The organism is Mycobacterium simulans, assembly GCF_900232995.1.
Lineage (GTDB): Bacteria > Actinomycetota > Actinomycetes > Mycobacteriales > Mycobacteriaceae > Mycobacterium > Mycobacterium simulans.
Window position 1 is genome coordinate 196,599 of the sequence record NZ_OCVX01000007.1, and the last position, 52,293, is coordinate 248,891.

The 52,293-nt window shown below is 63.9% G+C and carries 49 protein-coding genes and 4 pseudogenes; 29 read left to right on the forward strand and 24 right to left on the reverse strand.

From position 1 onward, the window contains the following. Together MSIMFI_RS23080 and MSIMFI_RS23085 are read right to left on the reverse strand one after the other, a co-directional pair. The coding region (locus MSIMFI_RS23080; RefSeq protein ID WP_191499318.1) for a PPE family protein at window positions 1–1,596 on the reverse strand (1,596 nt) is incomplete at its 3' end. Window positions 1,597–2,079: 483 nt separating this feature from the next. Further along, window positions 2,080–3,075 (reverse strand): LLM class flavin-dependent oxidoreductase, encoded by a 996-nt coding sequence (locus MSIMFI_RS23085; protein ID WP_191499319.1) that lies wholly within the window; start codon window positions 3,073–3,075, stop codon window positions 2,080–2,082. A gap of 38 nt (window positions 3,076–3,113) precedes the next feature. Here MSIMFI_RS23085 and MSIMFI_RS23090 point away from each other — a divergent pair, with 38 nt between their 5' ends. Continuing rightward, window positions 3,114–3,665 (forward strand): hypothetical protein, encoded by a 552-nt coding sequence (locus MSIMFI_RS23090; RefSeq protein WP_224770389.1) that lies wholly within the window; start codon window positions 3,114–3,116, stop codon window positions 3,663–3,665. A gap of 117 nt (window positions 3,666–3,782) precedes the next feature. Continuing rightward, complete coding sequence (locus MSIMFI_RS23095) at window positions 3,783–4,946, forward strand: LLM class flavin-dependent oxidoreductase (protein WP_191499320.1); 1,164 nt, start codon at window positions 3,783–3,785, stop codon at window positions 4,944–4,946. 1 nt (window position 4,947) lies between these two features. Here MSIMFI_RS23095 and MSIMFI_RS23100 read toward each other — a convergent pair whose 3' ends face one another. After that, window positions 4,948–5,415 carry an SRPBCC family protein gene (locus MSIMFI_RS23100; RefSeq protein ID WP_191499806.1) on the reverse strand — a complete coding sequence of 156 codons (468 nt, stop codon included), beginning with the start codon at window positions 5,413–5,415 and terminating at the stop codon, window positions 4,948–4,950. 190 nt (window positions 5,416–5,605) lie between these two features. Between MSIMFI_RS23100 and MSIMFI_RS23105 the strand changes: the two genes are divergently transcribed. The 3 genes from MSIMFI_RS23105 to lipL are packed head-to-tail and all read left to right on the forward strand — an operon-like array spanning window position 5,606 to window position 8,853. Then, window positions 5,606–6,358: a lysophospholipid acyltransferase family protein gene (locus MSIMFI_RS23105; protein WP_396820582.1), complete on the forward strand. Its 753-nt coding sequence runs from the start codon at window positions 5,606–5,608 to the stop codon at window positions 6,356–6,358. A gap of 41 nt (window positions 6,359–6,399) precedes the next feature. Continuing rightward, window positions 6,400–7,530 (forward strand): serine hydrolase domain-containing protein, encoded by a 1,131-nt coding sequence (locus MSIMFI_RS23110; protein WP_191499322.1) that lies wholly within the window; start codon window positions 6,400–6,402, stop codon window positions 7,528–7,530. A gap of 54 nt (window positions 7,531–7,584) precedes the next feature. Beyond that, complete coding sequence (lipL, locus tag MSIMFI_RS23115; RefSeq protein ID WP_191499323.1) at window positions 7,585–8,853, forward strand: esterase/beta-lactamase LipL; 1,269 nt, start codon at window positions 7,585–7,587, stop codon at window positions 8,851–8,853. Between the two features lie 78 nt (window positions 8,854–8,931). Here the strand turns inward: lipL and MSIMFI_RS23120 are convergent, their stop codons facing one another. Next, window positions 8,932–9,309: a hypothetical protein gene (locus MSIMFI_RS23120; RefSeq protein WP_191499807.1), complete on the reverse strand. Its 378-nt coding sequence runs from the start codon at window positions 9,307–9,309 to the stop codon at window positions 8,932–8,934. Between the two features lie 71 nt (window positions 9,310–9,380). On the opposite strand from MSIMFI_RS23120, the gene MSIMFI_RS23125 reads away from it, so the two are divergent. Beyond that, window positions 9,381–11,222 carry a fatty acyl-AMP ligase gene (locus MSIMFI_RS23125; RefSeq protein ID WP_191499324.1) on the forward strand — a complete coding sequence of 614 codons (1,842 nt, stop codon included), beginning with the start codon at window positions 9,381–9,383 and terminating at the stop codon, window positions 11,220–11,222. Between the two features lie 6 nt (window positions 11,223–11,228). Here the strand turns inward: MSIMFI_RS23125 and MSIMFI_RS23130 are convergent, their stop codons facing one another. After that, a complete protein-coding gene (locus MSIMFI_RS23130) occupies window positions 11,229–11,708 on the reverse strand; it encodes an MPT63 family protein (RefSeq protein WP_191499325.1) in 480 nt (159 codons plus the stop codon). A gap of 209 nt (window positions 11,709–11,917) precedes the next feature. On the opposite strand from MSIMFI_RS23130, the gene MSIMFI_RS23135 reads away from it, so the two are divergent. Beyond that, window positions 11,918–12,691: a YqjF family protein gene (locus tag MSIMFI_RS23135; RefSeq protein ID WP_191499326.1), complete on the forward strand. Its 774-nt coding sequence runs from the start codon at window positions 11,918–11,920 to the stop codon at window positions 12,689–12,691. Here the strand turns inward: MSIMFI_RS23135 and MSIMFI_RS23140 are convergent. Beyond that, on the reverse strand, window positions 12,685–12,987 hold the full coding sequence (locus MSIMFI_RS23140) for a hypothetical protein (protein ID WP_191499327.1): 303 nt from the start codon (window positions 12,985–12,987) through the stop codon (window positions 12,685–12,687). The two genes, MSIMFI_RS23135 and MSIMFI_RS23140, sit on opposite strands and share 7 nt — an antisense overlap. 103 nt (window positions 12,988–13,090) lie before the next feature. Next, window positions 13,091–13,858, reverse strand: coding sequence for an SDR family oxidoreductase (locus MSIMFI_RS23145; protein WP_191499328.1), 768 nt, complete (start codon window positions 13,856–13,858; stop codon window positions 13,091–13,093). An 18-nt stretch (window positions 13,859–13,876) separates the two neighbouring features. Between MSIMFI_RS23145 and MSIMFI_RS23150 the strand changes: the two genes are divergently transcribed. Then, the gene (locus MSIMFI_RS23150) at window positions 13,877–14,362 is read left to right on the forward strand and encodes a nuclear transport factor 2 family protein (protein WP_186243366.1); all 486 of its coding nucleotides are present in this window, start codon (window positions 13,877–13,879) and stop codon (window positions 14,360–14,362) included. Here the strand turns inward: MSIMFI_RS23150 and MSIMFI_RS23155 are convergent. Further along, window positions 14,359–15,102 (reverse strand): DJ-1/PfpI family protein, encoded by a 744-nt coding sequence (locus MSIMFI_RS23155; protein ID WP_186243367.1) that lies wholly within the window; start codon window positions 15,100–15,102, stop codon window positions 14,359–14,361. The genes MSIMFI_RS23150 and MSIMFI_RS23155 overlap by 4 nt on opposite strands. Window positions 15,103–15,119: 17 nt before the next feature. Further along, window positions 15,120–16,070, reverse strand: coding sequence for a GlxA family transcriptional regulator (locus MSIMFI_RS23160; protein WP_191499329.1), 951 nt, complete (start codon window positions 16,068–16,070; stop codon window positions 15,120–15,122). 119 nt (window positions 16,071–16,189) lie between these two features. On the opposite strand from MSIMFI_RS23160, the gene tpx reads away from it, so the two are divergent. Then, window positions 16,190–16,687, forward strand: coding sequence for a thiol peroxidase (gene tpx / locus MSIMFI_RS23165; RefSeq protein ID WP_191499330.1), 498 nt, complete (start codon window positions 16,190–16,192; stop codon window positions 16,685–16,687). Between the two features lie 15 nt (window positions 16,688–16,702). Here tpx and MSIMFI_RS28515 read toward each other — a convergent pair whose 3' ends face one another. The 5 genes and pseudogenes from MSIMFI_RS28515 to MSIMFI_RS23180 all read right to left on the reverse strand — a co-directional run bounded on the left by MSIMFI_RS28515 (window position 16,703) and on the right by MSIMFI_RS23180 (window position 18,842). Next, complete coding sequence (locus tag MSIMFI_RS28515) at window positions 16,703–16,864, reverse strand: hypothetical protein (protein WP_224770391.1); 162 nt, start codon at window positions 16,862–16,864, stop codon at window positions 16,703–16,705. Window positions 16,865–17,160: 296 nt separating this feature from the next. Continuing rightward, a pseudogene (locus MSIMFI_RS28520) lies at window positions 17,161–17,337 on the reverse strand (acyl-CoA dehydrogenase family protein); the annotation flags it as partial. 117 nt (window positions 17,338–17,454) lie between these two features. Then, entirely contained in the window at window positions 17,455–17,850 is a 396-nt protein-coding gene (locus MSIMFI_RS23170) for a PIN domain-containing protein (protein WP_191499331.1), read from the reverse strand. 258 nt (window positions 17,851–18,108) lie between these two features. Further along, window positions 18,109–18,531 carry an NYN domain-containing protein gene (locus MSIMFI_RS23175; protein WP_191499332.1) on the reverse strand — a complete coding sequence of 141 codons (423 nt, stop codon included), beginning with the start codon at window positions 18,529–18,531 and terminating at the stop codon, window positions 18,109–18,111. 35 nt (window positions 18,532–18,566) lie between these two features. Further along, window positions 18,567–18,842 carry a hypothetical protein gene (locus MSIMFI_RS23180; protein WP_191499333.1) on the reverse strand — a complete coding sequence of 92 codons (276 nt, stop codon included), beginning with the start codon at window positions 18,840–18,842 and terminating at the stop codon, window positions 18,567–18,569. A 193-nt stretch (window positions 18,843–19,035) separates the two neighbouring features. Here MSIMFI_RS23180 and ribA point away from each other — a divergent pair. From ribA to MSIMFI_RS23200, 4 genes and pseudogenes are all read left to right on the forward strand, one after another. Continuing rightward, window positions 19,036–19,956 (forward strand): annotated as a pseudogene (ribA, locus tag MSIMFI_RS23185) (GTP cyclohydrolase II); the annotation flags it as partial. An 84-nt stretch (window positions 19,957–20,040) separates the two neighbouring features. Then, window positions 20,041–20,526 carry a 6,7-dimethyl-8-ribityllumazine synthase gene (gene ribH / locus MSIMFI_RS23190; RefSeq protein WP_191499334.1) on the forward strand — a complete coding sequence of 162 codons (486 nt, stop codon included), beginning with the start codon at window positions 20,041–20,043 and terminating at the stop codon, window positions 20,524–20,526. Then, entirely contained in the window at window positions 20,523–21,005 is a 483-nt protein-coding gene (locus MSIMFI_RS23195; protein WP_191499335.1) for a PH domain-containing protein, read from the forward strand. The genes ribH and MSIMFI_RS23195 overlap by 4 nt, the downstream gene beginning before the upstream one ends. After that, complete coding sequence (locus MSIMFI_RS23200) at window positions 20,986–21,639, forward strand: sensor domain-containing protein (RefSeq protein WP_191499336.1); 654 nt, start codon at window positions 20,986–20,988, stop codon at window positions 21,637–21,639. The genes MSIMFI_RS23195 and MSIMFI_RS23200 overlap by 20 nt, the downstream gene beginning before the upstream one ends. 69 nt (window positions 21,640–21,708) lie before the next feature. Here MSIMFI_RS23200 and MSIMFI_RS23205 read toward each other — a convergent pair whose 3' ends face one another. The 3 genes from MSIMFI_RS23205 to MSIMFI_RS23215 all read right to left on the reverse strand — a co-directional run bounded on the left by MSIMFI_RS23205 (window position 21,709) and on the right by MSIMFI_RS23215 (window position 23,561). Beyond that, window positions 21,709–22,065, reverse strand: a complete 357-nt coding sequence (locus MSIMFI_RS23205) for a hypothetical protein (protein WP_191499337.1) — start codon at window positions 22,063–22,065, stop codon at window positions 21,709–21,711. Then, on the reverse strand, window positions 22,062–23,105 hold the full coding sequence (locus MSIMFI_RS23210; RefSeq protein WP_224770392.1) for a hypothetical protein: 1,044 nt from the start codon (window positions 23,103–23,105) through the stop codon (window positions 22,062–22,064). The genes MSIMFI_RS23205 and MSIMFI_RS23210 overlap by 4 nt, the downstream gene beginning before the upstream one ends. Window positions 23,106–23,261: 156 nt before the next feature. Further along, window positions 23,262–23,561, reverse strand: coding sequence for a hypothetical protein (locus MSIMFI_RS23215; protein ID WP_191499338.1), 300 nt, complete (start codon window positions 23,559–23,561; stop codon window positions 23,262–23,264). A 128-nt stretch (window positions 23,562–23,689) separates the two neighbouring features. Here MSIMFI_RS23215 and MSIMFI_RS29395 point away from each other — a divergent pair. From MSIMFI_RS29395 to whiA, 7 genes and pseudogenes are all read left to right on the forward strand, one after another. Then, window positions 23,690–23,978, forward strand: a pseudogene (locus MSIMFI_RS29395) (hypothetical protein); the annotation flags it as partial. 158 nt (window positions 23,979–24,136) lie between these two features. Next, a complete protein-coding gene (locus MSIMFI_RS23220) occupies window positions 24,137–24,610 on the forward strand; it encodes an Rv1419 family lectin (RefSeq protein ID WP_191499339.1) in 474 nt (157 codons plus the stop codon). A 38-nt stretch (window positions 24,611–24,648) separates the two neighbouring features. Further along, a complete protein-coding gene (locus MSIMFI_RS23225; protein WP_191499809.1) occupies window positions 24,649–25,131 on the forward strand; it encodes an Rv1419 family lectin in 483 nt (160 codons plus the stop codon). Between the two features lie 1,048 nt (window positions 25,132–26,179). Continuing rightward, window positions 26,180–28,141, forward strand: coding sequence for an excinuclease ABC subunit UvrC (gene uvrC, locus MSIMFI_RS23230; RefSeq protein ID WP_191499340.1), 1,962 nt, complete (start codon window positions 26,180–26,182; stop codon window positions 28,139–28,141). Continuing rightward, on the forward strand, window positions 28,138–29,022 hold the full coding sequence (gene rapZ, locus MSIMFI_RS23235; RefSeq protein ID WP_191499341.1) for an RNase adapter RapZ: 885 nt from the start codon (window positions 28,138–28,140) through the stop codon (window positions 29,020–29,022). The genes uvrC and rapZ overlap by 4 nt, the downstream gene beginning before the upstream one ends. Then, on the forward strand, window positions 29,019–30,083 hold the full coding sequence (locus tag MSIMFI_RS23240) for a YvcK family protein (RefSeq protein WP_191499342.1): 1,065 nt from the start codon (window positions 29,019–29,021) through the stop codon (window positions 30,081–30,083). Before rapZ ends, MSIMFI_RS23240 begins: the two co-directional genes overlap by 4 nt. Then, window positions 30,080–31,057: a DNA-binding protein WhiA gene (gene whiA / locus MSIMFI_RS23245; protein WP_186242803.1), complete on the forward strand. Its 978-nt coding sequence runs from the start codon at window positions 30,080–30,082 to the stop codon at window positions 31,055–31,057. Before MSIMFI_RS23240 ends, whiA begins: the two co-directional genes overlap by 4 nt. 23 nt (window positions 31,058–31,080) lie before the next feature. Here whiA and MSIMFI_RS23250 read toward each other — a convergent pair whose 3' ends face one another. Beyond that, a complete protein-coding gene (locus MSIMFI_RS23250) occupies window positions 31,081–31,755 on the reverse strand; it encodes a hypothetical protein (protein WP_224770394.1) in 675 nt (224 codons plus the stop codon). 104 nt (window positions 31,756–31,859) lie between these two features. On the opposite strand from MSIMFI_RS23250, the gene MSIMFI_RS23255 reads away from it, so the two are divergent. Continuing rightward, on the forward strand, window positions 31,860–33,248 hold the full coding sequence (locus MSIMFI_RS23255; protein WP_191499343.1) for a WS/DGAT/MGAT family O-acyltransferase: 1,389 nt from the start codon (window positions 31,860–31,862) through the stop codon (window positions 33,246–33,248). Window positions 33,249–33,276: 28 nt separating this feature from the next. On the opposite strand, the gene MSIMFI_RS23260 is transcribed toward MSIMFI_RS23255, so the two are convergent. Genes MSIMFI_RS23260 through MSIMFI_RS23270 form a run of 3 tightly spaced genes read right to left on the reverse strand, consistent with a single transcriptional unit; the run spans window position 33,277 to window position 36,928 of the window. After that, complete coding sequence (locus MSIMFI_RS23260; protein WP_191499344.1) at window positions 33,277–34,542, reverse strand: alpha/beta hydrolase; 1,266 nt, start codon at window positions 34,540–34,542, stop codon at window positions 33,277–33,279. Next, window positions 34,542–36,170 (reverse strand): acyl-CoA ligase FadD12, encoded by a 1,629-nt coding sequence (fadD12, locus tag MSIMFI_RS23265; protein ID WP_224770395.1) that lies wholly within the window; start codon window positions 36,168–36,170, stop codon window positions 34,542–34,544. The genes MSIMFI_RS23260 and fadD12 overlap by 1 nt, the downstream gene beginning before the upstream one ends. A 2-nt stretch (window positions 36,171–36,172) precedes the next feature. Next, window positions 36,173–36,928 carry a lysophospholipid acyltransferase family protein gene (locus MSIMFI_RS23270; protein WP_191499812.1) on the reverse strand — a complete coding sequence of 252 codons (756 nt, stop codon included), beginning with the start codon at window positions 36,926–36,928 and terminating at the stop codon, window positions 36,173–36,175. 212 nt (window positions 36,929–37,140) lie between these two features. On the opposite strand from MSIMFI_RS23270, the gene MSIMFI_RS23275 reads away from it, so the two are divergent. The 3 genes from MSIMFI_RS23275 to MSIMFI_RS23285 all read left to right on the forward strand — a co-directional run bounded on the left by MSIMFI_RS23275 (window position 37,141) and on the right by MSIMFI_RS23285 (window position 42,026). Beyond that, a complete protein-coding gene (locus MSIMFI_RS23275; RefSeq protein ID WP_191499813.1) occupies window positions 37,141–38,364 on the forward strand; it encodes a PucR family transcriptional regulator in 1,224 nt (407 codons plus the stop codon). A gap of 468 nt (window positions 38,365–38,832) precedes the next feature. After that, window positions 38,833–40,602 (forward strand): DUF3556 domain-containing protein, encoded by a 1,770-nt coding sequence (locus tag MSIMFI_RS23280; protein ID WP_191499345.1) that lies wholly within the window; start codon window positions 38,833–38,835, stop codon window positions 40,600–40,602. Continuing rightward, on the forward strand, window positions 40,599–42,026 hold the full coding sequence (locus MSIMFI_RS23285; protein ID WP_191499346.1) for a phytoene desaturase family protein: 1,428 nt from the start codon (window positions 40,599–40,601) through the stop codon (window positions 42,024–42,026). Before MSIMFI_RS23280 ends, MSIMFI_RS23285 begins: the two co-directional genes overlap by 4 nt. 78 nt (window positions 42,027–42,104) lie before the next feature. Here MSIMFI_RS23285 and MSIMFI_RS23290 read toward each other — a convergent pair whose 3' ends face one another. Then, window positions 42,105–42,818 carry a hypothetical protein gene (locus tag MSIMFI_RS23290; protein ID WP_396820571.1) on the reverse strand — a complete coding sequence of 238 codons (714 nt, stop codon included), beginning with the start codon at window positions 42,816–42,818 and terminating at the stop codon, window positions 42,105–42,107. A 536-nt stretch (window positions 42,819–43,354) separates the two neighbouring features. Between MSIMFI_RS23290 and gap the strand changes: the two genes are divergently transcribed. Genes gap through tpiA form a run of 3 tightly spaced genes read left to right on the forward strand, consistent with a single transcriptional unit; the run spans window position 43,355 to window position 46,419 of the window. Beyond that, window positions 43,355–44,374 carry a type I glyceraldehyde-3-phosphate dehydrogenase gene (gene gap, locus MSIMFI_RS23295; RefSeq protein WP_186242809.1) on the forward strand — a complete coding sequence of 340 codons (1,020 nt, stop codon included), beginning with the start codon at window positions 43,355–43,357 and terminating at the stop codon, window positions 44,372–44,374. A 12-nt stretch (window positions 44,375–44,386) separates the two neighbouring features. After that, window positions 44,387–45,637, forward strand: coding sequence for a phosphoglycerate kinase (locus MSIMFI_RS23300; RefSeq protein WP_191499348.1), 1,251 nt, complete (start codon window positions 44,387–44,389; stop codon window positions 45,635–45,637). Next, window positions 45,634–46,419, forward strand: a complete 786-nt coding sequence (gene tpiA, locus MSIMFI_RS23305; RefSeq protein ID WP_191499349.1) for a triose-phosphate isomerase — start codon at window positions 45,634–45,636, stop codon at window positions 46,417–46,419. Before MSIMFI_RS23300 ends, tpiA begins: the two co-directional genes overlap by 4 nt. Before the next feature lie 52 nt (window positions 46,420–46,471). On the opposite strand, the gene MSIMFI_RS23310 is transcribed toward tpiA, so the two are convergent. Then, window positions 46,472–47,686, reverse strand: a complete 1,215-nt coding sequence (locus MSIMFI_RS23310) for a PPE family protein (RefSeq protein ID WP_191499350.1) — start codon at window positions 47,684–47,686, stop codon at window positions 46,472–46,474. An 874-nt stretch (window positions 47,687–48,560) separates the two neighbouring features. On the opposite strand from MSIMFI_RS23310, the gene secG reads away from it, so the two are divergent. Beyond that, on the forward strand, window positions 48,561–48,794 hold the full coding sequence (secG, locus tag MSIMFI_RS23315; RefSeq protein WP_163676457.1) for a preprotein translocase subunit SecG: 234 nt from the start codon (window positions 48,561–48,563) through the stop codon (window positions 48,792–48,794). A gap of 452 nt (window positions 48,795–49,246) precedes the next feature. After that, window positions 49,247–52,078 carry a phosphoenolpyruvate carboxylase gene (gene ppc, locus MSIMFI_RS23320; protein WP_191499351.1) on the forward strand — a complete coding sequence of 944 codons (2,832 nt, stop codon included), beginning with the start codon at window positions 49,247–49,249 and terminating at the stop codon, window positions 52,076–52,078. Between the two features lie 13 nt (window positions 52,079–52,091). Here ppc and MSIMFI_RS23325 read toward each other — a convergent pair. Then, a pseudogene (locus tag MSIMFI_RS23325) lies at window positions 52,092–52,293 on the reverse strand (PE family protein); the annotation flags it as partial.

Sequence of the window (52,293 nt, forward strand, 5' to 3'; positions counted from 1 at the left end):
CAACGACGGAATAGTTTGCGACGGAATACTCAACGCCGGCAAATCAAACCCACCCAACGCCGTCCCCGCCGGAATCGTCAACGACGGAATAGTTTGCGACGGAATACTCAACGCCGGCAAATCAAACGCACCCAACGCCGTCCCCGCCGGAATCGTCAACGACGGAATCGTCAACGACGGCACTGACAACGCGGGTAGATTGAAGGCCGGAACAGATATACCCTGTATATTAAGAGGCGGCAGCATCAAGTCGGGCGTCGTGATGGCGAAGTGCAGGCTGCCCTGACCCACGCCGCGGTAGTAAACACCGGTGTTCATATCGCCTGTGTTGAACAAGCCGTTGTTCATGTTGCCGAAATTCAATACACCGGTGTTGATATTGCCGCTGTTGAACCAGCCGGTGTTAGAGCTACCTGTGTTTAAACCACCGGTATTAGAGGCGCCGACGTTGAAGTTGCCCATGTTGTAGCTGCCGACGTTGAAACTACCCGTGTTCGCATTGCCGACGTCGAATATACCGGTGTTGAACGAGCCGGCATTGAAGAAGCCGGTGCTGCCTTGTCCGGAGTTGAACAGACCCGTGCTGAAATTACCGGAGTTTCCAATCCCGAAGTTGCCATTACCCGAGTTGAAGAAGCCGATGTTTCCAGTGCCCGAGTTGAACAAGCCAAAATTGCCGCCGCCGGAGTTCAGCCCGCCGATGCCGATCTGATTGTTGCCGGTAAGCCCGAAGCCGATGTTGTTGTTGCCGGTGTTCGCAAATCCGAAGTTTCCGCTCCCGGTATTGCCAAACCCAATATTGAGGTTGCCTACGTTTGCGAAACCGAAGTTGCCGCTGCCGGCGTTCCCGGTGCCCAGGTTGTTGCTCCCCAGGTTTGCCCAGCCGAAGTTAGAGGTGCCGAAGTTTCCAGAGCCGAAGTTGACATTGCCCAGGTTCGCGCTGCCAATGTTTCCGAAACCGTTGTTGGCATTGCCGACGTTGCCGCCACCGGCATTGCCCAGGCCGAAGTTCAGAGTCGTGTTCCGGCCCGGAACCGCGATCTCGCCGGCGGCCGCAGGCACCGCGCCGGCCAACCCCCGCAGGGGTTGGATGAACGGCGTCAACGCCGAGGCCACCGCCGAAGCCCCGGCGTGATACGCGGCCATTGCCGACACGTCCAGGGCCCACATCTCTTCGTAGAGCGACTCGACCGCTGCGATCGCTGGGGCGTTTTGCCCGAAGATGTTCGAAAACACCAGCGATAGCAAGTCAGAACGGTTCGCCGCCACCAGAGCCGGACTCACCATTGCCGACCGGACCGCATCAAACTCGGCCGCCATGGCTCCGGCTTGCGCTGCCGCCTGGCCCGCCCGGGCCGCCGCGGTAGCGAGCCACTCCACGTATGGGCCGGCGGCTGCCGCCATCGCCACTGACGACGCACCCTGCCACGATCCGTTCACCAGCCCCGATGTCACGGTTCCGAAAGAAGCCGCCGCCGAGCCTAATTCGTCGGCCAACCCGCCCCAGGCGGCTGCCGCTTCCAGCATCGGTTCCGACCCGGCGCCGGCAAGTATCAGGGCCGAGTTGACCTCGGGCGGCAAGACCGAAAAGTTCATCACTGCAACCCTTCTCAGGTGGGATCACGTCCAAATATGACAACTCGAGACGACCGGTCACCGGCCCGACCCTTCGCCGGTCGTCAAGCTGATGTCGTTGCGGACAAGCTACGCGGCGACCCGAGGGCATTCCCGCAATTTATCGAAACGATTACAAAACGTTATCTAAACGTAATAACATTTCGAGACAATTGCCAATTCTCTTTACACTGACTAAATGGAGCTGATGCTCCACTTTATTTGTCAAGGTCAGGATCGCTGCCGTGGGCTTAGATTTCGCCGGTGCCAGCGGATTTGGCCGAAGAGCTTCCCCTCGGAGTTAGTGTCGCTAACAAATGAGATGGGGACCTAGATTGGAGAAAGGGCAAATGCCGGGCGTGTCCAAAAGATTGACGTAGTGCGCAAATCATTCACAAATATATCCGTCGTTTCACAGAAGATGCGGTGATGTTGATGGCGGAAATGCCTGGTGCGCAACGTCGCTCATGTCGAAAGTCCGGCAGCTACAGCGAAGGCGCGTAACTCGCGCGAAATGTCCGATCCCGCAGGCTGATACACGAGTTCGGTGACCCCGAGCGACGCGAGCCCAGCGATTTTCTCCGAGACTTGTTCAGCGGTACCCGTCAACGCCATAGTGTTGGCGAACTTGAGGAAGTCAACGACATAGGGTTCGTCAATCGGGTTGGGCTTCATCGAATGTCCTTCATACATAGCAAGATGCCGCTCCGCGACGGGCCATGACTCGATCGCCTCGCGCCATCCCTTTCCACCCGGCAAGGCATCGACCGCCTCGGCGCCCGCGCGCTCGTACATTGCGTGATAGAGCACGACCGCCGATGGAGCCGCAGCGTCGATCGCCCGTGGCGAGTTCAGGTCCTCCCCGTCCTCGAGCACCGTGCCAAAGGTCAGTAGCGCGCGCCAGTCCGGCACACCCGGGACAATCGGTTGCGGCATGCCGGCCGAGAACACGCCATCACCGAGTTCAGCCGCGACGGCCAGCCCCTTCGGACCGTCGGCGCCGATGAGAATCGGCACCTCAATTGGGCGCGGTGCCCCGCAACCGGATAGCTGCAACAAGCGGATCGCCGACCCTTCCCACTCCGCCGTCTCGCCGGCGAGCAGGGTCCGCAAACAGCGAACATAGTCAGCCACGTGCTGCCACGCCATGGGTCGCTTGCCCATTGCGAGACGACCGGTGAACCCGGTCCCGATTCCCACGACCACCCGGCCCGGCGCCTGTGCCACCAGCTCCGCGATGGCAGCAGCGTTGACCATTGGATGCCGCAGGCTGGGGACGAGCACACCTGGCCCGATTCCGATGCGCGTCGTTCGCTCCGCACACCTGCTCAGCACCATCCACACATCGGTGACCAGCGCCGGTGAGTCGTACAGCCAGGCACGCTGGTAGCCAAGTGTTTCCGCCAACTCCACCTGGCTGGGACTATCGGAGGCGGTGGCAAGCGCGCACGAAATGTCCACTCCGTCGATACTTCCATCAGCGAACCATGATTGTTCGAATGGATAGCGCTGTCGGCGACCTGCACTTAGCGGTGTGCCGGAGGTTCGGTTCGGCGATCAACCGGATGCCCAGTCGCGGCTGCTGGCTCGTCTCGGGCGCGATCCGTCCTGGCGGTCCGTTTCCGCGGGCAAATAAGGGGTACGAGAGTCACATGGCCGCGAGACGAGAGTTGAGAACGCGAAATCTGATGCGCTGCGAAGCTAGGACGGCCTTCGCGATCTTGGGCGGCGGAGCATTGCTTGTGTTGACCGTCGCTTGCGGCGGTGGCACCAATAAGGCACCGACTAGCACCACGACTCCGAGCACCACTCCAACGACAACGACGCAGACCACTGCGCCCGGCGGGACGCCGACACCGGGGGAAACCGCGCCCGGCGGTCCCACCGGTGGCGGCGGACCCGGCGGCGGGGGCGGCAGCATCCCCGGCGGTCCCACCGGCGGTGGCGGACCCGGCGGCGGAGGCGGCACCATACCCGGCGTCGGCGGTGGTGGCGGCGGACCCGGCGGTGGCGGCGGCTGCGTCGGGAACGTCTGTGGCGGCTACCCGTGATCGCACCCTGATCGCCGAACCTACAACTTATTGAGGCCCAAGATTTCCTAGCCCCACCGGTTTTGGCGGGGCTATGTTCGTCCAAGGTTCGGTCAAGCCGATCGCAAGGGAGCCCCAATGGCCAAACTCAGGTTCGGATATTTCATCGCACCATTTCACCGTGCCGGCACCAATCCAACGCTGGCGTTACAACGCGACCTGGAATTCATCGAACATCTCGACGCCCTCGGCTTCGACGAAGTGTGGTTGGGAGAGCATCACTCGGCGGGCAGCGAGATCATCAGTTCACCGGAGGTCTTCATTGCGGCCGCGGCCGAGCGAGCCAAGCGGATCCGGTTCGGCACCGGGGTTATCTCGCTGTCGTATCACAACCCGCTCTGGGTCGCGGATCGGTTGATGTTGCTCGATCACCTCACCCACGGCCGCATCATCGGGGGAGTAGGACCGGGGTCACTGCCCACCGATTCGGCGATGATCGGGCTCAACCCCACCGATACTCGCGAGCTTCTGGAAACCAACCTCGATATCCTCGCGCGGCTACTGGCGGGGGAGACCGTCACCGCCAAGACCGCCACACACCAACTCATCGACGCCCAGTTGCAGCTTGCGCCGTACTCCGACGGCGGGATTCCGCTGGCGGTAGCCGCCGTCGCCTCGCCGACCGGAGCCCGGCTCGCCGGCAGACACGGCATCGGCCTGCTGTCCATCGGCGCGACGCTCACGATCGAAGGCTTTAGCGCGCTCGCCTACCACTGGGGCATCGTCGAAGAGCGCGCCGCGGCCTTCGGCACACAAGTCGACCGCAAGAACTGGAGCCTGGTCGGACCGTTCCATATCGCCGAAACCGACGAGCAGGCGCGCGCCGACGTGAAATTCGGCATCGAGCCGTGGGTCCGCTACTTCCAAAAGGTGGCCGCCTTCCCGCAAATGACCATGCCCGGGGAGCGGCTCGACGAGATGATCGACATCATCAACGACAACGGAGCCGGGGTCATCGGTACGCCGGAGCGAGCGCGGGCCCAGGTGCAAAGGCTGTGGGATCAGTCCGGCGGATTCGGCTGCATGCTGCAGATGGGCCACGAGTGGGCCAATCCCGCCGCGACCAAACGATCGGCCGAATTGTTCGCCGCCGAAGTGATGCCGCATTTTCAGGGGCAGGCGCAACCCACGATCGACGCCGCTGCGCGGGCTAGCGAAGCACGCGACGACCTCGCGCAGACGCACCTGCAAGCCATCGAGCACATGACTAAGAAGTATCAGGACGAGGTCGGTTCGAAATAGCTCAACACTCGCTAGCTGCCTCGCGCTCGGCGGCCTTGACCAGTCGACCGGCGAACAACTTGACGGCACCTCCCAGCGCCGCCCGCATCACCGGACCTGTTGCGGCGACTCCTTCGATGAACGAGCCACTCCAACGGATGTCGGTACCACCCGACGCATTGGGCGTCAGAACCACCTCGCCCGTGTAGTCCTTGGCCGGCGTCGAGGGCCCGACCAGCTTGTAGACGTGGCGGCGATCCTGCTCGTACTCGATGGTCTCTTCCTGCACGAATACCGGCCACATCCCCAGCCTGCGAATCGCACCAATGCCCCCCGGTTCCGGATCACCCTTCCGGACCCAACTCGATTGCATGACGATCGGCTTAGCCCATTCCGACCAGCGCGCACCATCGGTTGCGAGCCGAAACAGTGTCGCGGCAGGCGCGCTGCTGGTCTTGGTGACCTCGAACGAAAACTTGCGACCCGACATGCGCGACTCCCGGATGCGACCGACGACACTGCCGCGTACCCTACCGCGCAGGCCGCCGATGTCCGGCATGCCGGCGAAAGTAATGCCCCGGTGAGCGCGGCAAGGGCATACTCACGATGTGCCAAACGCCGATGCCGATTCAGTTCCGGCTGCGCCCACAAAGGATGACGTCGCCGCGGCGCTGCGTGTCATGAAGCCGCTGCGAAAGGTGATCAAACCCAAGGTCTATGGGATCGACAAGGTGCCGACCGAGCGCGCGTTGTTGGTTGGCAATCACAACACCCTTGGCATGGTCGACGCGCCGTTGCTCGCCGCCGAGCTTTGGGAGCGGGGCAGAATGGTCCGATCCCTCGGCGATCATGCTCACTTCAAGATTCCGGGATGGCGCGAAGCGCTCACGCGAATGGGCGTCGTTGAGGGCACCCGAGAGATCGCATCGGAATTGATGCGACGAGGCGAACTTGTCATGGTCTTTCCCGGCGGCGGCCGTGAGGTCAACAAGCGCAAGAACGAGCAATACAAGCTGGTGTGGAAAAACCGACTTGGGTTCGCGCGCTTGGCAATCCAGCATGGCTATCCGATTGTGCCGTTCGCTTCGGTGGGGGCGGAACACGGCATCGACATCGTCCTCGACAACGAATCAGTTCTGCTGGCACCGGTGCAGTTCCTGGCCGAGAAGGTGCTCGGCACACCTGACGGGCCGCCCCTGGTCCGCGGCGTCGGACTGACCCCGCTGCCGCGTCCCGAACGCCAGTACTACTGGTTCGGCGAGCCGATCGACACCACAGAGTTCCAAGGACAGGAAGCCGACGACAACGCCGCACGCAAAGTGCGCGAACGCACCGCCGTCGCGATCGAGCACGGGATCGAGCTGATGCTGGCCGAGCGCGAAGCCGACCCGAATCGTTCGGTGGTCCGACGGCTACTACGGACCGATGCCTAGCACCGAATGGTTGCGAAAGATTGTGTTGGACAGGCTGATTGATGGCTAGGGCGGACCACGAACAGCGCATCGGGCGACCGTTGCGGCTAATCGCGGTCGCGCTCTTGCTGGCTGCCTGCGGTGGCAAGCAGATGACGAACGCTGCTGTGACCACCACCACCGGGGCCACACAAACCCTCACCGTCAAGGCCCACAACAGCCAGGACGTATTGAACGGTGCAGTCCTGGATGGTGAGCCTGGCTGCTCGGCTGCGGTGGGTATCGAGGGGAAGGTCGCGTGGGCCGGGGCCCGTGGCCTAGCCAACCTGGCGACCGGCATCCAGATCACTGCGGACACCGTGTTCGATATCGCCTCGGTGTCCAAGCAATTCACCGCCACCGCGGTCCTGCTGCTGGTCGACGCAGGAAAGCTGACACTGGAAGACGCGCTATCGGAATACGTGCCCGACCTGCCGGCGTGGTCGGACAAGGTCACTATCGCGGAGCTGATGCACCACACCAGCGGCATCCCCGATTACATCGGACTGCTGCAGGAGCAGGGGTATCAATTCAACGAGCGCACCACCCAGTCCGAAGCCCTGCAGGCATTGGCGGCCGCGCCGGAGCTGGTGTTCAAGCCCGGCTCTCGATACGAATACTCCAATTCGAACTATCTGCTGCTCGGCGAAATTGTCCACCGACTCTCCGGGCAGTCGCTGCCGGAGTTCTTGAGCACACAAATCTTTCAACCACTCGGTTTGGCGATGGTGTTGGATCCGGCCGCGAGAATTCCCAACAAGGCCCTGTCGTATGCCAAGGGCGATGCTAGCCACGGCGGGTACCAGGTGGCCGATTCTCCATGGGAGCAGATCGGCGACGGTGGCATCCAGACCACGCCCACCCAGCTGGTCCGGTGGGCGGACAACTACCGAACCGGCAAGGTAGGCGGCCCGCAACTGCTCGACGAGCAACTCGCGGGGGCGGTGCAAACCGAACCCGGTGGCGGTGACCGTTATGGCGCGGGAATCTTCTCGCTCGCCAACGGCATGCTCGACCACGACGGCGCCTGGGCGGGATTCGTCACGGCCTTCCGCGTCAGCAGCGACCGGCGTACTTCGGTGGCGATCAGCTGCAACGTCGATAAACAGGACCCGGAGGCGATGGCCGACGCGTTAGGACGCATCTGGATGTAGCCCGTCCGGCCAACCGGTCCGGGATTCGCGTCAGCGCGTGCAATCATTCACGGTATGCCGAAACCGTCTGTGCTGACGACCGAGGGTGGCCTACCATCCGGCGCGCAAGGTGCCTGCGATTCACGTTTCGCCAACGTCGTCCGAGCGTTCGCTGCGCTATTTCCCGCGCGCATGTTCGGGGGTGGGGCGTTGTCTGTGTACATCGACGGTGTGCAGGTCGTCGACGTCTGGACGGGTTGGTCCGATCGGCGCGGCAAGGTGCCATGGACCGCGGACACCGGAGCAATGGTGTTTTCAGCGACCAAAGGGTTGGCCGCGACGGTGATCCACCGGCTCGTCGACCGCGGTCTGTTGTCCTACGACGTGCCAGTCGCCGAGTATTGGCCGGAGTTCGGAGCCAACGGCAAGTCCGAGATCACGGTCCGCGACGTGCTGCGGCATCGAGCCGGGCTGGCGCACCTCAAGGGTGTTGGCAAGAAGGAGGTATTGGACCACCTCCTGATGGAGGAACGGCTGGCCGCGGCGCCAGTGGACCACACGCACGGGAAGACGGCCTATCACGCGATCACCTATGGATGGTTGCTGTCCGGGCTGGCGCGGGCCGTGACCGGTACTGGCATGCGCGACCTGTTCCGCGAAGAGCTGGCACGCCCGCTCAACACCGATGGTTTGCATCTCGGCCGTCCGCCGGCCGATGCACCCACCGAGGCGGCGCAGACGCTAGTACCGCAAGCGAGAATCCCCACTCCGGTGCTCGACTTTGTGGCGCCAAAGGTCGCGGGGCTGTCGTTCTCCGGTCTTCTCGGCTCGATCTACTTCCCCGGCATCATGTCCATGCTGCAAGGCGACATGCCGTTTCTCGATGGCGAGATCCCGGCGGTCAATGGCGTCGTGACCGCGCGTGCCCTGGCCAAGGTGTACGGCGCGATCGCCAACAACGGCATGATCGACGGAACACGGCTGCTGTCCTCAGATTTGGTGAGCGAATTGAAGGGGGAGCCCGATCTGACGCCGGATCTGAACCTGGGCATTCCGTTTACCTATCACCAGGGCTATCAGTCGTCCCCGATCCCCGGCCTGCTGGCGGGGTACGGCCATATCGGCCTCGGCGGAACCCTCGGGTGGGCCGATCCGGACACCGGCAGCTCGTTCGCCTACGTGCACAACCGACTGCTGACGCTGATGTTGTGGGATGTTGGCTCATTCGCCGGGTTGGCTCCGCTGCTGAGCAACGCCATCGCGGCCGCGCGCCGAGCTGGCCCGCTAGAGGTACCGCATCTCGGTGCAACCTATTACGAACCCGATCAGCAAGAGACCGGGTAACTACCCGCGAGCGTGCGCATTTGTACACGAATTGCGGCGTGTCGCCGTACAAACGCGCACGCTCGCGGGACTACAACCCTAAACGAATTCGTAGACAAGCCACCACACCAGAGCGGCGGCTACCAGCAACAAGCCGGTCAGGATCGCCGCGCGGACCAATCCCGACTGACGATGAAACCAGTCACGCATCTGGGTGAAGCGCCAGTCGGTCCACGCGTAAGCGCGTGCGGCCCAATCGATCTCGACCGCCAGAAGGCGGAATGACACCAGCAGCGCCGGGATCCCGGCTTCAGGAAGCAGCACGATCAACGGAATGCACGAGACGAGCAGCGCGCCGCCGATGATGGCCAGCGTCGCGCGAACCGGCATTGGCCGGGCCTGGCTCCGCTCGCGGTAGGCCAGCACCCGACCGAGCGCAGCGTCGCGGGCCGGATTTCTATGGTCGTCTGGGTCCACGGATGCGCCTGCGTTCGGCATCGTCATCGCAGGGACTCTAACGTCTTTCGGGGGACACCTAGACTGCGCCTATGGATTACGGTTCCCGGCAGGACTCCGTGGCTCCAAAAGGCTTGCTAGAGATCGAGGACTGCCTGGGCGCCGACGGCAGCATCGTGTTGCCGCCAGGCACCACGCTGATCTCTCTGATCGCGCGCAACGTCGCCAACGTCGGTGATTCGGTGGCGTATCGCTACCTGGATTACGCCCGTTCGGCCGACGGACAGGTCGCCGAAGTGACGTGGGCAGAGTTCGGCGTGCGTCTGCATGCCATCGGCGCCCATGTGCAACAGTTCGCGGATCCTGGCGACCGTGTCGCGATTCTCGCGCCGCAGGGCATCGACTACGTTGCCGGCTTCTACGCCGCGATCAAGGCGGGCACCATCGCGGTGCCGTTGTTCGCGCCTGAACTTCCGGGCCATGCCGAACGACTCGAAACGGCGTTGCGCGATTCGCTGCCCGCCGTCGTCCTCACGACAACCGCAGCCAAAGACGCCGTCGAAAGCTTTCTGAATCACCTCACCCAGCTGCGACGGCCGCACGTCATCCTCATCGATCAGATAGCCGATTCGGCGGGGGAGTTGTTCACCCCGGTGGATCTCGACATCGCCGCCGTTTCCCACCTGCAGTACACGTCGGGCTCGACCCGACCGCCGATCGGCGTCGAGATCACCCACCGCGCGGTCGGCACCAATCTGGTGCAGATGATCCTCTCGATCGACCTGCTGAACCGAAACACGCACGGCGTCAGTTGGTTACCGCTCTACCACGACATGGGCCTATCGATGATCGGATTCCCGGCGGTGTACGGCGGACACTCAACCCTGATGTCACCAACGGCGTTCGTCCGTAGGCCGCAGCGTTGGATCCAAGCATTGGCCGCCGAATCACGAACCGGCCGTGTGGTCACCGCGGCCCCCAACTTCGCATACGAATGGACCGCACAGCGGGGCCTGCCCACGCAGGGCGAGGATGTCGACCTCAGCAATGTGGTGCTGATCATCGGTTCCGAACCGGTCAGCATCGATGCCGTCACGACGTTCGATAAGGCGTTCACGCCCTACGGATTACCGCGCACGGCGTTCAAGCCCTCGTATGGCATTGCGGAGGCCACGCTGATGGTCGCAACCATCGGTCACACCGCAGAGACCTCCGTTGCGTACTTCGACCGAGAGCAGCTGGGCGTTGATAGGGCGGTACCGGTCGCCGCTGATGCTCCCAACGCAGTTGCTCATGTCTCATGCGGCCAAGTAGCGCGCAGCCTATGGGCGGTGATCGTGAACCCTGCCAGTGGCACCGAACTGCCGGACGGTGAAGTCGGGGAAGTTTGGCTACAGGGCGACAATGTTGGTCGCGGCTACTGGGGACGACCCGAAGAGACACGGCAGACGTTTGGCGCCAAGCTGCAATCGCCGCTCACGGAAGGCAGTCACGCCGCAGGCTCGGCCGTCGGGGGCAACTGGCTGAGGACCGGGGATCTGGGGGTATACCTCGACGGTGAGCTCTACATCACCGGTCGTATCGCGGATCTGATAACGATCGATGGACGTAACCATTACCCGCAGGACCTCGAGGCCACGGCTGCAGAGGCGTCGCCGATGGTGCGACGCGGATATGTGACGGCCTTCGCGGTGCCCGCTGACGACGGCAGCCAACGCTTGGTGATCATCGCCGAGCGCGCGGCGGGGACCAGTCGCGCAGATCCGCGGCCGGCGGTCGAGGCAATCCGAACGGCAGTGTCGCACCGCCATGGTTTGTCCGTCGCCGATGTACGTTTCCTGCCAGCCGGCGCCATTCCGCGAACCACTAGTGGCAAGCTGGCGCGCCGGGCGTGCCGCGCCCAATACCTCAGCGGTGTATTAGGGGTGCATTAATACGGCTTACGGCCCCCAAATCAAGAGGTCTTCCATTCCGTTGTTCATGGCAACTATCGTCGGCGACGGACCGGTGACATCGAAGTAGATTTTGCCGCTCGCTTGTGCGCCTTGCGGGATAGTAGCTCCGCTAATGGTGTTTGGTCCCGAGGCTTGCCACAAGACCCGATAGTTGACTCCGTCGGCGGTGCGGGCATTGAACTGCGAGATGGCCGGGGTGACGGTACCCGAGATCGCATTGACGGTAGCGGTGGCTTCCCAGACCTGGCCGGCGACCGGATAGCCCGGGACAGTGTCGGTGCTGGATTTGAGATCGCTGACTTTCCAGCCGAGGACAACTTGCCCGACGGAGTCGGTCATCGTCAATTCATTGCCAAGTTTGCCGATGACGGGATAGGCCGCGGACGTAATTGGCGCACTGGCGACAGCAATCGTTGTCATACTCACGATCGCGGCTGCGGTCTTTATCATCGTGGTGATCGTCATTGCTCCTCCACTACTCGATTTAGGTTGATCACATCATTCGAGGCCACCCGACGCAATACACTCTAATCTGCAAATGACCAGCGGTTCCATAAATTCAGCCCTGAAACCCGCGCAATTGCGCTAGCGCAACGCTAACCAGAAGGCGGCCAACCGACAACAATTCGGTGCCTCATACCCGACCGTCGTAACCTGCATGCCACGATGATTCGATGATCGCCACACCTGGCCCGTGCGATACCGGATCTGGTGAGGGTTCGGCACTAGCGGGGTATCCGGTCACACCCCCGCCCCTTCCTGGTCCGGTTGCCTTCGACCAGCGGTGGAGTGAGGTGACGTTCGTCCATTGGCCGGTGCGGCCCGAAAGTGTTGAACACTTGTACCCGCCGGGAACCCGCCCCGACGTCTTCGCCGACGGCATGACGTACGTGGCGTTGGTCCCGTTTGTCATGAGCAGCACCAAGATTGGCACGGCGCTGCCGCTGCGGTATTTCGGCAGCTTTCTGGAGACCAACATCCGGCTGTATTCGGTCGACGACGCCGGCCGCCACGGCGTCCTGTTCCGATCGCTGGAAACGGCTCGGCTGGCGGTGGTGCCCGTCACCAGGATTGGCCTCGGCGTCCCATACACGTGGGCCAAGATGCGGATGACGCGGTCCGAGGAACAGATCACCTATCACAGCGTGCGGCGCTGGCCCCGACGCGGCCTGCGCAGCCTGCTGACAATCACCATCGGCGACGTGGTCCAGCCGACGACACTGGAAATCTGGCTCACCGCCCGCTGGGGCGCGCACACCCGCAAAGCCGGCCGTACTTGGTGGGTGCCAAACGAGCACGGACCGTGGCCGTTGCAGGCGGCGCAGATCGTCGAGCTGCATGACGAACTGCTGGACGCGAGTGGCGTGCAACCCGCGGGCGACCGCTTGCGTGCGTTGTTTTCACCAGGCGTGCGAACCCGTTTCGGTCGGCCGTGTCTGGTTCAGTAGCCCAGCACATGGAAATGCCCCTGCAGGCAATCGCCCTCGACACCGCTATGGGGATCGTCTTCGAAAGTTCGCCAGTTCCAATGATCTCCGCAATAGGACGCTGCGCAATCTGGGCAGCAGAAGGGCGCATAGCTGTACCCGATGCGATACAGCGCCGATGCATCGGCTCCCGCGATCGCTTCGGCCACAGGGTCGACGCGCTCGACCGAGACGGGCCGGCTGGTTACCCCAAAGAAGGTCTCCACCACCAGCGCGGCTTGGCCCGCGGGACGGACTGCGGCATCCAATTCGGCCAAAGCTGTAAGGGCCGGCGAAGACGGATCGGGAACCCGTTGAACAGATTTCACGAGCCGGACGCGTCCCGCGATCTCGCCGCAAGCCGCACAGCGGAAGCTGGTCTCAGGTGCAGGTGTATCCACCGTCGATCACAATGTCGGAACCGGTCATGTAGCTGGACGCCTCGCTGGCCAAGTAGAGGTACAGGCCGGTGAGTTCGTCGGGCCGGCCGATGCGGCCGAGCGGAATCTTGGGCTCCCACAGCGCGTGGTACTCCGCTAGCGGCTCGACGAGCTCGGTGAGGATATAGCCCGGACTGACACTGTTCACCCGGATGTTGTGCGGAGCCAACTCCACGGCCATTGCCTTGGTCAGGTGAATGACCGCCGCCTTGGAGGTGCAGTAGTGGCTCACCTGTTGCGGGATGTTGATGATGTGCCCCGACATCGACGCGGTGGTAATGATGGCCCCGCCCCGACCCTGCTTGACCATCGCCCTGGCCGCTGTCTGGGCGGTGAGGAATACGCCGGTCACATTGGTGTCTTGGATCCGCTGAAACTCTTCCAACGACATGTCCAGCATCGGAGTGACATCCACGAGGCCGGCGTTGCAGACCGCGATATCGATCCCACCCAGCTGGGCGGTCACCTGGTCGACCATACTGGTGACCTGATCTTGCTGGGTCACGTCGCAACGGATTGGCACGGCCGTGCCGCCGGCAGCGGCGATATCGGCTGCGACCTTCTCCAAGGAATCGAAATGCCTTGCGGCAACGGCTACTTGAGCCCCGGCTTGGACGTAGGCCAGGGCCACCTTCTTGCCGATGCCGGTGGACGCCCCGGTTATCAGGGCCGTCTTACCATGCAAGTCGAACAAGTCCAAGACGCTCATAGTTCTAGTGTGTCCGGTATGGGCAAGTTCTCCAAAGCCGAGATCGACAAAGCAATCAGGCACTACACAACGGTCGTCGAAGGATGCTCCGCCTCAGGTGACTGGCGGCCCTTTGCAGATCTATTCACTGAGGATGTGGTCTACACCGAGCACCACTATGGGGTATTTCGCGGGCGTGAGGAGGTGCGTGAGTGGATCGTCGCGGTCATGGCACCCTTCCCGCACATGCGTTTTCCGTCTGACTGGATCGCATACGACGTAGACAATGACGCGGTCGTCCTGATGATCAAGAATCTGCTCGACCACCCGACAGACCCCGACGGTGAGCCGTTCTGGTTTCCGAACTGGACTCGACTCGTCTACGCCGGAGACGGGCTGTTCTCCAGCGAGGAAGACATTTACAACCCCAGCCGTGACGCTCCGGGCGCTGTCGGCGCCTGGCTGGAGGCCGGCGGCCGGTTCGCTTCGGACACGTTCTTGCAGCCCAAGGGGTCGCAGCCTTAGGCGGACGAACCCACTCGATGTCGCCGGCGCCGACGCGACCGCGCCGCGTTTAGCGCCTGCTCCCACGCGAGCAACGTGGTGGCCTTGAGGTTCGCCGGCTTGACGCTGTCCTTGGACAGCAGGGCCGTCGCAGCGGCTTTCGTAGTGGCCGACGCCTTTGACATGTGGCCGCAGTCGAACGGTGGCTGGGGATCGTATTCGATCGCGAGCTGGATTGCCTTCGCGCGATCTTCCCCGCCCATCTCGCCGGCCAGCCACAGCGCGAGGTCAAGTCCCGCCGATACGCCCGCACTGGTAACGATGTTGTGCTGGTGGACAATCCGTTCGTCGGCGACGGGGACAGCGCCGAAGGCCTTCAGCGCAGGAATGGTCAGCCAGTGCGACGTCGCCCGCCGGTCCTTGAGCAGACCGGCCGCCGCCAGAATGACCGAACCCGAACACACCGACGTCGTCCAGGTAGCTGTCTGGTGGGCCTGACGCAACCAGTCCAGCAGCTTCTCGTCGCGTGCGTGCACCGGAGTGGACGGGCCCCCGGGCACGAGAACGACATCGGGCGAAGGTGTTTCGGCCAGCGAGTGCGTAGCGCCGAGCACCAGCACGCCCGAGTCGGCAGTGATCGGCCCGGCTTCGTGCCACACAAACCTCACCTCGGCGTGCGGCAGCTGTCGCAGCACCTCGTAAGGGCCGATCATGTCCAGAGCGGTGAAGCCTGGGTACGCCACGAACGCGAACTGGGTCATCGGTATCTCCTTACTGGTTAGGCGAACGCTTTGCGGTACTGATCTGGCGGGATACCGATACGACGAATAAAGTTGCGCCGCATGGTTTCCGCCGTGCCGAAGCCGCAACGGGCGGCGATTGCCACCATGGTGTCGTCGGTCTCCTCCAATTGTCGGCGCGCGGCTTCGGTGCGGATGCGTTCGACGTATTGGCCGGGCGCCTCACCGACTTCGTCGGTGAACACTCGGGTGAAGTGGCGTGGACTCATCGCCGCACGTTGGGCCAGATCGTCAATGCTGTGCGAGCCGCCGGGATGAGCTTCGATAGCTTCCTGAACCTGGCGGATCGAGGTCCGTTTGGCTCGCGGCATCCATACCGGGGCAGCGAACTGAGTCTGCCCGCCCGGGCGGCGCAAGTAGAGCACAAGCCAGCGCGCCACGGTTTGGGCGACTTCCGTGCCGTGGTCATCCTCGACAAGTGACAGCGCGAGGTCGATTCCCGCGGTGACGCCCGCGGCGGTCCATATCGTCTCCGAGCTACGAACGAAAATAGGGTCGGCATCGACCGCGACGGCGGGGAACTCGCGGGCCAGCCGCTCGGCAAATGCCCAGTGCGTGGTGGCACGGCGGCCGTCCAGCAGCCCCGCTTCGGCAGCGAGAAATGCGCCCGTGCAGACGGAGACCACGCGGCGGGCGGTGCCGGAGGCCGTCCTGATCCACTCCATGAGCTGTGGGTTGGTTCGTGCGGCATCGACACCTGCACCGCCGGGCACCACGACCGTGTCAACTGGCTCGCTCGGGCGTGGCAGCGGCGTCGACACGAATGCCAGGCCGGTTGCGGTGGTGATGGGTTGGCCGTCGATTGAGCCCACAACCACGTCGTATCCGCCGCTGGTCAACAGCGATGCGGCGGTGAATACCTCGTACGGCCCCACCACGTCGAGCGCCTGCACGATCGGGTAGCCGACAATGACCACCTTGCGAGCCATGGACCCAGTGTTGGCCATGCGGCCGTATGTCGTCTACGACACGCACCCCACAAATTAGGACATGGGCCCTTACGCAGCCCGACCGAACGGGGTCCAACTGGCCTTGGCAGACTGTGCCCATGGCACAGATAACCCTGCGTGGAAATGCGATCAACACCGTCGGCGAGCTACCCGCCGTCGGATCCTCGGCACCTAACTTCAACCTGACCGGCGCGGATCTAGGACCAGTCTGTAACGAGCAGTTCCGCGGCAAGCCGGTGTTGCTCAACATCTTTCCGTCTGTGGACACGCCGGTGTGCGCCAGCAGTGTGCGGACCTTCAACGAACGCGCCTCCGCAAGCGGTGTTTCTGTTCTGTGTGTCTCCAAGGACCTGCCGTTCGCGCAGAAGCGGTTCTGCGGCGCCGAGGGCATCGAGAACGTAGCGACCGCGTCGGCATTCCGGGATAACTTCGGCGAGAACTACGGCGTCACCATCGCCGACGGTCCGATGGCCGGCCTGCTCGCTCGAGCCGTCGTCGTGATAGGTGCCGACGGGAACGTCGCCTACACCGAATTGGTGCCAGAGATCGCGCAAGAACCCAATTACGATGCCGCGCTTGCGGCGTTGGGCGGATAGCTTCGTTAGGCTCCGTTAAAGCGTGGCCGGCAACCCGACCACTGTGCCCGACGCGCGCGGGCCGTATTCGCCCCCTTGTGCGTTAACGGGGCAGCCGGCTAATGTCGCCGCAGCCGCGGCGGCCAATATCGCGCCTAGCACCACGCGAACGGTCAGCTTCCTGCGGTTGGCATTCATCGATTGGTCCTTTCATCGTCCGGTTACTATTGCGCGCAGCGCCGAAATATTATCGCCCCTATAATCTCCCGCCAATAGCTATTGAGAAAAATTCCTACGATGCCTTGGCGTCAATCTGTCACGTCACGAACGGCATCGTAATATGCTGCTACACAATACTTTTGGTTATCGACGACGATCAACGCGATGCAATTGTAAAGTAATTTGACATCCGCCTGTCGACCATTTTGACAATTTTCGGAATTTAACAATAATGCCGACAGCCGACATTCGCAGAATCGGCATGCGCCGGGGGACTACAGGTCCACCCGGCCGGCGAGCGGAGCACGATGGTGGGTGCTGCTGCCGAATAGTGTCTCGGTCGTCTTGGCACGAAGAAAGTACAAGTGCAAGTTGTGCTTCCAGGTGAAGGCGATGCTGCCATGAATCTGGCCTGCGGAGCCGGCGCACAACACGTAGGTGTCGGCGGCCTGCGGGGCATCTCCGATTCTGACTGACAGACTTCCTGCAGCGCCGGGCTAACCCCCGCAGTCATCGCGACGGCCGACTAAATTCGCCGGGCTCACTCGCGAAGGGAAGCCATATCAAGTTCACAGCTCTATCACCGTCAGCATCGTCTGGAGCCCGTCGAAGTCGCCGACGTTTCGGGTAGCCAGGGCTGCGTTATCAGCGACCGCCACCGCCGCGATCATGAGGTCGATTCGCCGCCGGCCGCTAGGTACTCGTCCGGCGATGGCGACCGTCGCGCACAATTCGCGGTAGACATCGGCTTCTCGTTGAGCAAAAGGCAGCCCCTTCCCGTAGGCGTTGCGGAGCTGAATAAGGTCAAAGCGGGCACGAGCTGCGATTTCCGAGTCAGGATGCGCTGTGCCTTCGCTGAATTCGGCGAATGCGATGGCGGAGACAAAGAGCTCGTGGGTCCCAGGCGGAAGAAGTTCCCAGCGTGGTTCCTGGATCAGCAGGTTGGTGTCGATGTGGATCTTCATTGCTCGCCGATGCGGCTCGCCTGATCGCGTCCGCGCTCGACGATCTCTAGCAGCGCCTCTTGGTACCCAGCGGGCCTGAGCTGGGCCTAGACACCGGACTTCACGATCTGTTCCGGTGTGACCCCGTAGCGTTCTTCTTCCGCGCGGTCTGCAAAATGCAGTTGCCACTTGACGGTGCCCGCCCACATGACGAGTTCGTCGGCGATCTGCTGATCGGTAGCGGCGCAATCCGTCGTTCGACGTCAAGACGCAGCCGGGCTAAGCGGGCCCGAGTTGATCCGGCCGCTGACCGGGTTTGACGCCACGTGGGTCGATGAGGTCGCGAAAACCTTCGGCCCGGTAGACGGATGCGCCCAAGCTTCGTACCCGGTCGGCCAACGCCTTGTCCGATGTCACGACGCGGATTTCCTGCGGTTGGCCGTCGGCTTGCACCAGCCGGACGATCTCGTCATCGGCAGAGTTGGCGGCCGCCTTGGGCGCGTGCGCTACTTCGATCACCGAGGAGCGGATGGTGGTTGATGGCGGCCGCTCGAAAACCACCATCACCCGGACAGCGTCTTTATTGGCGGCAGCCCAGCGCTCCAGCATTTCGACCAACGCGACCATCGCCCGGTGCCGATCCCGCCACCACCCGTCCGGACGACTCCCGATCACGTTCATGCCATCGACGATCCACCGCACAGCTCAGGTTACGACGAGGTCCCTGCCTCACTGCCTTAGAACCATCTGCGCTTTCGGTATTTCTTGATGTCGTTCCGGAACTTCTGGAGGTGCTCCTCGGTGGCTCTCTCTTCCAGGGCCCCGAGGGCGTTGACGACCTCTAGGTGCGAAAGGATGAGCAGCCCATTCAACTGCTTGAGCCGTTCGGGCTTCGCCAGCGACTCATCGTCGTCGACATGGATGAGCAAGAAGTCACGCAGCGCCTTGCTGCCGGTCATCTGCTCCGGGACTTTCATTTGCCGCAAGATTGTGGCCATGTCGGGGCTGGTCACAGCATCCCTCCTTCAGGATCAAGTAACAGCGCAAGCGTAGGAGACCGTGGGCTAAAGGGAGACGCAGGAAGCGTCGCTACCGGTCGTTGACTAGCAACCCGGGGTGGTTCGGTTTGCGGTCGGATGCTGTTAGGTCAGGCGCTCACCAGGTTGTAGCTCGCCACCGTCTTCGCGATCATCCTCGTCGGCGGGTTCGGTAGCCGAGACCAACCCCGGTTTGCCAGCACCACCAGCCGGCGCCCCCGCACCCATCCCGCTGCCCAACGGAGCAGCACCGGCCGTCGATCTGGCCCGCATGGCGGGGCTGCAACCCGCGGGGGCGATCTGTGAGATCGTCAGCCAAAAAGACGAGGGTTCGATGGCCCAGACCGATGAGTTGCGGGTCTTTGCCGATGAGCACGGGCTGGCCATGATCACCATTGCCGACTTGATTTCATGGCGGCGCAAGCACGAAAAACACATTGAGCGGGGTGCCGAGGCGCGGATCCCGACTCGCCATGGGGAGTTCCGCGCGATCGGCTATACCAGCATCTACGAGGACGTCGAGCATGTGGCGCTGGTGCGCGGTGAGATCGCTGGGCCGCACGCCGACGGCGATGACGTGTTGGTGCGGGTGCACTCGGAGTGCTTGACCGGCGACGTGTTCGGGTCGCGCCGCTGCGATTGTGGGCCGCAGCTGGATGCGGCGATGGCGATGGTGGCCCGCGAGGGCCGCGGTGTGGTGCTCTACATGCGCGGTCATGAGGGCCGCGGGATTGGGCTGTTGCATAAGTTGCAGGCCTATCAGCTGCAGGACGCCGGGGATGACACCGTCGACGCGAACCTCAAGCTCGGGTTGCCCGCCGATGCCCGTGATTACGGGATTGGTGCCCAGATTTTGGTCGATCTTGGTGTGCATTCGATGCGGCTGCTGACCAACAACCCGGCCAAGCGGGTGGGGCTGGACGGGTACGGCTTGCACATCATTGAGCGGGTGCCGCTGCCGGTGCGGGCCAATGCGGACAACATCCGCTATCTGATGACCAAGCGCGACCGGATGGGCCATGACTTGATCGGTCTGGACGAATTCCACGACTCCGGTGCGCTGCCAGGCGAATTCGGTGGTGCCCTATGAGTGGTGGTGTTTTATGACCACCGGCGACGATACAAATGGCGATGTGGGGGTACCTCCCGCTTGCGGGGGAGAGGAGCGGCGCAGATGAGCGGCGGGGCAGGTGTGCCGGCGATGCCGGCACTGGATGCGTCGGGTCTGCGGGTGGCGATCGTCGCCAGCACGTGGCACACCAAGATTTGTGACGCGCTGCTCGATGGTGCACTTAGGGTGGCGGCCGATTCGGGCGTCGGCAGCCCGACGGTGGTGCGGGTGCTGGGTGCGATCGAGATTCCGGTGGTGGTGCAGGAGTTGGCCCGCAACCATGACGCCGTGGTGGCGTTGGGGGTGGTGATCCGTGGTGAGACACCGCATTTCGACTATGTGTGTGATGTGGTGACCCAGGGATTGACCAGGGTGTCGTTGGATACTTCCACGCCGGTGGGCAATGGGGTGTTGACCACCAACACCGAGGAGCAGGCGCTGGACCGCGCTGGGCTTTCGACGTCGGCCGAAGACAAGGGCGCCCAAGCCACCGCGGCTGCCCTGGCCACCGCCTTGACCCTCCGCGATCTGCGTGCGCAACAGTTGTGAACACCTCGCCCGATTGGGATGTTGAACTGCGTCCCCGCCTGACACCGTTATTCGCTTACGCCGCAGCATTTGTCATCGCTGCTGTGCACATTGTGGTGGGAATTCTGCTCAAGGTCGGGTCCAGCGGAGTGGTCTTCCAGACCGCCGATCAGGTGGCGATGGGTGTTCTGGGGCTGGTCATCGCCGGCGCTGTGTTGTTGTTCACGCGGCCGCGACTACGGGTGGGTTCCTCCGGCCTTGCGGTGCGTAACCTGTTGGGCAACAAGCTAGTTCCGTGGTCTGAGGTGGTCGGTGTGTCGTTTCCCGGCGGTAGCCGGTGGGCGCGAATCGATTTGCCCGACGACGAGTACATCCCTGTGATGGCGATTCAGGCCGTCGACAAGGAACGCGCGGTGGCGGCCATGGACGCCGTGCGCTCGTTGCTAGCCCGGTATCGACCGGACCTCATATCATCATCCAATGGCAGGCCTTCGGCGTAGTTGCGCGGCGGTCGCTTTGGTCGTCGCCGCGGTGATGTTGGTCGCCTGCACCGCATCGGTAACGGGCCGGGCGGTTCGGGCCGCTGGCCGGTCGCCCGCGCCGATTTTGGCCCGCGACCTGCTTCTGCACGACGGAGACCGCACACCGCTCGGACCAGCGGTCGCGATGAAGGTGGGCGACAATTACTTCACCAGCGCCCGTCCACCCGAATGCTCTGCGGCTCTTCTCTTTAGGGGGTCGCCGCTTCGGCCGCCCGGCTCCTCGGACTTCGCCGAGTCGGCATACCGGGTCGACGGCTCCGCGCTGTACGCCGAATCGGTTGACGTCTACAACAATTCGTTGAATCCACACGATGTCGTCTGGAATGGATTCCGTGCAGTATCCCGCTGCCACGGGGAGGCCACTCCGGTGAGTCCGAGCGGCGCATTTGCGCCAATGCAGCTCGGCGGCTTCGCCATCACGGAAGATGGCGTCCTGTCGTGGACGATGACTCATCCGAGTTGGACCTGTAACTACGGCTTGGCGGTAGTCCCACAGGTGGCTCTGCTGATATCGGCCTGCGACAGCAAGCCGGGATTCCCCATGGCCGAATGGGCGGCCAAGAGGAAAGCGCAAATCGACGCCCGAACCTGACAGGCTGTCGGCGCAGCCATCTGTTCACCAACTGGTCGGATACTGCATGTTGCGTTTCACCGCCAGAGGTCAGACATATTCATCAACAGATATGAGGAGCGTGGGTGCAGGACTATTTAAGTCATCAACATATTGATGACCCGGTCCTGCAATATCAATCAGTGGGACTATCATATCGAGGATCTCTGCGAGTTTAGCGTCGTCGAATCGCCACGCAACGGTTTGCGACCCCAGTTCGATGTCAGCCGCCCCGCTTTGTCGCACTATTCGATGCTGAATTCCGTCAACTTCGAAAGTCGCATTACCGTTTTCCCGTGCCAATCGCACAGCGGACTGAAAAATGCGAAGTCCCTCCCGATCAGCGGCTGCTAGAACTACATCGCTCCATTTGAAATCGGGAAAAAAATTGACACGAAAAACACTCATGGCCCCTCCTTCAAGTATGGGAGATCGCCTATGGGAATGTTATCCCATCGAGAATTTGGCGTATTGTGAGGATTGTAATCCCAATGTGGATGGTGCCACTTATCACCGGCGTAGTAGCGCCATTCGCCACCGTTTTGGTCCCAGAGACTTTGACCGCCGCGAGCCTGTTCGCCAGGGCGGCTCGGCGGCCCTACCGTCAGGGATCCTTCGACAGGAGGGGTAACACCGTCTGGAGGTAAACCTCGGCCCTGAGGTTCGCCCGCGGGATCGGGAGCGGGAGGGAGCTCAGCTTCAACCGGTATGCCCAGGTCCGTTAGGCGGGCTCGGATCGCGGCTTGCCTCTCAAGGAGAGGGCCCCTACCGGCCATGCAGGCGTCGTAGGCTGCCTGTTCGTTCGGCAGGACGAAGGTGCGTCCACATCGAGCGTTATAGCGGGCAATGTCAGCGTTGACAGCCTCCCATGCTGCGCGGGCTTGCGCTTCGGTCATATCTTTCGGGTCGTCCGGCGCGGGTAATTGCGGGTCTTGTTTCCAGTGGCTGTCGACGGCGTGGATGGCGCCCCTGCGGCTGTCGATCGTGGTGTGCGCGGGTGCGGTCGCGTCGGTGCAGGCGGGGACGGGCCCGGCGAATTCGGTGACGGGCTGGCGCCAATGCGCGGGCGCCATGCCCGCCATCTGCGCGGCCCCGGCGTGCAGCCTGGTGGCGATGGTTTCGTTGGTGTCTTGCAGCCGCACCGCCCGGTGAGCGATGAAGCTGCGATGCGTCTGCGCCGTTTGTTGGCGGACAACCCGCTCGGCGGGCGAGTTGTGTGAGCGGTTGTCGGTGACCGACAAATCCTCACCCACACGAAAGCCGTCGATCTCGGCTTCAGCGATGGCCTCTAGCACCTCCTCACGGGCGCCGCGTAGGGCGTCGCCGCCCCGCTTGGCGACATCAGCCATTTGCTGCGCGTGATCGACAGCGCCGATCACTGCCGTCTTGTCGGCGTGGGCCATCTGCACGGCCGATCCGGCGGCCTGCCCCCGGCCATTCGGTCCCACTGGGGCTGTTCATTTGGTCGAGGTAGGCGTTTGCGGCGCGCTCCAGCAGCGCTGCCCGCGCCCGCCATTGCGCCGCGGCAGCGGTCAACATGTCGGCGGTCTGATCAAATGCCTCGATACGCGATCGTGTCAGCGGCCCCTCGACGGCCCCCACAGCTAAGGCACCGGAACGGAGTCGACCGACGCCAGCGCCGCGCTATTGGCTTCCTCCATCGCCGCAAACCCCCCGGACGCCACCACCAGCGCCGCCGATACCGACCAAAGTCGCTGGCCGAATGCGCCGCAATACTCACCCAACCCGGCATGCATCGCCGCAGCGGCCACACCCGACAACTCCAGCGACCCGCTCAAACTCCCCACCGACGACGCCACCTGCTCCGCATGCCCGCCGACGATCCCCGACGCGGCCCGCAACGCTCCCGCAACCACATCCAACGTCTCACTGCCACTTGCCACTTCGGCCCTCCACACAAACCGTGATGACCCCGAACTCCAGACATCGCCACATGAGGTTGTCACACCGACGGCCGGATAGTCGAACCGGTAGTGCAGGCCGTGATCGGTGAATTGATGTCAGGCACGTTTCCTCGGACTTCGGCGCGGCAGTGTACCGGGTCGACGGGCTGGCGCTATACGCCGAATCGGCTGACGTCTATGGCAATTCGTTGAACCCGCACGATGTGGTCTGGCTCCGCGATCACGGAAGATGGCGTTCTGTCGTGGACGATGACTCATCCGAATTGGACGTGTAACCACGGCTTGGCGGTAGTTCCACAGGTGGCTCTGCTGATATCGGCCTGCGACAGCAAGCCGGGATTCCCCATGGCCGAATGGGCGGCGAAGAGGAAGGCGCAAATCGACGCCCGAACCTGACGATGTGATGGGAACATATCGCCAGCGATAGAAGGTTTGTGCAGGCTGTGGTAGAGAAATGCGTATATCCGTGGCAAATTGTCTGCGGCGGTGGTGCTCTCGGTGTTGACTGCGCCGCTTTTGGGGGGTGAGTTGAACCAAGAGAGGCTGCAATTGAAATGCATGAATCACGGTTGATGCACAGTGTTCGGCGGATCCTTGTCGTAGTCGGCGTAGTGCTAGGTGTTGCGGTGCTCAGCGCTGGTGTAGCCAATGCCGACGGCCCGGTCCAGTTGAAGAGCCGATTAGGCGATGTTTGTCTGGAAGCCCCGAGTGCGGGCTGGTTCACCGCGCTGGTGATCAACCCCTGCAATGGGTCGGATTTCCAGCGCTGGAATCTCAACCCTGACCAGGAGATCGAGAGCGCGGCCCGCCCCGGGGACTGCGTGAATATCGGCAATATGTTGTACGCATTTGTGCAGCCCTGCGTGAATGGGATCAGCCAGCACTGGACCGTCCAGCCCGATGGCTTGGTCAGCAATCTTGGTAGTAACTGCCTCACCGTTCTCGGCGGCCCGGACCCTGGGACTTGGGTGTCCACCCGCCTCTGTGCCCCCGGTGCACCCGACCAAGAGTGGGATACCGTTCCGTGACCGGGCTCGCTGGGGCACTTCTCGTCAGTGCAGCTGAAATGCCTGGGTCGCGGTTGATGGGCGGTATTTGCCGGGCCCTTGTCGCAGTCGGCGCAGTGTTCGGTATCGGGCTGCTCAGCGCCGGTGTGGCCAGCGCCGACGGCCCGGTCCAGCTGAAGAGCCGATTAGGCGATGTTTGCCTGGACGGCCCGAGTGGGAACTTCAATGCGCCGGCCGTGATCAACCCCTGCGACGGGTCGCCAACGCAGCGCTGGAATTTCAACTCCCCCGGGCAGATCGAGAGCGTGGCCTTTCCCGGCAACTGCTTGGCAGTCGACGTACTGAGCGAGTGGCCGGTGACCCTGGTGCCCTGTAACGGTGGGCTCGGCCAGCGTTGGAGTGACCAGCCCAACGGCCAGATCTCGACCGTCCTCGCTGGCTGCCTGAATGCTGGCTTCGGCGCGCCGAACCCGGGAACTGAGGTGAACCACCTCAATTGCGGCCTCGATGGACCCGGCGAGGAGTGGGATCGCATTCCGTGACCGGACCTGCCACCCGATCCCAACGAGCGCCGTGTTTGTAGGCGCCTTTCGAGCGCCCGCTAGCCTGGATACGCGCGCCAGATCCCGGGGCGGGTCGTCTACATCGGCAAGGCCAGGAGCAGCAGCGGCAGTCCGGCGTAATTTAACTCTTATTGAGGTTACTGTTTGCAATGGCGGTCGACGGGTCGGGCGAATTGGCGGATGGTTGCACTGCGTGAACCGCGACGCGGAATGGCGACCTCGTGGTGTTGTTGCGTTTTTGCCGCCAGACGTTAGACGTGTCTTGGCTCAAAGCGGTGCGCACCATAGATCGGGCACATCGCACCGTCACAACAGTCACATGTGTCGCTGCCCCGGTGGACACCCGATGCGCCCGGCTCTTAGCGACAACAGCCTGAGCTGCGGTGTCGTTGCCACGTTTGTAGTGGCCGCGCGGGTTTCGAGGTGGCGTTGACCTGCAGAAACCGCGTTGTCGCGCGGAGGTGGGCAGCGCGACCATAGCCTCCGGCACAGGCCAGTGTTGCAGACGTGACTAGAGAGCAATACAGACAGCCAGAGCAGAACCTCGCGTCAAATTTGAGTCATGGTGCGCGCCACCGCCGTTCGACGTAGCCCCGATTCGCTATCTTCGTGACCAGGTGCTCCGGAGCGACCGGCCCACCAGGAAGACTCTAGCGGCGCACTGCAGGTCTGGGTTTAGTGCACAATTGAACTCCACTTCGTGCCCTCCACACCAAGCAGTGATGACCCCGAACTTCAGACATCGCCATGAGGTTGTCACATCGACGGCCAGATAGTCGAACCAGCAGTGCAGGCCGTGATCGGTGACTTGATGTCAGGCACGTTTCCTCGGACTTCGCCGAGTCGGCGTATCAGTTCGACGGTCCGGCGCTGTACGCCGAATCAGTTGACGTCTGCGGCAATTCGTTGAACCCACACGAGCTCGGTGGCTTCGTCATCACGTAGATGGCGTCCTGGCGTGGACGATGACCCAATCTGAATTGGACCTGTAGCTACGGCTTGGCTAGCGACCACTAGCCTGGAATGCGTGCCAGATCCCGCGACGTATCGCCCCGCGCCCGGGTCCATCCCGGTCGAGCCGGGCGTGTACCGATTCCGCGATCTGCATGGCCGCGTCATCTACGTCGGCAAGGCCAAGAGCCTGCGCAGCAGGCTGACGTCATACTTCGCCGACGTTGCCAGCCTGCACCCACGGACCCGCCAGATGGTGACCACCGCGGCCAAGGTCGAGTGGACGGTGGTCAACACCGAGGTCGAAGCGCTGCAGCTGGAATATAACTGGATCAAGGAGTTCGACCCGCGGTTCAATGTCCGCTACCGCGACGACAAGTCGTATCCGGTGCTGGCCGTCACCCTCAACGAGGAGTTCCCCCGGCTGATGGTCTATCGCGGCCCACGACGCAAGGGTGTCCGGTATTTCGGGCCGTACTCGCACGCGTGGGCAATCCGCGAAACGCTGGACCTGCTCACCCGGGTGTTCCCGGCGCGAACCTGCTCAGTTGGAGTTTTCAAGCGGCACAAGCAGATAGACCGTCCGTGTCTGCTTGGCTACATCGACAAATGCTCGGCCCCGTGCGTCGGCCGGGTCAGCGCCGAGCAGCATCGCCAGATCGTGACGGACTTCTGCGACTTCCTCTCCGGCAAGACCGACCGCTTTGCCCGCGAGTTGGAACAGCGGATGAATGCTGCGGCCGAGGAACTCGACTTTGAGCGGGCCGCGCGGCTCCGGGACGACTTGGCCGCGCTGAAGCGGGCCATGGAAAAGCAGGCCGTGGTGCTCGGCGACGGCACCGACGCCGACGTGGTGGCGTTTGCCGACGACGAACTGGAAGCGGCGGTGCAGGTGTTCCATGTCCGCGGCGGCCGGGTTCGTGGCCAGCGTGGCTGGATTGTCGAAAAGCCCGGAGACACAGGAGATTCCGGTGAGGAACAGTTGGTCGAACAGTTCCTGACCCAGTTCTATGGTGAGCAGGCCGAACTCGACGGCTCAGCCGACGAATCCGTCAACCCCGTTCCGCGCGAGGTGCTGGTGCCATGTCTGCCGTCCAATAGCGACGAACTGGCCAGCTGGCTGTCCGCCCTGCGCGGATCCCGCGTCGCGCTGCGGGTACCGCGCCGCGGGGATAAGCGGGCGCTCGCTGAAACGGTGCAGCGCAACGCGAAAGAAGCACTGCAGCAACACAAGTTGAAGCGCGCCGGCGACTTCAACGCCAGATCCGCTGCGCTGCAGAACATTCAGGATGCACTGGGCCTGGCCGATGCGCCACTACGGATCGAGTGCGTTGACGTCAGCCACGTGCAGGGCACCGACGTGGTGGGCTCGTTGGTGGTCTTCGAGGACGGCCTGCCGCGCAAGTCTGACTACCGCCACTTCGGCATCCGGGACGCGGCCGGACACGGGCAATCCAACGACGTGGCCTCCATCGCCGAGGTCACCCGGCGCCGGTTCCTACGTCACCTACACGACCAGAACGATCCGAATCTGCTTTCTCCGGAAGGTAAATCGCGCCGGTTCGCCTACCCGCCCAACCTGTACGTGGTCGACGGCGGCGCACCGCAAGTCAACGCGGCCAGCGCCGTGCTCGAGGATCTCGGTATCACCGATGTCGCGGTGATCGGCCTGGCCAAGCGGCTCGAAGAGGTATGGGTGCCGTCGGAGCCGGATCCAATCATCATGCCGCGCAACAGCGAGGGACTCTACCTGTTGCAGCGGGTGCGCGACGAGGCGCACCGATTCGCCATCACCTACCATCGCAGCAAGCGATCCAAGCGGATGACGGCATCGGCGCTGGACTCGGTGCCGGGCTTGGGCGAGCATCGGCGCAAAGCGTTAGTCACCCATTTCGGATCGATAGCCCGCCTCAAGGAGGCCACCGTCGACCAGATCACCGCCGTCCCGGGCATCGGCGTAGCCACGGCCGCGGCCGTCCTCGAGGCACTGAGACCGGACGAGCCCGCAGCGTCTGGCGGCGCGGGAGGCACGGCATGACCAACGCCGACGCATCGGCCGGCATCGACGTCGTACTGGTCACCGGTTTATCGGGGGCCGGGCGCGGCACGGCGGCCAAAGTGCTCGAAGACCTCGGCTGGTATGTGGCCGACAATCTGCCTCCCCAGCTGATCACCCGCATGGTGGACCTCGGGTTGGCAGCCGGATCACGCATCACCCAACTGGCGGTGGTGATGGACGTGCGGTCGCGCGGATTCACCGGCGACCTCGACTCGGTGCGCACCGAACTGGCAACTCGTAACATCACCCCCCGCGTGGTGTTCATGGAGGCCTCGGACGACATGTTGGTGCGCCGATACGAACAAAACCGCCGGAGCCATCCGCTGCAGGGCGAGCAGACCCTGGCCGAGGGCATTGCCGCCGAACGCCGGATGCTGGCTCCGGTTCGCGCCACCGCCGACCTGATCATCGACACGTCGGCGCTGTCCGTACGCGGGTTGAGGGAGAGCATCGAGCGCGCATTCGGCAACAGCGGCGGCGCGACCACTAGTGTCACGGTCGAGTCGTTCGGCTTCAAGTATGGACTGCCGATGGACGCCGACATGGTGATGGACGTTCGGTTCCTGCCGAACCCGCACTGGGTGGACGAGTTGCGGCCACTGACCGGCCAACACGCCGCGGTGCGGGACTATGTGCTCGGCCAGCCGGGCGCGGCCGAATTTCTGCAGACTTACCATCGATTGCTATCCCTGGTTGTCGACGGCTATCGCCGGGAGGGAAAGCGGTACATGACGGTCGCCATCGGCTGCACAGGTGGTAAGCACCGCAGCGTCGCGATCGCGGAGGCATTGATGGGACTGCTGCGGTCGGATCTGAAACTGGCGGTGCGGGTACTACACCGGGACCTGGGTCGCGAATGACCGACGCGCTGAGCCAACCCGCAAGTCACAACATCGTTGCGCTGGGCGGCGGACACGGCCTATACGCGACGCTGTCGGCGGCTCGCCGGCTGACTCCCTACGTCACCGCTGTGGTGACCGTCGCCGACGACGGCGGATCGTCGGGCCGGCTACGCAGCGAACTGGACGTGGTGCCGCCAGGTGATTTGCGAATGGCCTTGGCGGCGCTGGCATCCGACAGCCCGTATGGCCGGTTGTGGGCGACCATCCTGCAACACCGATTCGGCGGCAACGGCGCGCTTGCCGGACATCCGATCGGGAACTTGATCCTCGCCGGCCTCAACGAGGTGCTCGCCGACCCCGTCGCCGCCCTCGACGAACTCGGGCGCATCCTCGGCGTCAAGGGCAGGGTGCTGCCGATGTGCCCGATCGCGCTGCAAATCGAGGCCGACGTCTCCGGGCTGGAGTCTGACCCGCGAATGTTCCGGTTGATCCGCGGTCAGGTGGCGATCGCCACCACACCTGGAAAGGTGCGACGGGTGCGCTTGCTGCCCGCCGACCCACCGGCTACCCGCCAAGCTGTCGACGCCATCATGGCCGCCGACCTGGTGGTGTTGGGGCCCGGGTCGTGGTTTACCAGCGTGATTCCGCACGTGCTGGTGCCGGGTCTGGCGACAGCGTTGCGGACCACGACGGCCCGCCGTGCCCTGGTGCTCAATCTGGTGGCCGAGCCGGGGGAGACGGCCGGTTTCTCGGTGGAGCGCCATCTACACGTGCTGGCCCAGCACGCGCCCGGATTCACCGTGGACGAGATCATCATCGACGCCGAACGAGTGCCGAGCGATCGGGAGCGCGAGCAGCTGCGCCGGACCGCAACCCTGCTACAGGCAGAGGTCCACTTCGCCGACGTGGCCAGACCTGGTACACCTTTACATGACCCGGGCAAGCTGGCGGCCGTCCTGGATGGGGTGCGGGCGCGTGACCTGACTAGTGAGAAAGGCCCGGCAGCGGCTTCGACGACGGCCACAGCTGAGGTACCGATCGACGATGGACGACCGAGGGGTGACGACGCGTGGCGATGACGACCGAAGTGAAGGACGAGCTGAGCCGTCTGGTAGTCAAATCGGTCAGCGCGCGGCGCGCAGAGGTCACCTCCCTGCTGAGGTTCGCCGGCGGGCTGCACATCGTGGGCGGGCGCGTGGTCGTGGAAGCCGAGGTGGATCTGGGCAGCATCGCGAGGCGGCTGCGCAAGGACATCTTCGACCTGTACGGCTACAACGCGGTGGTGCATGTCTTGTCGGCCAGCGGGATTCGGAAGAACACCCGATACGTCCTGCGGGTCGCGAATGACGGTGAGGCGCTGGCACGTCAAACCGGACTGCTCGACATGCGTGGGCGTCCCGTGCGCGGTCTGCCGGCTCAGGTCGTCGGCGGCAGCATTGGTGACGCCGAAGCGGCGTGGCGCGGAGCCTTTTTGGCGCACGGGTCGTTGACCGAGCCGGGACGTTCCTCGGCATTGGAGGTCAGCTGCCCCGGTCCCGAGGCGGCGCTGGCCCTGGTGGGGGCTGCGCGTCGGCTCGGGGTAAGTGCGAAGGCCCGCGAGGTGCGTGGCGCGGATCGCGTCGTGGTACGTGACGGCGAGGCGATCGGCGCGTTGCTGACCCGGATGGGCGCGCAGGACACCAGGCTGATCTGGGAAGAACGCCGGATGCGTCGCGAGGTGCGAGCCACCGCCAACCGGCTTGCCAATTTCGACGACGCCAATCTGCGCCGCTCGGCCCGGGCCGCGGTTGCGGCGGCCGCTCGGGTAGAGCGTGCATTGGAGATACTCGGCGAAAGCGTGCCCGAACATCTGGCGTCGGCCGGCAGGCTGCGCGTCGAGCACCGGCAAGCGTCCCTGGAGGAACTCGGCCGGCTTGCCGACCCGCCGATGACGAAGGACGCGGTCGCTGGACGAATTCGGCGTTTGCTGTCGATGGCTGATCGCAAGGCGAAGGTGGAGGGAATCCCCGACACGGAATCGGCGGTGACTCCCGACCTGTTGGAAGATGCCTAGCGCGGCACGGCAGCGTCCCACGCCTATTTCGGTGCGACGCACACGAGCTGACTGACCGCAGGCGGTATCGCGGGCCCTTCGACTTCTTCGGGCGGCTGCAGTGACACCGACGCCGAATCGCAGCGTTGTCCGGAACCGGGAGTCTTGATATCGGTGACGACGAATTTGGAAAACTGCCTGCCGTTTTCACCCGCGGAAAGATCAGCCACTTTTGGCAACGGCAGCGATTCGTCGCACGCTAATGGTGCGTAGAGCAGTACCCCCGGTGGTGTCCCCGAACCGGTCACCGCCGGGTAGCAGTAACCGACCCGCACCAGGTATTTGAGGCAGTAATACTTCCGGCCGTCTCGGGTGATCGATTCATAGTCGATCCGGACGCAGCCCGAAGCGTTGGCATGAAATCCGTCGTTGCGCAGTTGGGCGTTCGGGCTGTCACAGGGCACAACTTCCGGATGAGGGGGCGCCAACTTGGAGTTGTAGGTAAACCTGTTCAGGCACTGGCCGGTGTCCATCGAGAACACTAACTTCAGGGTCGACGCGTCGTAGCCCCGTGGCTTGTTGTATCCCCACACCGAACTCGCATCGCACCCGCCCAACAGCAGCACAATGACTCCGAGTATCGCCGAAATAGCAAGCTTTTCAGCGCGAGTCCGCGATCGGTCCGAAAAGCCCGACGAAGCCCGCGGCGCAGCCTGCACATGCCGACGATAGCCGCCCCTGCCATCGCTTCACACCGAGATCGTGGGCGGGATTGTTCGCTCATAACCTGGCCCGGCGGGCAGGCGAGGGCTACGGTCATGGCATGAAGCGGCTCTCAAGCGTTGATGCGGCGTTTTGGTCAGCAGAAACAGCAGGCTGGCATATGCACGTTGGTGCGCTGGCGATTTGCGATCCGAGTCACGCCCCGGACTACAGCTTCCACCGACTCCGCGAACTGATCAATGAGAGATTGCCGGAGTTGCCGCAGTTGCGGTGGCGCGTCACCGGCGCCCCGTTGGGACTCGACCGGCCATGGTTCGTCGAGGACCAGGAGCTTGACGTCGACTTTCACGTCCGTCGCATCGGCGTTCCCGCGCCCGGTGGCCGCCGCGAGGTCGAGGAGCTCGTGGGCCGGCTGATGTCCTACAAACTGGACCGTTCCCGCCCGCTATGGGAGCTATGGGTCATTGAGGGCGTCGAGGGCGGCCGCATCGCGACCCTGACCAAAATGCATCACGCCATCGTCGACGGGGTTTCTGGCGCCGGGCTAGGCGAAATCCTTTTGGACGTAACGCCGGAACCGCGACCGCCGCAAGAGGAAAATGTGGGATCGCTGGTCGGGTTCCAGCTCCCGGGCTTGGAAAGGCGCGCCATAGGTGCTCTCATCAACGTCGGGATCATGACTCCGTTCCGCATAGCCAGACTGTTGGAGCAGACCGTGCGTCAGCAGATCGCCGCGTTGGGTGTTGCTAGCAGACCGCCGCGATACTTCGAGGCGCCCAAGACGAGGTTCAATGCAGCCGTGTCGCCGCACCGGCGGATTAGTGGCGCGCGCGTGGAGCTGGCCCGGGCCAAGACGGTCAAGGACGCGTTCGGCGTCAAGCTCAACGACGTGGTGCTTGCGATGGTCGCCGGAGCGGCCAGCGCTTATCTGCAGAAGCGCGACGAGCTGCCGACCAAGCCGCTGATCGCTCAGATCCCGGTCTCCACCCGTACCGACGAGACGAAGGATCAAGTGGGGAACCAAATCAGCTCGATGACCGCGTCGCTAGCCACCCACATCGAAGACCCCGCCAAGCGCCTGGCGGCCATTCACGAGAGCACCCAGAGCGCCAAGGAGATGGCCAAGGCGCTGTCGGCGCATCAGATCATGGGGCTGACCGAAACCACGCCGCCCGGCCTGCTACAGCTGGCCGCCCGCGCCTACACGGCCACCGGGCTGTCGCACAGTTGGGCTCCCATCAACCTGGTCGTCTCCAATGTCCCCGGTCCACCCTTCCCGCTGTACATGGCCGGCGCCAAGCTGGATTCCCTGGTGCCACTTGGGCCACCGGTCATGGACGTGGCATTGAACATCACGTGCTTCTCGTATCAGGACTACCTGGACTTCGGATTCGTGACCACACCCGAGGTGGCCAACGACATCGACGAGATGGCCGACGCCATCGAGCCGGCGCTGGCCGAACTGGAGCGCGCCGCGGAATCCCTGTAGGCGCACCTGTGACTGGGGTTTAGCGTGGCTAGCCGCCGGAGGGCGGGCGGCTGGTCACGTATACCCAGGACAAGAACCGGGCTACGGCCTCCGCGGTTTGATGCGCCCGCGGCGATCCGAAGATGTCGAAGGCGTGCTGGGCGTTGGGCAGGTCGGCGTAGGCTACGGGCGCCTTGGACACGCTTCGCAGTTCCTCGACGAACGCCTGCGCTTCGCCGACCGGAATGAGCGAGTCGTCGTGACCGTGCAGCACAAAGAACGGCGGCGCGTCAGCGTGCACGTGCCGGATCGGTGACGCGTCCAGGAAGACGTCGCGGTGAGTGCTGAATTTCTTTTTCACGACGAACTTTTCGAGCAGCCCGACGAACTCGGGACGGCCCGCACCGTCGGTGGAATACCAGTCGTAGCGCCCGTAGATTGGCACTGCGGCGACCACCGAGGTGTCGGCTTCTTCGAAGCCAGGCTGAAACATCGGATCGTTGGGAGTCAGGGCTGCCAACGCGGACAGGTGACCGCCGGCGGACCCCCCGCTGATCGCGACGAAGTTCGGGTCGCCACCGTAGGCCGCGATGTTCTCCTTGACCCAGGACAGGGCGCGTTTGACGTCGACGATGTGGTCGGGCCAGGTGTGCACCGGAGAAACCCGATAGTTCAGCGATACGCACACCCAGCCGCGCGAAACCAGGTGGCTCATCAAGGGATACGCCTGCGGTCGGCGCCAACCGAGCACCCATGCGCCGCCGGGCACCTGCACGAGCACCGGCGCCTTGCCGTCACGCGGCAGGTCGCGGCGCCGCCAGATGTCGGCCAGGTTGGCGCGCCCGTGCGGACCGTAGCGCACGATGTTGGTCTTTTCGACATAGCGCCGGCGCGCCACGGTGGTGCGGAAAGGCGGATTGCGCGAGCCAATTCCGTTGCGACGTGTCGGTTGCGCTGGTAGGGCTTCCAGTTCCTTGGCGTAGTCGGGCCCGAGTTGCTCGCTTAGGCCCGCCTCCAGCACCGGGCCGGGCGTGGTGACACCGCGGTAGCGGATCACCGCCAGGATGGCCCAGGACGCCGCCGTCAAGCCCAGCGCCGCCTTCCCTTTGCGCCCGGCGAAGTCGCCACGGCGGCTGCGGCGCAGTACGTCCAGCAGCGAGGCGGTGAAGTAGATTCCTGGCACCTCGGATGTCGGCCAGCCGAACCAGAACACCAGTACGGTGCTGTAGCCTTTACGTGCTATTGGCCGTAATCCGTTGGCGGCGTTGATGAATTCGACTGCCGCGCGCGCGAGTGGTCTCGGACGGATTCTCATCAGCCGCTGATCCGTGATTGCAGTTCGGCGCGCAGGATCTTGCCGGTGCTGCCGCGGGGAAGTTCGTCGAGGACGGCGATTTCACGGGGCACCTTGTAGTTGGCAAGGTTGTCCCGAATGTGTTGCTTGAGTGTCTCGGGAGTGGCCGTCCCATCCGTTTCCAGTACCACGAAAGCCGCCAGCCGCTGGCCGTACTGCTCGTCGTCGACGCCGATCACCGCGGCCTCCGCCACATCGGGGTGCGCGGCCAGCGTCTTTTCCACCTCGATCGGATACACATTTTCGCCTCCGGAGACGATCATCTCGTCGTCACGGCCCACCACGAACAACCGTCCGGCGGCGTCGAGGTAGCCAACGTCGCCCGACGACATGAACCCGGCCTGGAAATCTTTGGTTGTGCCCGAGGTATAGCCGTCGAACTGGGTGTCGTTGCGGACATAGATGCTGCCGATCTCGCCGGCGGGCACCTCGTTGAGTTCGGAGTCCAGGATGCGGATTTCGGTTCCTTCGGCGGGCATGCCCGCGGTGTCGGGAGCGGCGCGCAGGTCGGCCGGGGTGGCAGTGGCGATCATGCCCGCCTCGGTGGCGTTGTAGTTGTTGTAGATCACGTCGCCAAACTGGTCCATGAACGCGATCACGACGTCGGGCCGCATCCGCGAACCGGAGGCGGCGGCGAACCGTAATGACCGGCCGCTGTAGCGGTTTCGCACATGCTCGGGCAGTGCCATGATGCGGTCGAACATCACCGGTACCACCGCCAGGCCCGTCGCCCGGTAGCGGTCGACGAGGTCAAGCGTGGCCTCGGGGTCGAACTTGCGCCGGGTCACCACGGTGCAGGCCAGCGACGCCGCGAGTACCAATTGCGAAAAGCCCCACGCGTGGAACATCGGTGCCACTATTACGATCGGCTCCTCGGCTCGCCACGGTGTGCGGTCCAGGATCGCCTTGAGTGTGCCAATGCCGCCGCCCCCGCCGGAGTGCTTGGCGCCCTTGGGTGTTCCGGTGGTACCGGAGGTCAGCAGGATTACTTTTCCTTTTTTGCGCCCGTTTCCCGCGCGTACCGGCCGTTGCCCGTCATGGGAGGCAATGAGTTTCTCGACGGTGAGGTCGTGCGGCTCGTCGGCCCAGGCGACAATGCGGGTGGCATCGGGTGTGTCGGCCAACGCGCGATCCACGGTGGCGGTGAACTCTTCGTCGTAGACTATCGCGTCGACGTTTTCCCGGGCCACCACGTCGGCCAGGGCCGGGCCGGCGAACGATGTGTTGAGTAGCAGGATGTCGGCGCCAATTCTGTTGGCTGCCAACAGTGAATCGACGAAGCCACGGTGATTGCGGCACATGATGCCGACGACGCGCGGCGGCCCGTCCGGCAGACCCTGCAGCGCGGCGGCGAACGCATTACTGCGCTCGTCGAGCTCTCGCCAAGTCAGGGGCCCTAATTCGTCGATCAAACCTGGGCGGTCCGGGCAGCGTTGCGCCGCACCGGCGAAGCCCGATGTGAAGCCCATGCCTTCGCGGCGCATGGCGGCGGCGATTCGTAGGTATCGGTCCGGTCGCATGGGCGCGATCATTCGGGCGCGCCGCAAGGTGTTGATCAGGCTGCGGACTTGGCCGATGCGAGATGCCACGCTCAGCCCACGATCGGGAAACGACGTTTGGCGGCAAGCTCGTTGAGGCCCTGTTGCATCACCGACCGCACGTGCTCGTCGACTTCGTCAACGTCGGGCTCATCGCCGAATTGCTTGGCGATGTCGATCGGCTCCAGCACCTGCGTCACGAGCTTGCTGGGCAGCGGCACGTTGGGTGGGATGACGGCGCTGAACCCGAACGGAAAGCCGAACGACAGCGGCAGAATATCGCTGCGCAGCAGACGTTTCAGCCCGATCCGCTCGGCCAGCCAGGTGCCGCGGGACAGGTAGAGCTGCGTTTCCTGTCCACCGACGGAGACTGCGGGCACTATGGGCACACCGGCCTCGATTGCCGTGCTGACGTATCCCTTGCGGCCGTTGAAGTCGATGACGTTCTCCGAAGCCGTGGGCCGGTAGGCGTCGTAGTCGCCGCCGGGAAAGACGATCACCACCCCACCGCTCCGCAGCGCCTTGGCCGCATTCTCGCGGTTGGCCCGGATGTAGCCGATACGCCGGAACAGCGGCCCGGTGACGCCCATGAAGAGGATGTCGTGGCTCAGTGTGTAGACGGGTCGGTCGTAGCCGAACTTCTCGTAGAAATCGACGGAAAAGATCGGAACATCCATCGGGAACATGCCGCCGGAGTGGTTGGCGACGACAAGGGCCCCGCCCGGTGGGAAGGAATCCAGGCCATGCACCTCAGAGCGGAAGTACGTCTTCAATACCGGGCGCATCACGCTGATCACGCGCTGCGTCATCGCAGGGTCGAACTTACCGATGTCGTCTTCGCCATCTGGACTGCTCACTTGAGCTCCCTTGCTGTCGAGTCCCTCGATGGTAGCGACGGGGGCTTTGCACCAGCGCCTCAGGCGGGCACAGTGATGGGTGGGTGGTCGGCAGAAGGGACGCAGAGGTGGTCCAGGTCGATGATGAGATCGATGGCAGGCCCATTTCGTTGATCGTTCGACGGATGGACAAGATTCGCGACGAGTTCATCGCGGAGCTGTTCGACGCCATGAAGGCCGAGATCCAAGGCCTCAATTACGACACCCGGATGATGGACATGTGGCGGGCGAGCCTCACCGAGAACGTGGTGGCGGCCATTCACTACCTGGATCGAGACGCGCCGACGTCCTTGATCGAGGCCCCTGCGGCCGCGCTGGCGTACGCTCGCGCGGCCGCCCAGCGCGATATCCCATTGGCGCCGTTGGTTCGCGCACACCGGCTTGGGCACGCGCGGTTTCTCGAGGTGGCGATGCAGTACGTCTCGGCCCTGGAGCCAGCTCAGCAGGTGCCGACGATTATCGAGCTGGTAAATCGCGCGGCCAGGCTGATCGACCTGGTGGCCGACCAGCTGATCATGGCGTACGAGGAGGAGCACGAGCGCTGGGTGAGCCGCCGCGGCGGCCTGCAACAGCGGTGGGTCAGTGAGGTGCTTGCCGGTACCCCGGTCGACGTTCCGCGTGCCGAAAAGGTGTTGCGCTATCGGTTGGACGGTGCGCATCTCGCGGCGGTGGTGTGGGTGGACGCGGCGGTACCCATCGGAGAGGTGGCGGCATTGTTCGATCAGGTGCGCTGCCTTCTGGCCCTGGAATTGAGCCCGGAAGTGGGCCCAGCGGCGGGCTCGATGATGGTGCCGACGGACGAGCGCGAGGCGCGGCTGTGGTTCACGCCGGTGTCAAATCTGGCCATCGATCCGTCGCGGATTCGCGCCGCGGTCGAGACGGCGGGAATCCGGGCCCGCCTGGCGGTCGGTCGGGTGGGGGACGGGCTGCACGGCTTCCGGGCGTCGTTGCGACAGGCCGAGCTGGTGAAGTCGGTGGCCCATGCCGGCGGACGCCGTTGCGGCGCCCGGATCGTTTTCTATGACGACGTCGCGCCGGTGGCGTTGCTGGCTGGCGATGTGGATGAGCTGCGCCGCTTCGTGGCTGATGTGCTGGGCGATCTCGGGGTTGACGATGAGCGCAACGAGTGGCTGCGTGAGACACTGCGCGAGTTCTTGGCTCGCAACCGCAGTTATGTTGCGACGGCCGAGGCGATGATCCTGCACCGCAACACCATTCAGTACCGGGTGGCCCAGGCGATGGAACGCTGCGGACAAAGTTTCGACGATCCGGATGCCGTGTTCAAGGTGCAGGTAGCGCTCGAGGTCTGTCGATGGATGGCTCCGGGAGTCCTGCGCGCGGCCAATTAGCCGTGCTTTTATGCGGGGCGCACAAAGGTGATCTTGAGCTTCATCGTCGGCGCATATGGTGCTCGCCGGACTCTGCGCGATAGCGTGTGCCCGCATCAAATCGCAAACCCTGGGCGAGGCTCGCCCGAACTCTCGGAGGGCGCGGTGTGCGGTCCGGTAGGACCGCAAAGTCTCGCGTGGCCGCATCGAGGAAGCATCCCTGCGTGATGAGGGGTCGCGCGGAGGGCTGTCCCGTTGCGATCCCGCGCCGATGACCCGCGCCCGTCCGAGCTCAGAACTATATCCGCGCTGCGGCAAGGGGTGAGTCCCCCCTTGCCGCAGCATCTTTCGGCGCCGTCGGCAATTCGGAGTCGGTGAGCTTGCCCAATCCGGTCGGCAGGATCGACCCGCCCGTCTGGCGCTGCCGATACATTGTTAATCGCAGGTTATCGCCAGCCGGGTTTCACATCTCTCGGGAATGAGGCCGCCATGGGATTCATGTCACCGGAGCTTCCGGACGTTGACCACGCCACGTGGCCGGCCCTGCCCCGGGCAACGCGACTACAAGTGGTGACCCGGCACTGGGCGGAACACGGCTTCGGTACGCCGTACGCGGTGTATCTGCTCTACCTGTTCAAGATTGCGCTGTATATCGCCGCCCCCGCTGCGATCATTTCGTTGACCCCCGGCCTGGGCGGGCTGAGTCACATCGGTGACTGGTGGACGCAACCGATCGTGTACCAGAAGGTCATCATCTTCACGCTGCTGTTCGAGGTCCTTGGCCTTGGCTGCGGATCCGGACCGCTGACCGGGCGATTCATGCCGCCGATCGGCGGAGTCCTTTATTGGTTGCGACCCAATACGATTCGATTGCCCGCCTGGCCGGACAAGGTCCCATTCACACGCGGCGACACTCGCACCATCGTCGACGTCGCCCTCTACGCCATCGTGTTGATCGGGGGGTTTTGGGCGCTGCTGTCATCCGGCTCGCCCGGTCAAGGCGGGTCCGGTCTCACCCCCGCCGGCGATGTCGGGTTGATCAACCCCGTCCTGGGGATCCCTACGATCGTCGCTCTGGCGCTGTTGGGACTGCGTGACAAGACCATCTTCCTGGCCGCCCGCGGTGAACACTATTGGCTGAAGCTGTTCGTATTCTTCTTCCCGTTCACCGATCAGATAGCGGCTTTCAAGATCATCATGCTCTGCCTGTGGTGGGGGGCGGCGACTTCCAAGCTCAACCACCATTTCCCGTACGTCGTGGCGGTGATGACGAGCAACAACGCCCTGCTACGCAGCCGGCTGTTCAGGCCGATCAAGCGGCTGCTCTACCTGGACCACGTCAACGACCTGAGGCCGTCTTGGTTGCCGAAGTTGATGGCCCACGTCGGCGGGACCACGGCGGAATTCCTGGTTCCTGCGGTACTGGTCCTCGTGGCCGACGGTCAACCCTGGCGGTGGTTCCTGATCGGGTTCATGGTGATCTTCCACCTCAACATCCTGTCCAACCTCCCGATGGGAGTCCCGTTGGAGTGGAACGTGTTCTTCATCTTCTCGCTGTTCTATCTGTTCGGGCACTACGGCGCGATCGAGGCCACCGATCTTCGGTCACCGCTGTTGCTAGTCATCCTGATCGTCGTGGTGGCCATTGTGATCGCGGGAAACATGTTTCCCGAAAAGATTTCGTTCTTGCCCGCCATGCGCTACTACGCCGGCAACTGGGCCACCAGTATCTGGTGCTTCCGCGCCGGCGCCGAGGACAATATAGAGGCCAACATCGTGAAAAGCTCTGCGCTCGTTGTCAATCAGCTGGCCAAGCTCTACGACGTAGACACCGCCGAGGTGATGGCCGACAAGGTCGCGGCGTTCCGGGCGATGCACACCCATGGCAGGGCGCTCAACGGCCTAATACCGCGCGCGATCGACAACGACGCGGATTACAAGGTGCGCGAAGGAGAGATCGTTGCCGGGCCCCTGCTGGGATGGAATTTCGGCGAGGGCCACCTGCATAACGAACAGCTGCTGGCCGCGGTACAGCGGCGGTGCAACTTTGCGGAGGGTGACGTCCGGGTCATCATCCTTGAAGGCCAACCGGTCCACGTCCAGAAGCAGTGGTACCGCATTGTCGACGCCAAGACTGGTTTGATCGAGTCCGGCTACGTCAACGTCGAGGACATGCTGTCCCGCCAGCCGTGGCCCGAAACCGGCGACGAGTTTCCGGTCCACATCACGACGCAACCGGTCGTCCACGGCGAGTCATGACCAACGCGGTCGTGGTCGGTGCCGGGCCTAACGGCCTGGCCGCGGCCATTCACCTCGCGCGTCACGGCGTTGACGTCCAGGTGCTGGAGGCCAGCGACACGATCGGCGGCGGAGCGCGCTCGGGCGAACTGACGCTGCCCGGAGTCATCCACGACCACTGCTCAGCATTTCACCCGCTCGGTGTCGGCTCACCGTTCTGGAAGGAGATCGACCTTCAAAGCTACGGGCTGACGTGGAAGTGGCCGGAGATTGACTGCGCGCATCCGCTCGACGACGGCACCGCCGGACTGCTGTTCCACTCGATTGACGAGACGGTGGGCCGCATGGGTTCCGATGGCAAACGCTGGCGCTTCGCCTTCGGCGACCTTGCCGCTGGGTTCGACGAGTTGGCCGGCGATCTCCTTCGCCCGGTGCTCAACATTCCGCGGCATCCGGTCCGACTGGCCCGGTTCGGTCCGCGGGCGGTGTTGCCCGCCACCGCAATGGCGCGCTGGTTTCGCACCGAACAGGCACGTGCACTGTTCGGAGGGGCGGCTGCCCACGTCTACACCCGGCTGGACCGGCCCCTGACCGCGTCACTTGGGTTGATGGTCTTGGCCAGCGGCCATCGCTACGGCTGGCCCGTGGCGCAAGGCGGATCGGGATCGATCGTGCGGGCTCTGGGCGCAGCCGTGCAGGCGCACGGCGGGAGTATCACCACCGGCGTTGCCGTCATGAGCCGTCGCGACATTCCCGATGCCGACATCGTCATGCTTGACCTCAGCCCGGCCGCGGTCCTGGCCCTCTACGGCGATGTGATGCCGGCCCGGATCAAGCGGTCCTATCGGCGCTTTCGCCAAGGGTCGTCGGCCTTCAAGGTGGACTTCGCGATCGAAGGCGACATCCCGTGGACGAATCCCGACTGTGGGCGTGCGGGCACCGTCCACCTCGGCGGGACGTTCGCCGAGATCGCCGATACCGAACGTCAACGCGCACAAGGGAAGATGGCGCAGCGCCCGTTCCTGCTGGTCGGGCAGCAGTACCTGGCCGACCCGTCGCGCTGCGCGGGCAATATCAACCCGATATGGGCTTACGCGCACGTACCGTTCGGCTACACCGGTGATGCCACCGCCGCCATAACGGACCAGATTGAGCGGTTCGCCCCGGGATTCCGCGATCGCATCGCCGCAACCGTCAGCAAGTCCACCGCCGAACTACAGGCATACAACGGCAACTACATAGGTGGCGACATCATCGGCGGTGCCAACGACGGGCTGCAGGTCATCTTCCGGCCGCGGGTGGCCGTCGACCCATATGCGACCGGTGCGCCGGGGGTCTACCTCTGTTCGCAGTCGGCGCCGCCGGGGGCCGGAATCCACGGATTGTGCGGCTACCATGCCGCCGAGTCAGCGCTGCGGTCGCTGCGTAAACGGCGCGGCCGATGAAGCCACCATCGGTCGCGACGAACCGGCTCCTGGGCCCGGGGTGGATGGGCCTGCGCAATCCGGAAGGGGAAATTAGCCTCAGCGCGCACCAGTCGTCGGAGCGGCAGCCGGTGGGCCGGGCGGAACCGGCTGACCGGGCACCGGCCCGCCAGCTGGCGCGTTACCACTCGGCGCATCCTTAACCCCGGACATGCCAATGAGTGGAGCACCGGCCACACCGTCCGCGGGAGCACCAGCCAACACCGGGCCAAGCGCAATCAGCGGAGTACCAGCCGGCACCACTGGAAGCGGCGCAACCGCTGGTACTGGTGCGACGGCGGGTACTGGTGCGACGGCGGGTACTGGTGCGACGGCGGGTACTGGTGCGACGGCGGGTACTGGTGCGACGGCGGGTACTGGTGCGACGGCGGGTACTGGTGCGACGGCGGGTACTGGCGCGACGGCGGGTATTGGGGCAACCGCTGGCACCGGCCCAGGCACAACGAACGGAACACCAGACATGTCAGTGAGTGCAGCACTGCACACGTCCGCGGCTGCCGGTCCGCTGCCTGCTGCTGGCCCGGTGCCTGCCGCTGGCCCGCCGCCGGCCGCTGGCCCGCCTCCCGGCCAGCAGCAACCGGCGGCTGCCGCTCCGCCGGCGGCTACCGGCGCGTCGCCCGCCATCCCCTGGATGCACGCGTGGCCGCCCGTTATCAGCGGGGTGGCTGCGGCAACCGGGCTTAACGCGATGGCAGCACCGCACAACCCGGCGCTGGCAACCACTCTGATGTTGAACCGATCCACAATCCCCATCAGCGTCAACTCTCCTTTATTTCGCGCTCAGATCTTCCGCAATCAATTGGTGCAGCAGAACCGCATAGCCCTACCGAGGTCTTTCTTCAACGTCCGCCCAATTGTCAGCGCTCACGTGGAACACGACCCGCGCCGCACCGCGCCGTTTCCAAATGGTGACGTCACGACGGTGTCACAAGTCGGCGTAACTTCTGTGGACACCGATGGACCTGCACGAATGTGGTTGGACGCGCCGCACTTTCACGATGCCTTGATTGCGGTGCGGCTTGCACCAGATTGGTCTAACCCTGCAGCCACGGGTGGCCCGATCGCCTCCGGCGGGATACCGATGTCGTGAACGAATGCCTGCGATATCGATGTGGTCCGCGCATGCCGGCCTTCGTCACTCGTGGCCGACTTCAACCGTACTTGCTGCAAAGGGTGAACCTGCCCTTTTAGGGGTGCTCGGCAACGGTTGGCCGTCTCATCTAGGCTGACGGCGAGCAGTTTTTCAGCGGAGGCGAATACGACCCCACAAGTAGACAAGGGAGAGACAGGTGACGGTCCGAGTAGGCATCAACGGTTTTGGTCGAATCGGACGCAACTTCTACCGGGCCTTATTGGCCCAGAAGGAGCAGGGCACCGCAGATGTCGAGGTGATCGCCGTCAACGACATCACCGACAACAGCACGCTGGCGCACCTGCTCAAATTCGACTCCATCCTGGGCCGGCTGCCCCATGACGTCAGCCTCGAAGGTGAAGACACCATCGTGGTAGGAACCGACAAGATCAAGGCGCTCGCGGTGCGGGAGGGGCCTGCGGCATTGCCGTGGGGAGACCTCGGTGTCGACGTCGTCGTCGAGTCCACCGGGCTGTTCACCAACGCGGCCAAGGCCAAGGGGCATCTGGACGCCGGCGCCAAGAAGGTGATCATCTCCGCGCCGGCCACCGACGAGGACATCACCATCGTGCTGGGGGTCAACGACGACAAGTACGACGGCAGCCAGAACATCATCTCCAACGCGTCGTGCACCACGAACTGCCTTGCGCCGCTGGCCAAAGTGCTCGACGACGAGTTCGGCATCGTCAAGGGCCTGATGACCACCATCCACGCCTACACCCAGGATCAGAACCTGCAGGACGGACCGCACAAAGACCTGCGCCGGGCTCGCGCCGCGGCGCTGAACATCGTGCCGACCTCGACCGGAGCGGCCAAGGCCATCGGCCTGGTGATGCCCCAACTGAAGGGCAAACTTGACGGGTACGCCCTGCGGGTGCCCATCCCCACCGGTTCGGTCACCGACCTGACAGCCGACCTGTCCAAATCAGCCAGCGTCGACGAGATCAATGCGGCGTTCAAGGCGGCCGCCGAGGGCAAACTCAAAGGGATCCTGAAGTACTACGACGCGCCGATCGTCTCCAGTGACATCGTCACCGATCCGCACAGCTCGATCTTCGACTCCGGCCTGACCAAAGTGATCGGCGACCAGGCCAAAGTGGTGTCCTGGTACGACAACGAGTGGGGTTACTCCAACCGGCTCGTTGACCTGGTCGCGATGGTCGGCAAGTCGCTATAAGTCCGGGCAGCTGTGACAATCCATAACCTAAAAGACCTTCTGGCTGAAGGTGTTTCGGGTCGCGGTGTGCTGGTGCGCTCCGATCTGAATGTCCCCCTCGACGACGGCGGCTCTATCACCGACCCAGGCCGGATCACCGCGTCGGTACCCACGTTGAAGGCGCTGCTCGATGCCGGTGCCAAGGTAGTGGTCACCGCCCACCTTGGCCGTCCCAAGGATGGCCCCGACCCCAAGCTGTCGCTGGCGCCGGTCGCCGCAGCGCTGAGTGAGCAGCTGGGCCGGCACGTGCAGTTGGCCGGCGATGTCGTTGGCACCGACGCACTCGCTCGCGCCGAGGGACTCACCGACGGCGACATCCTGCTGCTGGAGAACATCCGGTTCGACAAGCGCGAGACCAGCAAGGACGACGGTGAGCGCTTGGCCCTGGCCAAGAAGCTCGCTGAATTGGTTTGGCCCGGAGGCGCTTTCGTCTCCGATGGGTTTGGCGTGGTGCACCGCAAGCAAGCCTCGGTGTACGACATCGCCACCCTCTTGCCGCATTACGCGGGCACCCTAGTGGCCGACGAAATTCGGGTGCTGGAGCAGCTGACCAGCTCGACCGAGCGGCCCTATGCGGTGGTGCTGGGCGGATCGAAGGTGTCCGACAAGCTCGGCGTTATCGAGTCGCTGGCGACGAAGGCCGACAGCATCGTGATCGGCGGCGGCATGTGCTTCACTTTCCTTGCCGCACAGGGGTTTTCCGTTGGTACGTCGCTGCTGGAAAACGAGATGATCGAAACCTGCCGCAGGTTGATGGAGACCTACGAGGACGTGCTGCGGCTGCCGGTCGACATCGTGGTCACAGAAAAATTCGACACCAAATCGCCGCCACAGACGGTGGCCGCTGACGCCATCCCCGCCGGCTTGATGGGCCTGGACATCGGCCCGGGATCGATCAAACGGTTCACCACGTTGCTGTCCAACGCAAAGACCGTGTTCTGGAATGGCCCGATGGGTGTGTTCGAATTTCCCGCGTACGCGGCGGGCACCAGAGGGGTCGCCGAGGCGATCGTCACCGCGACCGGCAAGGGCGCCTTCAGCGTGGTCGGCGGTGGCGACTCCGCTGCCGCGGTGCGCGCTCTCGACATCTCCGAAGGCGCGTTCTCGCACATCTCCACTGGCGGCGGCGCATCGCTGGAATATCTGGAGGGCAAAACGCTTCCCGGCGTCGAGGTGCTTAGTGGGCCCCAGCCTGGTCAAGAAAAGGGAGGCGGGAATTCGTGAGCCGCAAGCCGCTGATTGCCGGCAACTGGAAGATGAACCTCAATCATTTCGAGGCGATCGCGCTGGTGCAGAAGATCGCATTCTCGTTGCCAGACAAGTACTACGACAAAGTCGACGTCACGGTCATCCCGCCGTTCACCGATCTGCGCAGCGTGCAAACCCTGGTCGACGGTGACAAACTGCGATTGACATACGGGGCGCAGGACTTGTCGCCACACGACTCCGGTGCCTATACCGGCGACATCAGTGGGGTCTTCCTGGCCAAGCTGGGCTGCAGCTACGTCGTCGTTGGGCACTCCGAGCGGCGGACCTACCACAGCGAGGATGACGCGCTGGTCGCCGCCAAGGCGACCGCCGCTCTCAGGAACGGCCTGACCCCGATCGTCTGTATCGGTGAGCATCTCGATGTCCGCGAGGCGGGAAATCATGTGAGCCACAACGTCGAACAGTTGCGCTGCTCGCTGGCCGGATTGTCCGCCGACCAGATTGGTGCCGTCGTCATTGCGTACGAGCCGGTCTGGGCCATCGGCACCGGGAGGGTGGCCAGCGCCGCCGACGCCCAGGAGGTGTGCGCGGCGATCCGGAGCGAGTTGGCGTCGCTAACCTCATCGGGGATTGCCGACACGGTGCGGGTGCTCTACGGCGGATCGGTGAACGCTAAAAACGTCGGCGACCTCGTCGCACAGGAAGACATCGACGGCGGCCTAGTCGGAGGGGCGTCGCTGGACGGGGAGCAGTTCGCGACGCTGGCGGCGATCGCCGCCGGTGGTCCGTTGCCCTGAGCCGCGATGACGAGCCGACGTTGTCGGGCTGACTGACCGGCGGGCTGATGCATCAACCTCCCGCGAGTGGGCGCGACATCACTCTAGGCGTGACACCGTATCGGGGCACGACGCCGGCGCGCCCGGTCCCGGCCGCGGCTACCCCAGGCATCCCGGGCATCCCGGGCGCCGCGCTGTCGCCGGCCGGCAGCGTGGTCATTGGAGTGCCCTGAAGTGCCCTGACCGTGGTGACCGTGGGTGTGGTCCAGCTGGGCGGTACTGACAATTGCCCCACCCAGCCAGCGCGGCGCAACCCCGCGGATACCTCGCCAAGTCCGATACCGAACCCGCCCTTAGATACCGCATCGCTCAGGGCTTTGACTGAGCTAGCCAGCGGGGCGAGTCCGGTCGGCGCAGCCTCGACTGCGGGAGCCGCGAGGTTGGGCAATATGCCCAAATTTTTCTCGGCCCCAATGATTCCGGTACCCATTGAGTTTATGTTGTTGATGGAGCTGACCGTTGCGTACCAAGCCATTATTCCGTCGAGAAAGGTGAAATCGTCCTTGACGAGCGATGGGAACGGCAACGCGTTGACGAATTCGCCTGCCCCGACGAAAAAGGGCGTCAGCTCGGGCGCGATTGGTAGCAGCAAAGTTCCGATCTCTATTAGTAGGTTCCCGATCCAATTACCGTCGTCGGCGACGGCGCCGGCCGCAGCGTTGGTGACCGCGGCGGTCTGGGCGGGTAGACCAGCGGGGTCGGTCGTCTGCTGCGGGGAGGTGAACGGCGTCAACGTGACTGCGGACACCGAGGTGCCCGCATAATCGTGCATCACGATTGCATCGGTGATCCACATCTGCGCATAGGCGAATTCGGCGGCGGCGATCGCCGTGGAATTCTGGCCGAAGAAATTGGTTGCATTCAGCCATAGCAGCTGCGCGCGGTTAGCCGCGATGATCGGTGGAGGCACCGTCATCTCAAATGCCAGTTCAAATCCCCTCGCCGCCGCCGTAGCCTGCAGGGCCGTTTGCTGCGCCTGCGCTGAGGTTGCCTCCAGCCACTCAACGTATGGGGTGACCGCGGCGGCCATCGACACCGACGATGGACCCAGCCACTGGCAGCTGGTGAGGTCCGAGATCACCGATCGGTAGATCTCGGCTGTGGACTGCAATTCGGCAGACACCTGCGCCCAGCTCGCCGCGGCGGCCCGCAGCGAGCCCGACCCCGGACCGGCGTACATCAGCCCCGAGTTGATTTCCGGCGGTAACATCGCGAAATCGGTCAGCATTGCTCTATGCCTCCATGGCTGTGGTCGTGGTGACGTTCGCGGCCCAGCTGGGCGCAGACGAACCCCGCGCCGGACCTGGTCACGTCCAGGGGTGTGGTGGCCGGCGCCGGGGGTGCGATTTGTGTTTGCCCTAGGGGGTCAGACGATGAGGGCGCTTACGCGGGGTGCCGCGGCACTCGCGGTGTCCGGCGCTGGACAAGCCGTCGACTTTCGTATGGGAGCAACCGGCGACGGAAAGTTAGCTACCGCTGGACCTTCAGGAATCACCCGCAATGCCATTAGCGACATCCTCTCCGGCGCGTCTCGCTCATCGACGCGATTCGCTCGCGTCGAGGCAGGAACCGACCATTGCTCTCTCCGGGACCATGAATCTCACGGAATGTCGCTGTGGTCAACACTATCTTAGAGGTATGATTTAAATTCGTGTGGCTTGGTCCGACAAGGTTGGACAGGCAAATGTACAAGCCTTAGACACAGTACTGCGATATCGGGAACCGAGAGTGTCGATGTACAAAATTTGTACATGAGTGGGTAGTCCGCTTTAGGCAGCAGCAACGCCCGAAATATGGTCGCTTTACGCAGGCATTTTGGCTATTTGCACGCACAGCGGGCCCGAGTGGTTTTCAGTCCGTGGCCATACCCGACGCCGGGGGATGGGATTCCAAATCACCATGAGTTTGCACGGGAGATTGTGTCGCCTGAAATTATGGTTGCACTTTTCAACGCATCCAAGTGTGGCGTTATCGAAACTTCCGCCGACCAATTGCGCAAGGGCAATCCGATGATGGACACCGGGAGATGGAGGTACTGAACAAGCGGCAACACTCGTATCGCGATCCTGGAGGCGTGTCCGGAGCTTGGTAGGCTGCCGGACATGGAATTGGCCCTGCAGATCACCCTGGTGGTCACCAGTGTGCTGGTGGTGTTATTGGTGCTGCTGCACCGTGCCAAGGGGGGTGGCCTGTCGACGCTGTTCGGCGGTGGTGTGCAGTCGAGCTTGTCCGGGTCGACGGTGGTGGAGAAGAACCTGGACCGGTTGACGCTGTTCATTACCGGCATCTGGCTGGTGAGCATCATCGGCATTGCCCTGCTGATCAAGTACCGCTAACGCCCGATCACGCTTCTGAGTCGATGCGCGCTTAGATCGGGCTGCTGGACAACCGCATCGCGGGAACCAGCCACGGTACATCCGCATAATTGCGCATGCCTGCGTCGCCGCATCCGAATACCTACGACAATTGCCCCCGCAACTTCCGTGAATTGACGGATGGCTTGCCAGCGCACGGCGATAGCCAACGCACTGCGTGACGTCGCCAATGACGTCGGCGACGTGGATTTCCTCGACCTGCACCACGCGCTGGAAGGCCAACGAGGTATGCGCCTTTGAGGGCCCCGCGTCCCAAATCGTCCGAACCTGAGGAAATTGCATCCGTCGGCGGTACTTGATCAACTGGGCTATTCCGGTAATGGACACCAGCCAGACGCCGGTGATGAAACGTGTCAAACCGACGACGGGAGCCCCGCGAGCGGAGTACGCGATCGCCACTGATACTGGGACCCATGGTTGAGGTTTCCGATGCCGCACTCGAACCGATCGGCGACGTCCACCGGACCCGGCTTGGTCGCGAGGCAACCGAGCCGATGCGTGCCGACATCAGGTTGCTGGGCACCGTCCTCGGCGACACCGTGCGCGAACAAAATGGCGACGAGATATTCGACCTCGTCGAGCGGGCGCGGGTGGAAGCCTTCCGGGTGCGGCGATCAGAGATCGATCGCGCCGAGATGTCGCGGATGTTCTCTGGCATCGATATCCACCAAGCGCTACCCGTCATCCGCGCTTTCACTCACTTCGCGCTGTTGGCCAACGTGGCCGAAGACATCCACCGGGAGCGGCGCCGCCGCATTCACGTCGCCGCCGGCGAGCCGCCGCAGGACTCCAGCCTGGCCGCCACGTACGCGAAACTCGATCTGGCGCAATTGGATTCGGCCACGGTTGTCGACGCGCTAAAGGGTGCCCTGGTTTCCCCGGTCATCACCGCTCACCCCACCGAGCCCCGCCGGCGCACCGTCTTCGTCACTCAGCACCGGATCACCGAGTTGATGCGGCTGCACGCCGAGGGGCACACCGAGACCGACAGCGGCCGTAGCATCGAACTCGAGTTGCGCCGCCAGGTGCTCACCCTGTGGCAAACCGCGCTGATCCGGCTCTCTCGACTGCAGATCAGTGACGAGATCGCGGTCGGGCTGCGGTTGTACCCGTCGGCGTTCTTCGAGGTGATCCCGCAGGTCAACGCGGAGGTCCGGGAAGCGTTGCGAGCCCGCTGGCCCGAGGCCGATCTGCTGTCCGAGCCCATCTTGCAGCCGGGTTCCTGGATCGGTGGTGACCGCGACGGAAACCCTAACGTGACCGCCGACGTGGTGCGGCTGGCCACCGGTGGCGCCGCGTTCACCGCCTTGTCGCACTACCTGGCCGAACTCGACCACCTCGAGCAGGAGCTGTCGATGTCGTCGCGTCTGCTCACCGTTACCCCCGAGGTGGCCGCACTGGCCAACGGCTGCCAGGACCAGGCTCGCGCCGACGAGCCCTACCGGCGGGCGTTGCGGGGGATCCGCGCTCGCCTCACCGCGACGGCCGTTGAAATCCTCGATCAACAACCGCAGCATCTGCTTGACCTGGGATTGCCGCGGTACGCCACGCCGGCCGAGCTGCGCGCCGATCTCGACACCATCGATGCGTCGTTGCGTACGCACGGCAGTGCGCTATTGGCCGAAGACCGGCTGGCTCTATTGCGTGAAGGAGTGCACGTCTTCGGCTTTCATTTGTGCGGCCTGGACCTGCGGCAAAACTCGGACGTGCACGAGGAGGTGGTCGGCGAGCTGCTGGCGTGGGCGGGCGTGCACCCGGATTACCGTTCGTTGCCGGAAGATGAGCGGGTCGCGCTGCTAGTTGCCGAGCTGGCAACGCGCCGTCCGCTGGTTGGTGTCCGGGCGCTGGGGGTACCTCTCGCTTGCGGGGGCTTGTCCGACCTGGCCCGTAGCGAGCTGGACATCGTCGCCGCCGCGAACCACGCGGTCGAGACCTACGGCCCCGCCGCGGTACCCAATTACGTCGTCTCGATGTGTCGTTCGGTATCAGACGTGTTGGAGGCGGCGATCCTGCTGAAGGAGGCCGGCCTCCTGGACGCCTCCGGGACCGAACCGTACTGCCCGGTCGGCATTTCGCCGCTGTTCGAGACGATCGACGATCTGCACAACGGGGCGACCATTCTGCAAGCGATGCTGGACCTTCCGCTCTACCGAGCCCTCGTGGTGGCCCGGGGCGGATCCCAGGAGGTGATGCTCGGCTACTCAGACTCCAACAAGGACGGCGGCTACCTGGCCGCCAACTGGGCGGTCTACCGCGCCGAGCTCGCTCTGGCCGAAGCCGCCCGCAAGGCCGGAATTCGGTTGCGGCTCTTCCACGGTCGCGGCGGCACCGTCGGTCGCGGCGGCGGTCCCAGCTACCAGGCCATCCTGGCCCAACCACCGGGAGCGGTGAATGGCTCGTTGCGGCTTACCGAGCAGGGTGAGGTGATCGCGGCCAAATACGCCGAACCGCAGATGGCCCGGCGCAATCTGGAGAGCCTGCTGGCCGCCACCCTGGAATCGACGTTGCTGGATGTCGAGGGCCTTGGTGACGCGGCCGAGCCGGCCTATGCGGTGCTCGAGGAGGTGGCCGCGCTGGCGCAACGGGCGTACGCCGAATTAGTCCATGAGACACCGGGTTTCGTCGAGTATTTCCAGGCTTCAACGCCGGTCAGCGAGATCGGCTCGCTGAACATCGGCAGCCGGCCCGCATCGCGCAAGCCAACTCGGTCTATCGCGGATCTGCGTGCCATCCCGTGGGTGCTGGCCTGGAGCCAGTCGCGGGTGATGCTTCCCGGCTGGTATGGCACCGGCTCGGCATTTGAGCAGTGGATCGCGGCCGGCCCCGAAAGTGAAAGCGAGAGAGTGGAAGTCCTGCACGACCTGTATCAGCGGTGGTCGTTTTTCCGCAGCGTGCTGTCGAATATGGCGCAGGTGCTGGCCAAGAGCGATCTGGGCCTGGCGGCGTGCTACTCCGAGTTGGTGGCCGATGAATCGTTGCGGCACAGAGTGTTTGACAAGATCGCCGACGAACACCACCGAACGATCGCCATGTACAAACGCATCACGGGTGACGACGATCTGCTTGCCGACAACCCGGCCCTGGCGCGTTCGGTGTTCAACCGCTTCCCCTACCTGGAGCCGCTGAACCATCTTCAGGTGGAACTGCTGCGCCGCTACCGCTCGGGCGAGGACGACGACCTCGTGCAGCGCGGCATCCTGCTGACGATGAACGGCCTGGCCAGCGCGCTGCGAAATAGCGGGTAACCGGCCGCGACGGTCACCCGTGCGTTCCGGGTTTGCCATAAAACGGTCCGCCTGCGCCGCGGGCACCGCCGGTCCCGTCGGGCACGCCGATGCCGGCGCTTCCTCCGTTGCCGCCGTCACCGACCACCTGGGCATTGCCGCCTATGCCACCGTCTCCTCCGGAGCCGTCGTTGCCCCTGCTGCCATGGCCGCTCCCAACCCCGTCAGCCCCACCG

Excerpts from the sequence above, each read along its gene's own strand:
- MSIMFI_RS23135 (WP_191499326.1), top strand. The coding sequence starts at position 11,918 with ATGATCGCCACACCTGGCCCGTGCGATACCGGATCTGGTGAGGGTTCG.
- MSIMFI_RS23155 (WP_186243367.1), bottom strand. The coding sequence starts at position 15,102 with ATGACCCAGTTCGCGTTCGTGGCGTACCCAGGCTTCACCGCTCTGGAC.
- MSIMFI_RS23160 (WP_191499329.1), bottom strand. The coding sequence starts at position 16,070 with ATGGCTCGCAAGGTGGTCATTGTCGGCTACCCGATCGTGCAGGCGCTC.
- MSIMFI_RS23260 (WP_191499344.1), bottom strand. The coding sequence starts at position 34,542 with ATGAGAATCCGTCCGAGACCACTCGCGCGCGCGGCAGTCGAATTCATC.
- MSIMFI_RS23125 (WP_191499324.1), top strand. The coding sequence starts at position 9,381 with ATGGATTACGGTTCCCGGCAGGACTCCGTGGCTCCAAAAGGCTTGCTA.
- MSIMFI_RS23275 (WP_191499813.1), top strand. The coding sequence starts at position 37,141 with ATGGACAAGATTCGCGACGAGTTCATCGCGGAGCTGTTCGACGCCATG.
- MSIMFI_RS23205 (WP_191499337.1), bottom strand. The coding sequence starts at position 22,065 with ATGAGTGTTTTTCGTGTCAATTTTTTTCCCGATTTCAAATGGAGCGAT.
- MSIMFI_RS23150 (WP_186243366.1), top strand. The coding sequence starts at position 13,877 with ATGGGCAAGTTCTCCAAAGCCGAGATCGACAAAGCAATCAGGCACTAC.
- MSIMFI_RS23200 (WP_191499336.1), top strand. The coding sequence starts at position 20,986 with ATGGCAGGCCTTCGGCGTAGTTGCGCGGCGGTCGCTTTGGTCGTCGCC.
- MSIMFI_RS23110 (WP_191499322.1), top strand. The coding sequence starts at position 6,400 with ATGGCTAGGGCGGACCACGAACAGCGCATCGGGCGACCGTTGCGGCTA.
- MSIMFI_RS23270 (WP_191499812.1), bottom strand. The coding sequence starts at position 36,928 with ATGACGCAGCGCGTGATCAGCGTGATGCGCCCGGTATTGAAGACGTAC.
- MSIMFI_RS23255 (WP_191499343.1), top strand. The coding sequence starts at position 31,860 with ATGAAGCGGCTCTCAAGCGTTGATGCGGCGTTTTGGTCAGCAGAAACA.
- secG (WP_163676457.1), top strand. The coding sequence starts at position 48,561 with ATGGAATTGGCCCTGCAGATCACCCTGGTGGTCACCAGTGTGCTGGTG.
- ribH (WP_191499334.1), top strand. The coding sequence starts at position 20,041 with ATGAGCGGCGGGGCAGGTGTGCCGGCGATGCCGGCACTGGATGCGTCG.
- MSIMFI_RS23090 (WP_224770389.1), top strand. The coding sequence starts at position 3,114 with ATGGATAGCGCTGTCGGCGACCTGCACTTAGCGGTGTGCCGGAGGTTC.
- MSIMFI_RS23130 (WP_191499325.1), bottom strand. The coding sequence starts at position 11,708 with ATGACGATCACCACGATGATAAAGACCGCAGCCGCGATCGTGAGTATG.
- MSIMFI_RS23145 (WP_191499328.1), bottom strand. The coding sequence starts at position 13,858 with ATGAGCGTCTTGGACTTGTTCGACTTGCATGGTAAGACGGCCCTGATA.
- MSIMFI_RS23240 (WP_191499342.1), top strand. The coding sequence starts at position 29,019 with ATGACCGACGCGCTGAGCCAACCCGCAAGTCACAACATCGTTGCGCTG.
- MSIMFI_RS23290 (WP_396820571.1), bottom strand. The coding sequence starts at position 42,818 with ATGGGGATTGTGGATCGGTTCAACATCAGAGTGGTTGCCAGCGCCGGG.
- MSIMFI_RS23170 (WP_191499331.1), bottom strand. The coding sequence starts at position 17,850 with ATGAAGATCCACATCGACACCAACCTGCTGATCCAGGAACCACGCTGG.
- MSIMFI_RS23220 (WP_191499339.1), top strand. The coding sequence starts at position 24,137 with ATGCATGAATCACGGTTGATGCACAGTGTTCGGCGGATCCTTGTCGTA.
- lipL (WP_191499323.1), top strand. The coding sequence starts at position 7,585 with ATGCCGAAACCGTCTGTGCTGACGACCGAGGGTGGCCTACCATCCGGC.
- whiA (WP_186242803.1), top strand. The coding sequence starts at position 30,080 with ATGACGACCGAAGTGAAGGACGAGCTGAGCCGTCTGGTAGTCAAATCG.
- MSIMFI_RS23100 (WP_191499806.1), bottom strand. The coding sequence starts at position 5,415 with ATGTCGGGTCGCAAGTTTTCGTTCGAGGTCACCAAGACCAGCAGCGCG.
- MSIMFI_RS23310 (WP_191499350.1), bottom strand. The coding sequence starts at position 47,686 with ATGCTGACCGATTTCGCGATGTTACCGCCGGAAATCAACTCGGGGCTG.
- MSIMFI_RS23225 (WP_191499809.1), top strand. The coding sequence starts at position 24,649 with ATGCCTGGGTCGCGGTTGATGGGCGGTATTTGCCGGGCCCTTGTCGCA.
- tpx (WP_191499330.1), top strand. The coding sequence starts at position 16,190 with ATGGCACAGATAACCCTGCGTGGAAATGCGATCAACACCGTCGGCGAG.
- MSIMFI_RS23095 (WP_191499320.1), top strand. The coding sequence starts at position 3,783 with ATGGCCAAACTCAGGTTCGGATATTTCATCGCACCATTTCACCGTGCC.
- MSIMFI_RS23285 (WP_191499346.1), top strand. The coding sequence starts at position 40,599 with ATGACCAACGCGGTCGTGGTCGGTGCCGGGCCTAACGGCCTGGCCGCG.
- rapZ (WP_191499341.1), top strand. The coding sequence starts at position 28,138 with ATGACCAACGCCGACGCATCGGCCGGCATCGACGTCGTACTGGTCACC.
- MSIMFI_RS23280 (WP_191499345.1), top strand. The coding sequence starts at position 38,833 with ATGGGATTCATGTCACCGGAGCTTCCGGACGTTGACCACGCCACGTGG.
- MSIMFI_RS28515 (WP_224770391.1), bottom strand. The coding sequence starts at position 16,864 with ATGAATGCCAACCGCAGGAAGCTGACCGTTCGCGTGGTGCTAGGCGCG.
- MSIMFI_RS23105 (WP_396820582.1), top strand. The coding sequence starts at position 5,606 with ATGAAGCCGCTGCGAAAGGTGATCAAACCCAAGGTCTATGGGATCGAC.
- ppc (WP_191499351.1), top strand. The coding sequence starts at position 49,247 with ATGGTTGAGGTTTCCGATGCCGCACTCGAACCGATCGGCGACGTCCAC.